This is a genomic window from Deinococcus sp. NW-56 (assembly GCF_002953415.1).
Lineage (GTDB): Bacteria > Deinococcota > Deinococci > Deinococcales > Deinococcaceae > Deinococcus.
Window position 1 is genome coordinate 106,786 of sequence record NZ_CP026516.1, and the last position, 50,715, is coordinate 157,500.

57 protein-coding genes (2 of these 57 cut by a window edge) are annotated in these 50,715 nt (G+C 71.3%); 22 read left to right on the forward strand and 35 right to left on the reverse strand.

Translation table 11 applies throughout. The features are described 5' to 3' along the window. From C3K08_RS00595 to C3K08_RS00610, 4 genes are all read left to right on the forward strand, one after another. Positions 1 to 489, forward strand: partial view of an ABC transporter ATP-binding protein gene (locus C3K08_RS00595; RefSeq protein ID WP_104989574.1) — the end only. 1,305 nt of this gene lie to the left of the window's left edge; only the last 489 of its 1,794 coding nucleotides appear in the window; its start codon lies off the left edge, out of view; it ends in the stop codon at positions 487 to 489. A gap of 82 nt (positions 490 to 571) precedes the next feature. Continuing rightward, positions 572 to 2,377 (forward strand): ABC transporter ATP-binding protein, encoded by a 1,806-nt coding sequence (locus C3K08_RS00600; RefSeq protein WP_104989575.1) that lies wholly within the window; start codon positions 572 to 574, stop codon positions 2,375 to 2,377. A 32-nt stretch (positions 2,378 to 2,409) separates the two neighbouring features. Further along, complete coding sequence (locus C3K08_RS00605; RefSeq protein ID WP_104989576.1) at positions 2,410 to 2,637, forward strand: antitoxin; 228 nt, start codon at positions 2,410 to 2,412, stop codon at positions 2,635 to 2,637. Next, positions 2,634 to 3,059 (forward strand): type II toxin-antitoxin system VapC family toxin, encoded by a 426-nt coding sequence (locus C3K08_RS00610; protein ID WP_104989577.1) that lies wholly within the window; start codon positions 2,634 to 2,636, stop codon positions 3,057 to 3,059. The genes C3K08_RS00605 and C3K08_RS00610 overlap by 4 nt, the downstream gene beginning before the upstream one ends. A gap of 15 nt (positions 3,060 to 3,074) precedes the next feature. Here the strand turns inward: C3K08_RS00610 and phoU are convergent, their stop codons facing one another. From phoU to cdaA, 8 genes are all read right to left on the reverse strand, one after another. Continuing rightward, positions 3,075 to 3,719 (reverse strand): phosphate signaling complex protein PhoU, encoded by a 645-nt coding sequence (gene phoU, locus C3K08_RS00615; RefSeq protein ID WP_104989578.1) that lies wholly within the window; start codon positions 3,717 to 3,719, stop codon positions 3,075 to 3,077. A 50-nt stretch (positions 3,720 to 3,769) separates the two neighbouring features. Beyond that, positions 3,770 to 4,747 carry a cell wall metabolism sensor histidine kinase WalK gene (locus tag C3K08_RS00620; protein ID WP_104989579.1) on the reverse strand — a complete coding sequence of 326 codons (978 nt, stop codon included), beginning with the start codon at positions 4,745 to 4,747 and terminating at the stop codon, positions 3,770 to 3,772. After that, positions 4,744 to 5,433 carry a response regulator transcription factor gene (locus C3K08_RS00625; RefSeq protein ID WP_104989580.1) on the reverse strand — a complete coding sequence of 230 codons (690 nt, stop codon included), beginning with the start codon at positions 5,431 to 5,433 and terminating at the stop codon, positions 4,744 to 4,746. Before C3K08_RS00625 ends, C3K08_RS00620 begins: the two co-directional genes overlap by 4 nt. Before the next feature lie 66 nt (positions 5,434 to 5,499). Continuing rightward, positions 5,500 to 5,895 (reverse strand): ribosome silencing factor, encoded by a 396-nt coding sequence (gene rsfS / locus C3K08_RS00630; RefSeq protein ID WP_104989581.1) that lies wholly within the window; start codon positions 5,893 to 5,895, stop codon positions 5,500 to 5,502. After that, positions 5,892 to 7,241 carry an LCP family protein gene (locus C3K08_RS00635; RefSeq protein WP_104989582.1) on the reverse strand — a complete coding sequence of 450 codons (1,350 nt, stop codon included), beginning with the start codon at positions 7,239 to 7,241 and terminating at the stop codon, positions 5,892 to 5,894. Before C3K08_RS00635 ends, rsfS begins: the two co-directional genes overlap by 4 nt. Continuing rightward, positions 7,238 to 7,846 (reverse strand): bis(5'-nucleosyl)-tetraphosphatase (symmetrical) YqeK, encoded by a 609-nt coding sequence (gene yqeK / locus C3K08_RS00640; RefSeq protein WP_199776957.1) that lies wholly within the window; start codon positions 7,844 to 7,846, stop codon positions 7,238 to 7,240. Before yqeK ends, C3K08_RS00635 begins: the two co-directional genes overlap by 4 nt. Positions 7,847 to 7,953: 107 nt before the next feature. Beyond that, positions 7,954 to 8,925: a YbbR-like domain-containing protein gene (locus C3K08_RS00645; protein WP_104989583.1), complete on the reverse strand. Its 972-nt coding sequence runs from the start codon at positions 8,923 to 8,925 to the stop codon at positions 7,954 to 7,956. Beyond that, entirely contained in the window at positions 8,922 to 9,755 is an 834-nt protein-coding gene (gene cdaA / locus C3K08_RS00650; RefSeq protein WP_104989584.1) for a diadenylate cyclase CdaA, read from the reverse strand. The genes C3K08_RS00645 and cdaA overlap by 4 nt, the downstream gene beginning before the upstream one ends. Before the next feature lie 95 nt (positions 9,756 to 9,850). Between cdaA and C3K08_RS00655 the strand changes: the two genes are divergently transcribed. Next, positions 9,851 to 10,531 (forward strand): metal-dependent hydrolase, encoded by a 681-nt coding sequence (locus C3K08_RS00655; RefSeq protein WP_104989585.1) that lies wholly within the window; start codon positions 9,851 to 9,853, stop codon positions 10,529 to 10,531. Positions 10,532 to 10,542: 11 nt separating this feature from the next. Here the strand turns inward: C3K08_RS00655 and C3K08_RS00660 are convergent, their stop codons facing one another. Then, complete coding sequence (locus tag C3K08_RS00660; protein WP_104989586.1) at positions 10,543 to 11,283, reverse strand: ribonuclease H; 741 nt, start codon at positions 11,281 to 11,283, stop codon at positions 10,543 to 10,545. Between the two features lie 67 nt (positions 11,284 to 11,350). Here C3K08_RS00660 and pyrE point away from each other — a divergent pair, with 67 nt between their 5' ends. Then, positions 11,351 to 11,914, forward strand: a complete 564-nt coding sequence (gene pyrE / locus C3K08_RS00665) for an orotate phosphoribosyltransferase (protein ID WP_104989587.1) — start codon at positions 11,351 to 11,353, stop codon at positions 11,912 to 11,914. Here pyrE and C3K08_RS00670 read toward each other — a convergent pair. From C3K08_RS00670 to C3K08_RS00685, 4 genes are all read right to left on the reverse strand, one after another. After that, a complete protein-coding gene (locus C3K08_RS00670) occupies positions 11,911 to 12,531 on the reverse strand; it encodes a DUF2268 domain-containing putative Zn-dependent protease (protein WP_104989588.1) in 621 nt (206 codons plus the stop codon). The two genes, pyrE and C3K08_RS00670, sit on opposite strands and share 4 nt — an antisense overlap. A gap of 62 nt (positions 12,532 to 12,593) precedes the next feature. Beyond that, positions 12,594 to 13,544 (reverse strand): glycosyltransferase family 2 protein, encoded by a 951-nt coding sequence (locus C3K08_RS00675; protein WP_158679801.1) that lies wholly within the window; start codon positions 13,542 to 13,544, stop codon positions 12,594 to 12,596. Positions 13,545 to 13,698: 154 nt separating this feature from the next. Continuing rightward, positions 13,699 to 15,012 (reverse strand): 2-oxoglutarate dehydrogenase complex dihydrolipoyllysine-residue succinyltransferase, encoded by a 1,314-nt coding sequence (odhB, locus tag C3K08_RS00680; RefSeq protein ID WP_104989590.1) that lies wholly within the window; start codon positions 15,010 to 15,012, stop codon positions 13,699 to 13,701. A gap of 117 nt (positions 15,013 to 15,129) precedes the next feature. Further along, positions 15,130 to 17,973 (reverse strand): 2-oxoglutarate dehydrogenase E1 component, encoded by a 2,844-nt coding sequence (locus C3K08_RS00685; RefSeq protein WP_104989591.1) that lies wholly within the window; start codon positions 17,971 to 17,973, stop codon positions 15,130 to 15,132. 248 nt (positions 17,974 to 18,221) lie between these two features. Here C3K08_RS00685 and C3K08_RS00690 point away from each other — a divergent pair, with 248 nt between their 5' ends. Together C3K08_RS00690 and C3K08_RS00695 are read left to right on the forward strand one after the other, a co-directional pair. Next, the gene (locus C3K08_RS00690; protein ID WP_104989592.1) at positions 18,222 to 19,493 is read left to right on the forward strand and encodes a BON domain-containing protein; all 1,272 of its coding nucleotides are present in this window, start codon (positions 18,222 to 18,224) and stop codon (positions 19,491 to 19,493) included. 95 nt (positions 19,494 to 19,588) lie between these two features. Then, a complete protein-coding gene (locus tag C3K08_RS00695; protein ID WP_104989593.1) occupies positions 19,589 to 19,828 on the forward strand; it encodes a hypothetical protein in 240 nt (79 codons plus the stop codon). A 70-nt stretch (positions 19,829 to 19,898) separates the two neighbouring features. On the opposite strand, the gene C3K08_RS00700 is transcribed toward C3K08_RS00695, so the two are convergent. Together C3K08_RS00700 and C3K08_RS18715 are read right to left on the reverse strand one after the other, a co-directional pair. Continuing rightward, positions 19,899 to 21,122, reverse strand: a complete 1,224-nt coding sequence (locus C3K08_RS00700; protein ID WP_104989594.1) for a cytochrome P450 — start codon at positions 21,120 to 21,122, stop codon at positions 19,899 to 19,901. Beyond that, positions 21,119 to 21,589 (reverse strand): MarR family winged helix-turn-helix transcriptional regulator, encoded by a 471-nt coding sequence (locus C3K08_RS18715; RefSeq protein ID WP_104989595.1) that lies wholly within the window; start codon positions 21,587 to 21,589, stop codon positions 21,119 to 21,121. Before C3K08_RS18715 ends, C3K08_RS00700 begins: the two co-directional genes overlap by 4 nt. 86 nt (positions 21,590 to 21,675) lie before the next feature. Between C3K08_RS18715 and C3K08_RS00710 the strand changes: the two genes are divergently transcribed. Continuing rightward, positions 21,676 to 23,205, forward strand: a complete 1,530-nt coding sequence (locus C3K08_RS00710; protein WP_104989596.1) for a Ppx/GppA phosphatase family protein — start codon at positions 21,676 to 21,678, stop codon at positions 23,203 to 23,205. Then, entirely contained in the window at positions 23,202 to 24,101 is a 900-nt protein-coding gene (pdxY, locus tag C3K08_RS00715) for a pyridoxal kinase PdxY (RefSeq protein ID WP_104989597.1), read from the forward strand. The genes C3K08_RS00710 and pdxY overlap by 4 nt, the downstream gene beginning before the upstream one ends. Here the strand turns inward: pdxY and C3K08_RS00720 are convergent. Continuing rightward, positions 24,098 to 24,484, reverse strand: coding sequence for a (deoxy)nucleoside triphosphate pyrophosphohydrolase (locus C3K08_RS00720; protein WP_158679802.1), 387 nt, complete (start codon positions 24,482 to 24,484; stop codon positions 24,098 to 24,100). The two genes, pdxY and C3K08_RS00720, sit on opposite strands and share 4 nt — an antisense overlap. A 52-nt stretch (positions 24,485 to 24,536) precedes the next feature. On the opposite strand from C3K08_RS00720, the gene C3K08_RS00725 reads away from it, so the two are divergent. The 4 genes from C3K08_RS00725 to C3K08_RS00740 are packed head-to-tail and all read left to right on the forward strand — an operon-like array spanning position 24,537 to position 27,961. Further along, complete coding sequence (locus C3K08_RS00725; protein WP_104989599.1) at positions 24,537 to 25,286, forward strand: enoyl-CoA hydratase-related protein; 750 nt, start codon at positions 24,537 to 24,539, stop codon at positions 25,284 to 25,286. Further along, complete coding sequence (locus C3K08_RS00730; protein WP_104989600.1) at positions 25,283 to 25,711, forward strand: hypothetical protein; 429 nt, start codon at positions 25,283 to 25,285, stop codon at positions 25,709 to 25,711. Before C3K08_RS00725 ends, C3K08_RS00730 begins: the two co-directional genes overlap by 4 nt. Continuing rightward, positions 25,708 to 26,556 carry an SDR family oxidoreductase gene (locus tag C3K08_RS00735; RefSeq protein ID WP_104989601.1) on the forward strand — a complete coding sequence of 283 codons (849 nt, stop codon included), beginning with the start codon at positions 25,708 to 25,710 and terminating at the stop codon, positions 26,554 to 26,556. Before C3K08_RS00730 ends, C3K08_RS00735 begins: the two co-directional genes overlap by 4 nt. A 31-nt stretch (positions 26,557 to 26,587) precedes the next feature. Then, complete coding sequence (locus tag C3K08_RS00740; protein WP_234009105.1) at positions 26,588 to 27,961, forward strand: D-alanyl-D-alanine carboxypeptidase/D-alanyl-D-alanine-endopeptidase; 1,374 nt, start codon at positions 26,588 to 26,590, stop codon at positions 27,959 to 27,961. Positions 27,962 to 27,981: 20 nt separating this feature from the next. Here C3K08_RS00740 and xseA read toward each other — a convergent pair whose 3' ends face one another. Both xseA and C3K08_RS00750 read right to left on the reverse strand, forming a co-directional pair. Beyond that, on the reverse strand, positions 27,982 to 29,193 hold the full coding sequence (xseA, locus tag C3K08_RS00745) for an exodeoxyribonuclease VII large subunit (protein WP_104989602.1): 1,212 nt from the start codon (positions 29,191 to 29,193) through the stop codon (positions 27,982 to 27,984). Then, on the reverse strand, positions 29,190 to 29,543 hold the full coding sequence (locus tag C3K08_RS00750; protein WP_104989603.1) for a CrcB family protein: 354 nt from the start codon (positions 29,541 to 29,543) through the stop codon (positions 29,190 to 29,192). The genes xseA and C3K08_RS00750 overlap by 4 nt, the downstream gene beginning before the upstream one ends. Positions 29,544 to 29,613: 70 nt before the next feature. On the opposite strand from C3K08_RS00750, the gene C3K08_RS00755 reads away from it, so the two are divergent. Further along, on the forward strand, positions 29,614 to 30,528 hold the full coding sequence (locus C3K08_RS00755) for a magnesium transporter CorA family protein (RefSeq protein ID WP_104989604.1): 915 nt from the start codon (positions 29,614 to 29,616) through the stop codon (positions 30,526 to 30,528). 39 nt (positions 30,529 to 30,567) lie between these two features. Continuing rightward, positions 30,568 to 31,080 carry a GNAT family N-acetyltransferase gene (locus C3K08_RS00760; protein WP_104989605.1) on the forward strand — a complete coding sequence of 171 codons (513 nt, stop codon included), beginning with the start codon at positions 30,568 to 30,570 and terminating at the stop codon, positions 31,078 to 31,080. A 16-nt stretch (positions 31,081 to 31,096) separates the two neighbouring features. On the opposite strand, the gene C3K08_RS00765 is transcribed toward C3K08_RS00760, so the two are convergent. From C3K08_RS00765 to C3K08_RS00775, 3 genes are read right to left on the reverse strand one after another with little or no spacing between them, the layout of a single operon-like run. Further along, a complete protein-coding gene (locus tag C3K08_RS00765; RefSeq protein ID WP_104989606.1) occupies positions 31,097 to 31,639 on the reverse strand; it encodes an MOSC domain-containing protein in 543 nt (180 codons plus the stop codon). Then, entirely contained in the window at positions 31,636 to 32,796 is a 1,161-nt protein-coding gene (locus C3K08_RS00770; RefSeq protein ID WP_104989607.1) for an acyl-CoA dehydrogenase family protein, read from the reverse strand. The genes C3K08_RS00765 and C3K08_RS00770 overlap by 4 nt, the downstream gene beginning before the upstream one ends. 49 nt (positions 32,797 to 32,845) lie before the next feature. Then, positions 32,846 to 33,610, reverse strand: a complete 765-nt coding sequence (locus C3K08_RS00775; RefSeq protein WP_104989608.1) for a TatD family hydrolase — start codon at positions 33,608 to 33,610, stop codon at positions 32,846 to 32,848. A gap of 256 nt (positions 33,611 to 33,866) precedes the next feature. Here C3K08_RS00775 and C3K08_RS00780 point away from each other — a divergent pair, with 256 nt between their 5' ends. The 4 genes from C3K08_RS00780 (at position 33,867) to C3K08_RS00795 (ending at position 37,255) form a co-directional block, all read left to right on the forward strand. After that, a complete protein-coding gene (locus C3K08_RS00780; protein ID WP_104989609.1) occupies positions 33,867 to 34,658 on the forward strand; it encodes an AIM24 family protein in 792 nt (263 codons plus the stop codon). 65 nt (positions 34,659 to 34,723) lie between these two features. Next, the gene (locus tag C3K08_RS00785; protein WP_104989610.1) at positions 34,724 to 35,308 is read left to right on the forward strand and encodes a hypothetical protein; all 585 of its coding nucleotides are present in this window, start codon (positions 34,724 to 34,726) and stop codon (positions 35,306 to 35,308) included. A gap of 26 nt (positions 35,309 to 35,334) precedes the next feature. After that, positions 35,335 to 36,219, forward strand: a complete 885-nt coding sequence (locus tag C3K08_RS00790; RefSeq protein ID WP_104989611.1) for an LptA/OstA family protein — start codon at positions 35,335 to 35,337, stop codon at positions 36,217 to 36,219. 13 nt (positions 36,220 to 36,232) lie between these two features. Continuing rightward, the gene (locus C3K08_RS00795; RefSeq protein ID WP_104989612.1) at positions 36,233 to 37,255 is read left to right on the forward strand and encodes an LptA/OstA family protein; all 1,023 of its coding nucleotides are present in this window, start codon (positions 36,233 to 36,235) and stop codon (positions 37,253 to 37,255) included. Between the two features lie 26 nt (positions 37,256 to 37,281). Here the strand turns inward: C3K08_RS00795 and C3K08_RS00800 are convergent, their stop codons facing one another. The 4 genes from C3K08_RS00800 to C3K08_RS00815 form a co-directional block, all read right to left on the reverse strand. Next, entirely contained in the window at positions 37,282 to 38,019 is a 738-nt protein-coding gene (locus tag C3K08_RS00800; protein WP_104989613.1) for an alpha/beta fold hydrolase, read from the reverse strand. Continuing rightward, a complete protein-coding gene (locus C3K08_RS00805) occupies positions 38,020 to 38,934 on the reverse strand; it encodes an L-lactate dehydrogenase (RefSeq protein ID WP_104989614.1) in 915 nt (304 codons plus the stop codon). It lies immediately after the preceding gene. Then, positions 38,931 to 39,410 (reverse strand): universal stress protein, encoded by a 480-nt coding sequence (locus C3K08_RS00810; protein ID WP_104989615.1) that lies wholly within the window; start codon positions 39,408 to 39,410, stop codon positions 38,931 to 38,933. The genes C3K08_RS00805 and C3K08_RS00810 overlap by 4 nt, the downstream gene beginning before the upstream one ends. Positions 39,411 to 39,511: 101 nt before the next feature. Next, on the reverse strand, positions 39,512 to 40,114 hold the full coding sequence (locus tag C3K08_RS00815) for a 3'-5' exonuclease (RefSeq protein ID WP_104989616.1): 603 nt from the start codon (positions 40,112 to 40,114) through the stop codon (positions 39,512 to 39,514). Positions 40,115 to 40,186: 72 nt separating this feature from the next. On the opposite strand from C3K08_RS00815, the gene C3K08_RS00820 reads away from it, so the two are divergent. Continuing rightward, a complete protein-coding gene (locus C3K08_RS00820; RefSeq protein WP_104989617.1) occupies positions 40,187 to 40,684 on the forward strand; it encodes a DUF3105 domain-containing protein in 498 nt (165 codons plus the stop codon). Between the two features lie 10 nt (positions 40,685 to 40,694). Here C3K08_RS00820 and C3K08_RS00825 read toward each other — a convergent pair whose 3' ends face one another. The 8 genes from C3K08_RS00825 to rpsF form a co-directional block, all read right to left on the reverse strand. Beyond that, positions 40,695 to 41,552, reverse strand: coding sequence for a sulfurtransferase (locus C3K08_RS00825; protein ID WP_104989618.1), 858 nt, complete (start codon positions 41,550 to 41,552; stop codon positions 40,695 to 40,697). 175 nt (positions 41,553 to 41,727) lie between these two features. Then, positions 41,728 to 43,416, reverse strand: a complete 1,689-nt coding sequence (gene rny, locus C3K08_RS00830) for a ribonuclease Y (RefSeq protein WP_104989619.1) — start codon at positions 43,414 to 43,416, stop codon at positions 41,728 to 41,730. A 235-nt stretch (positions 43,417 to 43,651) separates the two neighbouring features. Next, on the reverse strand, positions 43,652 to 45,208 hold the full coding sequence (locus C3K08_RS00835; RefSeq protein WP_104989620.1) for an AMP-binding protein: 1,557 nt from the start codon (positions 45,206 to 45,208) through the stop codon (positions 43,652 to 43,654). Positions 45,209 to 45,297: 89 nt separating this feature from the next. Then, positions 45,298 to 46,032: a dienelactone hydrolase family protein gene (locus C3K08_RS00840; RefSeq protein WP_104989621.1), complete on the reverse strand. Its 735-nt coding sequence runs from the start codon at positions 46,030 to 46,032 to the stop codon at positions 45,298 to 45,300. A gap of 155 nt (positions 46,033 to 46,187) precedes the next feature. Beyond that, positions 46,188 to 46,628 (reverse strand): 50S ribosomal protein L9, encoded by a 441-nt coding sequence (rplI, locus tag C3K08_RS00845; RefSeq protein WP_104989622.1) that lies wholly within the window; start codon positions 46,626 to 46,628, stop codon positions 46,188 to 46,190. 16 nt (positions 46,629 to 46,644) lie between these two features. Further along, positions 46,645 to 46,920 carry a 30S ribosomal protein S18 gene (gene rpsR / locus C3K08_RS00850; RefSeq protein ID WP_104989623.1) on the reverse strand — a complete coding sequence of 92 codons (276 nt, stop codon included), beginning with the start codon at positions 46,918 to 46,920 and terminating at the stop codon, positions 46,645 to 46,647. A 126-nt stretch (positions 46,921 to 47,046) separates the two neighbouring features. Then, positions 47,047 to 47,961, reverse strand: coding sequence for a single-stranded DNA-binding protein (locus C3K08_RS00855; RefSeq protein ID WP_104989624.1), 915 nt, complete (start codon positions 47,959 to 47,961; stop codon positions 47,047 to 47,049). 132 nt (positions 47,962 to 48,093) lie between these two features. Beyond that, the gene (gene rpsF, locus C3K08_RS00860; RefSeq protein ID WP_104989625.1) at positions 48,094 to 48,402 is read right to left on the reverse strand and encodes a 30S ribosomal protein S6; all 309 of its coding nucleotides are present in this window, start codon (positions 48,400 to 48,402) and stop codon (positions 48,094 to 48,096) included. A gap of 139 nt (positions 48,403 to 48,541) precedes the next feature. Between rpsF and C3K08_RS00865 the strand changes: the two genes are divergently transcribed. After that, the gene (locus C3K08_RS00865) at positions 48,542 to 49,048 is read left to right on the forward strand and encodes a DinB family protein (protein ID WP_104989626.1); all 507 of its coding nucleotides are present in this window, start codon (positions 48,542 to 48,544) and stop codon (positions 49,046 to 49,048) included. Between the two features lie 15 nt (positions 49,049 to 49,063). Here the strand turns inward: C3K08_RS00865 and C3K08_RS00870 are convergent, their stop codons facing one another. Continuing rightward, positions 49,064 to 50,032, reverse strand: a complete 969-nt coding sequence (locus tag C3K08_RS00870) for a serine/threonine-protein kinase (protein WP_104989627.1) — start codon at positions 50,030 to 50,032, stop codon at positions 49,064 to 49,066. Positions 50,033 to 50,123: 91 nt separating this feature from the next. Continuing rightward, the gene (gene prfB, locus C3K08_RS00875; RefSeq protein WP_104989628.1) for a peptide chain release factor 2 occupies positions 50,124 to 50,715 on the reverse strand (it continues 504 nt past the right edge of the window). Within the gene, positions 50,124 to 50,715 belong to an annotated coding region that runs on past the window's edge; the region does not span the whole gene.

Sequence of the window (50,715 nt, forward strand, 5' to 3'; positions counted from 1 at the left end):
GTGCAACTGTTTCAGGCCAGCGTGCGCGACAACCTGACCTTTTTCGACCCCGCCCTGCCCGACGAGGCGGTCGAGGCCGCGCTGCACGAGGTCGGCCTGGGTGAGTGGCTGGGGCGGCTGCCCGAGGGCGTGCGGACGCCGCTTCCCACCGGGAGCCTCAGCGCGGGGCAGGCACAACTGCTGGCCTTTGCGCGGGTGATGCTGCGCGACCCCGCCGTGATCATCCTCGACGAACCCAGCAGCCGCCTCGACCCCGCGACCGAGGCGCAGCTCACCCGCGCCATGACCCGCCTGCTGTCGGGCCGCACGGCCATCGTGATCGCCCACCGCCTCGACACGGTGGCCCGTGCCGACCGGATTCTGGTGCTGGACGCGGGCCGGGTCGTGGAGGACGGCGCCCGCGCGGTCCTCGCCGCCGACGGGCAGAGCCACTACGCGGCGCTGCTGCGGGCCGGAACGCTGGCGGAGGACGGGGGGGTGCTGGCGTGAGGGCAGTGAACCGGCCAGAGCTTCCGCCTTCTGCCTCCATACGCCGCCAGCGACACGCCACGCGCCCTTCCCGGAGCCTTCCATGACCCCCAGCACGACCGCCGCCACCCCTCCCTCCCGTACCCTCGCGCTGTCGCGGCGGCTCTTTGCGTACCGGCCCGGCCTGTTCGCCTTCAACGTGGGCATGTGGGCGCTGGTCTACATGGCCCCGGCGCTGCTCACGGTGGCGGTGAGCAATCTCTTCGGGCGGCTGGAGGACGCCGACCGGCTGCGGCTGGCGGGGGACCCCATCACGGTGCCCATTGCCGCCGCGTGGGTCGCGCTGGGGTGGTTCGCCCTGGTGCGGCTGAGCCGCTTCGGGCTGTTCTACGGGGCCTTCCGGGGGCTGATCGAGCTGCTGTACACGCTGGACGCGCTGATGCGGCGCAACCTGCTGAACTACCTCCTGACCGCGCAGGGCTCGCGCCGACTCCCCGATACCCCCGCCGAGGCGGTCAGCCGCTTCCGCGACGACGTGGACGACGTGGCCGCCTACACCGAGGTGTGGGTGGACAGCCTGGGCATCGCCCTGTACTGCGTGCTGGCGGTCGTGCTGATGGCGCGGGTGGACCCGGTGATCACCGCGCTGGTCTGCACGCCGCTCGTGCTGATGATCGTGTTTGTCGGCCGCCTCTCGCCGCGCATCCGGGCCTACCGCCGCCGCATGCGCGAGGCGACCGCCCGCGTGACCGACTTTATCGGGGAGACGTTCGGGGCCGTCTCGGCGGTCAAACTCGCCGCCCGCGAGGAACCCATGATCGCCCACTTCGCCCGGCTGGGCGAGACGCGGCGGCACTCGGCCCTGCGCGACGTGCTGCTCACCGAGCTGATCCGGGGCGTGAACGTCAACATGGTCAACCTCGCCGTGGGGCTGGTGCTGCTGCTGGGGGCCAACCAGGTGCGCGGGGGCGGCATGCGGGTCGAAGACTTTGTGCTGTTCATCGGCCTGCTGCCGCGCCTGACCGGGAGCATGGGCTTTTTCGGGGACGCCATCGCCCGGCACCGCCGCACCGGGGTGAGTTACGACCGCATGACCCGGCTCCTGCAAGACGCGCCCCAGGACACCCTCGTGGATCACCACCCCGTCTACCTGCGGGAGGAGCCGCCCGTGCAGGGCCAGCCCGCATCTGCCCTCCCGCTGGAGGAACTGCGGGTCGAGGGCCTCACCGCCCACCACCCCGACGGCACGGGGGTCACCGACGTGAGCTTCACCCTGCGCCGGGGCGAGTTCGTGGTCGTCACCGGGCGCATCGGCAGCGGCAAAACCACCCTGCTGCGGGCGCTGCTGGGGCTGATGCCTGCGGACGGTGGGCGCGTCCTCTGGAACGGGGAGGAGGTTGCGGACCCTGCCACCTTCTTCGTGCCGCCGCGCAGCGCGTACACCGGGCAGCTTCCCAACCTCTTTTCCGACACGCTGCGCGAAAACGTGCTGACGGGGGCTGACCCCGAGCGCCTGAACCGCGCCGTGCGGCTGGCCGTACTGGAACCCGACCTCGCGCAGCTTCCGCATGGGCTGGACACCCAGGTCGGGGCACGCGGCGTCAAGCTCTCCGGCGGGCAGATGCAGCGGGCGGCGGTGGCCCGGATGCTCGCTGCGCCCGCCGATCTGCTCGTCTTCGACGACGTGTCCAGTGCGCTGGACGCCCGCACCGAAGCCGAGCTGTGGGACGGCCTCTTCCGCGAGACGGATGCGACGTGTCTGGTCGTCTCGCACCGCCGCGCGGCCCTGACGCGGGCCGACCGCATCCTGCTGCTGGAGCACGGCCGCCTGACGGATGAGGGGACGCTGAACGACCTCCTGTCGCGTAGCCCCGAGATGCGGGCGCTGTGGGTGGAGGAGGGGATGTAGATACGGGCTATACTCAGGTCAGGAGGTGCGCCGTGACCCGCAGCAAGGTCTTCCGCAGCGGCAACAGTCAGGCGGTGCGGATTCCGCGTGAGCTGCACTTGCCCTACGGCGAGGTGGAGATCACCCGGCGTGGACGCGAACTCGTCATCACGCCGCTGCCCCGGCAGGACGGCCGCGCGGTCTTCGCGGCGCTGACCGCCTTCGAGGGGATGCCGGAGCGCGAGCAGCCCGCCGAGCAGGAGCGCGACCCCCTGCTATGACCCCGCCGCCCACCCTCTATCTCCTCGATACCAACATCTGCATCTACACCATGAACCGCCGCCCGGAGGCGGTGCGCCGACGGCTGGAGGAGACGGCCGCCGCCGGGCACGCGCTGGGCCTGTCCAGCGTGACCTGGCATGAACTGTGGTACGGGGTGCGCCGCAGCGCCCAGCCGGAGGCGAACGCGGCGCGGCTCGGGGCGCTCGCCGGGGCACTCGACCTTTACCCCTTTGGCGACGACGCGGCCGAGCGGGCCGCCCGTATCCGTGCGGAACTCTCGCGCCAGGGCCGGAGTATCGGTCCCTACGACGTGCTGATTGCCGGGCACGCCCTGAGCCTGGGAGCCACCCTGGTCACCCACAACGTGGGCGAATTCGGCCGGGTGCAGGGGCTGAGCGTCGAGGACTGGGTCCAGGGCTAGGCAGCTCCCCCAGCCCTACCCTTCCCGCTGCCCCGTCACCCAGTACCTGACCCGCTCGGCCACGTTCTCCATATGGTCCCCCACCCGCTCCAGGCTGCGGCCCACCCGCATCAGGGTCAGCGCCTTGGAGATGTTGCGGGGGTCTTCGAGCATGTAGGTCACGAGTTCGCGCTGGGTCTGCTCGTACAGCTCGTCCACCTCGTCGTCCATCCGCAGGGTGGCCTCCGCGCGGGACACGTCCCGGTCGGCAATCGCGGTGCGGAGGTTCTGGCTCATCTCCGAGAGGCGCTCCAGCATCCGCGCGAGGTTCACGTAGCGCTTCAGCGCGGGCTGCTGCGCGAGTTCGGCGCCGTCCTCCGCGACATGCACGGCGTAGTCCCCCATGCGCTCGATGTCGCTGAGGCTCTTGAGAATCAGCGCCACCAGCCGCAGGTCCCGCGCGACCGGCTGGTGCAGGGCGATGATCCGCAGGCACTCGGCCTCGATCTGCGCCTCCATCGCGTCCACCTCGCGGTCGATGGCGCGGACCTCCTCCAGCCGCTCGGGGCGGGCGTGCAGCAGCACCTCGCCCGCAATGGGCAGCATTCGCTCGACGGTGCCCAGCATGTTCAGGGCGCTGTTCAGGACGCTGCGGAGGTCGGTGTCGAGGGCTTCACGCATGGGGACTCCTTGGGGTGGCTGGGGTAAGGGACGCGGCGGGAGGGGGCGGCCTACAGGTCACGGTGCCCCCCACCCGGCAGGGTGAAGCAAAAGGCGTTACGCTCGCCGCGGCGCTCGGCCCAGACCTGCCCGCCCCAGCCCTCCACGATGGACCGGACGATATACAGGCCCATGCCGCTGCCCTGCCCGCCGACGCCGGGACCACGGGTATGGGCACGGAAGAGGCTGGCGGTGTCGCCCAGCGGGACGCCGCCGTCCAGCACCGCGACCTCCACCCAGGCCCCGCGCCCGGCCGTGATGACCTCCACGGCCCCGGCGGGCGGGCCATAACGCAGCGCGTTCTCGACGAGATTGAGCAGCACCTGCAAGAGCTTGTCGGGGTCGGCGCGGACGAGGTGGTCGTCTCCGAAGGTCAGGCTGGCCCCCCGCGCCGTGACCTCGGGGGCCAGCAGCCGCCCGGCCCGCGCGAAGGCTTCTGCCAGCGGCAGGGTGCGGGCACGGGTGGGCCGGAAGCCCACGGCGAGATCCTCGACGAGCCGTCCGAGGCGCTCGACCTCCTGCAAGCCCTGGCCGACGAACTTGCGGGCCAGCTCGGGGGGCAGGTCGTATTCCAGCGCCTCCAGCACCCCGCGCAGCCCCGCGACGGGCGTGCGGAACTCGTGCGAGAGCACCGCCGCCGCCTCGCGCAGCTCGGCCTCGCGGCGGCGGTGCTCGGTCACGTCCTCCACGATCAGGGCGCCCGGTTCCCCAGGCCCCGCGCGGGTCGCGGTGCAGCGCAGGGTGCGGCCCGCCATCTCGAGTTCCAGTTCGCCGCCACGCTCGGCGAGCGCCTCCAGGGTGTGGCGGCGCACGACCTCCAGCAGCGGGCGCCCGGCGGCCCGTTCCTGCGGCACCCCCCACAGCCGGGCGGCGGCGGCGTTTACCCGCACGACGGTGGGGGCGCCGCCCGCCGACTCGAACAGCAGCACGGCCTGCCCCAGCGCGTCCATCCAGGCGTCGGGGCGGGGGGTGGCGGCGGTCTCCGTCATGCCTCCCCCATCCAGGGGCGCATCCGGTAGCCCTTGCCGCGCACCGTTTCCAGGAAGCGGGGCCGGGCGGGGTCATCCCCCAGGTGCGCCCGGAGCTGGGTTACATGCTGGTCCACCGTGCGCTCGCCGCCCAGAAAGTCCGGCCCCCACACCCGGTCGAGCAGTTCGGCCCGCGAGTACACCCGCCCGGTGTGCGCGGCGAGAAAGGCCAGCAGATCGAACTCGCGCCGGGTCAGCGGCAGGCCCCGGCCCGACAGCCGCGCGTCGGCGGCCCCCAGGTCGAGGACAAGGGGGCCATGGGAGAGCTGCGGAGGTACGTCGGGCAGCGAGCGCCGCAGCAGCGCCCGCACCCGCGCCACGAGTTCCGCCGCCGAGAAGGGCTTGGTGAGGTAGTCGTCTGCGCCCGACTCCAGCCCCTCGACCCGCTCGGCCTCGGCGGCGCGGGCGGTCAGCATCAGCACCGGGAGGCGCCGCAGCGCGGGGTCCGAGCGCAGCCGCCGCAGGAAGGTCAGGCCGCTCTCGCCGGGGAGCATCCAGTCGAGCACGAGCGCGTCGGCGCTGCCCAGGGCCTCCTGGGCCGCCGGAACCGTCTCGAAGGCGCTCACCCGAAATCCAGCCCGCTCCAGATGAAAGCGCACCACGTCGCGCACGGTGCCCTCGTCCTCGATCACGACCACGTGGCTCATCGGTCCTCATTCTGGGGGCGGGAGGGTCAGGGGCGTGTCAGGCACAGGGGGGAACGGTGCCTGAGTTCAGGCGGTGGTGCCCGGGTGATGACTCTCGTCTTCCGGGAACTCGAGCACGCGGGCGTCGCTCCACAGGCCCTCGAGGTCGTAGTACTCACGGGCGTCCTTGGTCATGATGTGCACCACGACCGAGCCGCCAAAGGCCAGCAGCAGCCAGCGCTCGCTGGGGCCTTCCACGCTGGGGCGCGGCAGCCCGGCGGCCTGTGCCTTCTCGCGGATGTTCTCCTGCACGGCGTTGAGCTGCAGACCAGCGGTGGCGGTGCAGATCACGAAGTATTCGAGGGTGCTGCTGACCTCGGTGAGGTCGAGTACGACCACGTCCTCGGCGCGGCGCTCGCGGGCCGCGTCCACGATGGCGCGGAGTTGCTGGTGCAGTTCGGTGTCGTTCTGGGGTTGGGTCATGGGGTCTCCGTGGTGGGTGGGGAAGGGTCGGGGGAAGGCGGCAGGGCGCTGAGGGCCGCGAGGCTCTGCCGGGCGTCCGCACCCAGCAGGATACCCACCTCGCCCGCGGCCACGGGAAACCGCTCGCCCTGAAGCCGGGGCAGCCCCAGAGCGTCGGCGAGTTGCGAGGCCGCCGCCACGTCCGGCCCGGTGACGACCTGACTCGCCTCGCGGCTGGCAGGCACCGTCTGGGCGCTTACCCGCGCGTACCCCAGCGTCCGCAGCGCTCCTGCGAGCCGCCCGCCGAGGTCCGCGCCGCTCGCGTCCCGGATGCGGACCGTCACGGCCGCGAGGTCGGTGGGGTCAGCCGGGGTGGAACTGGCCCCCTCGCCGTCCGTGCCCCAGACCTGCGCGAGCGCTTCCGGATTCACCGCGAGGTTGGAGGTCCCCGGAATCGGCGTGGTGGGGAGGGTGGCGAACCTCAGCCGCAACTCGGGCAGTTCGGGCAGCAGCGTGGTGAGCAGGGCGGGGTCGGCGTCCGTCTCCACCCCGTTGCCGACCCCACCCAGGATGGTGGGGAGTGCGGTCAGCCCCTGCGCGGAGGTCAGGCGCGAGGCGAGTTGCGTGAGCGCCTGTTTCTGGTGGTCGATGCGGCCGTAATCGTCCCCCACGCCTTTACGCACGCGCAGGTACAGCACCGCCTGCTCGCCGTTCAGGTGGTGGTTGCCGGGGGGCAGGCGCAGGTCCACCCCCGCCGCCTGGTCCACCCACTCGATGCCGCCCTCCGGCACGGTCACGTCCAGTCCGCCCAGCGCGTCGATCACGCGGGCCACGTAGTCGGTCCGCACGATGACGTGGGCGTCGATGCTCTCCCCAGTGATCGTCTCCACGGCCTCCACCAGCGCCGCCGGGCCGCCCGCCCAGTAGCGGCCGTTGACCTTCTGCTCGGCCCAGCGCAGCTTCGGGTTGAAGGGGCCGACGTTGGTGTCGCGGGGGATGTTCAGCACGTTGACCGCCGAGCCGTCCACCTTGACCAGCATCAGGGTGTCGGTGTTGGGGGGTTGCAGCAGGCCGGTGCGCTGGTCCTGATCGGCGCAGGGGGTGCGGGAGGCGCAATACACGATGTCGCGCCCAGCGACGAGCAGGGTGAACTGCGGCACGCCCCCCGCCCCGGCGGCCGAGGCGTCCCCCGAACTGCTCAGCACCGCGAGGCCACCCAGCGACAGCGCCGCGAGCGTCAGTCCGCCGAGCTGCACCGCCCGCACGCCGCGCCGGGAGCGGGGCGGGGGGACGGGCGAGGGCACCGGGGCCGCGAAGTCGAACTGAAAGCTGCCCGGCACGCCGGGTCCGGCGGGGGACTCGGTCATGAGACGCCGGGCAGGTCGCAGGCGGGAGAGCGCACCTCCGGCAGCGCGTGGTAGGCCCGCAGCGTGCGCGGATGCACCTGAATGCCCCGGCCCTGGAGGTAGGTCACCTTGGACACGATGGCCCGGTTCAGCGCCGCCCCCAGGTCACACAGGGCGAGTTCGCGGATATCGGCATTCACCCCCCGGCCCGGTTCGGACACGTCGGCGATATACACGCAGGCCGCGACCGGATTGCCCCCGCGCGGCCCGGTCGTGTGGTCCTCCACGGCCTCCAGCACCACCGGGTCGGGGTAGCCCCAGCGCTCCAGCAGGGTGCGGGCCGCCCGCCCATGCAGAGCGAGGGGGTGGGCGAGGTCGATGGGGCACTCCGGCGGCGCGAGGCGCAGCAGTTCGGCGTCGGGCAGGTCGCGGGCGATGTCGTGCAGCAGCCCGGCGGCGTAGGCCCGCGCCTCGTCCAGCCCGTTGGCGCAGGCGATCTGGCAGGCGAGTTCGGCCACCCGCAGCACGTGTTCGTAGCGCCGGGGCCGCACCATCAATCGCACGCGCTCGTCCCAGCCCGCCAGTTCGGCGAGGGGATGCCGGGGAAACTTCAGCTCCGCGATCATAGGGCCGCGTGGGTCAGACGCCACACCATGGGCGGAGTATACGCCCCCCACTCCGGCGATGTGGAATGGAGCTCGCGGTCCGGACTGCATCTTTATCCATTCGGGAGTCATGGCACGTTCCCTTCCCCGGCGGACGGCGGCGCTGCCTCCTGCACGGTGAGGCGCACCTGCACCTCCTCCAGCGCCTGCGCCCCGGCGGGCAACCGCAGGGTGACCGGAGCCGTATAGCTGCCGACCCGGTACGGCACGCGGCCCGGCACCTCCCGCAGCCGCGCCAGCAGCTCCGGGTCGGCGACCACGCGCACTCCGGTGGGCTGCACGCTCAGCGCCGTCACCCGCAGGCCGGGGGGCGGGTCCTCCAGCACGACGGGCAGGGTCTTGACGGGCACCTCGCCGCTGTCCACCCGGCGCACGGTGACGCTGGCGGGGGTCAGGGTCAGGCCCGCGACGGGCTCGCCCCGGCCGTCGAGGGCGATCAGCGCCGCTTCCCGCGTCTCACCGGGACCGGGGGAGACGGGCGCGTTCACCACCCGCGCCACGGTGGCGACCACCCGCCCGGGGCCGCTGACGGTGGCCTGCGCGGGGGTGACCTCGTAGCGCGGCAGGCTGTTTTCCGGCGGATTCGCCACGCCGAGGGTGACCCCCAGCGTCCGCGTGACGAGCGCGTCCACGAAGCCCTGCACCCGCTCGGGCACCTGCCGCTGCAGGGCCGTCCCGGTGGGGGCCTGCACGGTGACGGGGCGGGTAAAGCTCCCCTCCGGCACCCCGGTCACGTCCACGACCGCCTCGATGCTGTCGCCGCGCAGCTCGCGCAGCCGCTCGGGCCGCCCGGTCAGGTACACCCGCACGGTGGGCGGGTTGAGGTCGCGCACCGCCCGCTCGCCCGCCCCGCGCTCGGCGGTGGTGTCACTGACGGTCACGGGCACGTCGTAACCCTGCTCCACGTTGGCGCGGCGGTCGGTGGTCGCCACGAACCACAGGGTCAGGGCCACCCCCAGCGCGAGCAGCTTGGGCAGCAGGTTGTGCAGCAGGCGCCGCCACAGCCGCCCCGGAGTCCAGCGCCCCTCCGCGCCCGTCATGCGGACCCCCCGCCCTCGCCGCCCGGCGTCCGGGTCGGCTCGGGGGCCTCGGCCCGGCGGGCGAAGGGCAGGTCGCCCAGCACCGGCCGGTCGTACAGCAGCGTCCGCAACTGCTCGCGCAGCTCGGTGCCGTTGAGGTCCGGTCCCAGCCGCCCCGCGAGCGCGATCCGCATGCTGCCGCGCTCCTCGCTGGCGACGAGCACCACCGCGTCGGTCACCTCCGACAGCCCGATGGCCGCCCGGTGCCGGGTCCCGTAGCGGCGGTAGGTGCCGTCACTGGACTGCAGAGGAAAGAGGCACCCCGCCGCCACCACCCGCGACCCCTGCACGATGACCCCGCCGTCGTGCAGCGGCGCGTTGCGGGCAAAGAGGGCCTCCAGAAAGGGCACGCTGATCACCGCGTCAAGGGACACGCCCGTCGCGGCGTATTCGCCCAGCGGCGTGCGGCGCTCGATGGCGATCAAGGCCCCCGTCTTGCGCTCGGCCAGCCGCTCCAGCGCCCGCGCGAGGTCTTGCAGCGCGGCCCCGCTCGGTCCTGTTTCGCGCCCGCGCGGGCGGCCCACCCGCTCCAGCGCGGCCCGCAGCTCGGGCTGAAAGAGGACCACCAGTGCGAAGAGGCCCACCGTCCCCGCCCGCCCCAGGATGTAGCTCAGGGTGGTCAGGCCCAGGAGTTCGGCGGCGGCCCACACCGCCGCAAAGACCACGATTCCCCGCAGCACGTTCACCGCGCGGGTGCCCACCACCAGCAGGTACCCCTGGTAGACCAGAAAGGCCACCAGCAGCACGTCCAGCACGTCCCGCAGGCTCAGCGAGCCGGGAATCAGGGACATGGGCGGCGCTCCCCGGGGCCGCCGCATACAGGGGCCTGCGGCACGCGCCCACTATACGCGGGGGGAGGGGCTTTCCCGCCCCGCTACACTGCCCTATGGAACTGCGTTTTCTGGGCCACAGCACCTTCCTGCTCTCGCACGGCGAACACCGGGTCCTGATTGACCCCTTTCTCGCGGGCAATCCGACATGCCCTGTCACGCTGGAGGAAGCGCTGGGCTGGAACGTCAGGGCCGTCCTGATCAGCCACGCGCACGGCGACCACTGGGGCAACGCGCTGGACTTCGGGCGGGCGGGGGTGCCGGTCATCGGGACCGCCGAGATCGGCGGGTACGCGGCGGCGAACGGGGCCACGAACGCCATCGGCGCGAACATCGGCGGCACGGTGCGCGGCGAGTGGGGGAGCGTCTCCTTCACCCCGGCGTGGCATTCGTCGTCCTTTCCGGACGGCACCTACGGCGGGATGCCCACCGGATTGGTCGTCGAGATGGGCGGCAAGCGCGTCTACCACGCGGGCGACACCAGCCTCTTTTCCGACATGCGCCTGATCGGGGACCGGGGGCTGGACGCGGCCCTGCTGCCCATCGGCGACCACTACACCATGGGGCCGGAGGAAGCCGGGCGCGCCCTGGAACTGCTGCGCCCCCGGGTGGCCGTGCCCATGCACTACGGCACCTTCCCGCCCCTGACGGGCAACCCGCAGGTCTTCGCGGCGGCGGGGCGGGCGCAGGGCGTGGACGTGCGGGTGCTGGGACCGGGGGAGAGCACGGAGCTGTAAGCTGACGGCTCCTACGCCATCCCCTGAAACTGCACCTGCACGCCCTGCCCGTCCGCGGCTTGCCGCGCCTGAGCCAGCGCAGAGTGCGCGGCGGGCAGCAGCGCCCGCTCGGGCCGTTGCCACAGCGCCTGCGCGACCTTGCTGGCCCGCCGCACGAGGAGGTGCTCGCCGGGCCGCGCCAGGGTGATCGCCGCGAGCAGGGCCTGGGCGCTGGGCGGCACGTCCGAGAGGGGATCCAGCGGCACATGCGCCGTGACCCGCTCGCCGGGACGCCGCAGGCTCACGCGGGCCTCCGGGACGGCGGGGCGCTGCTCGATCAGGACTTCCGCCTGCGGCCCCTCCAGCGCGGGCACGCTCAGGCCCCGGCGGGCTGCGTTGGCGAGGTCATGCGCCGAGAGCATGTGCCGCCGGGTGCGCGGCGTGTAACCCACCCGCAGGGCGACCCCCCGCGCCTCCGCCTCGTCGATCACCTCCCGCGCGAGGTCCGCGAGCAGCCACGGCCCCCGACCCCGGCCCACCGAGGCGATCACGGCCTCGTTGTCGGTGTGCACGCTCAGCGGCTCGCCGGGGGGGGCGTGACGCACGGCTTCGAGCACCGCCCGCAGCTCGGCGGCGTTGTTGTCGGGGGCCGCCATCTGGCCCTGGTAACCCACGGGCAGCGTCCCCGGCATCAGCAGGATCAGCCCCCAGCCGCCCACGCCGTGTCCGCCGTCCGTCTCGTGCCAGCTCGCGTCCACGTAGGCGTGGTTCATATCGGCTCCATCATGCCTTCCCGCAGGCGGGGGCACCATGTGATTCACACAGTGCGATACTCCCCGCATGGACGTCCTCTCCCTCTACCGCGAGGCGGGCGCGTACCACGAGGGGCACTTCCTGCTCGCCTCGGGCCGCCACTCGCCCAAGTTCCTGCAGTCCACCACGGTGCTGCAATACCCGCACCTGACCGAGAGAATCGGGCAGGCGCTGGCGCAGCATGTGCAGGAAGCCGGACTGTCCCCCCGCCTCATTGTCGGCCCCGCGATGGGCGGCGTAGTCCTCGCCTACGAGGTCGCGCGTCACCTGCCCGGCACCCGCGCGATTTTCGCGGAGAAAGACGGCCAGGGCGGCATGAAGGTCCGCGATGCGTTCCGGGTCGAGCCGGGCGAACCCTTCATCGCTGTGGAGGACGTGCTGACGACCGGGGGCAGCGTCCTGAAGGCCGTCCGCGCGGTGGAGGCCCTCGGCGGGCGGTGCGTGGCCGTCGCCTGCATCGTGGACCGCCGGGCGGGGGAGGGACCGCTCGCCGGGTACCCGCTCGTTTCCCTCACCCGCCTGACCTTTGATACCTATGCGCCGGACGAGGTGCCGGAGTGGTTGGCGCAGGTGCCGCTCCAGGAAATTTAACCGCTCCAGGCGTCCCGGAACCCCTCGGCTGGAGCGTCGGCCCAGGTCACGGCGTCCCCACCCTGCCAGACGAGAAAGCGGCGCACCAGTTCGTGGCCCAGGGCGTACCCGGTCCAGCGGGGCAGCCCCCCGGCCTCCGACCCGAAGAACCACGCGGGGTGGCCGTAGTCGGGAGAGTCCAGCAGGGGATGCGCCCGCCTCCACAACTCGTCCAGATTGGCGGATGTGGTGGCGTAGGGCGGCGGCCCACCCCGTTCCCCGGCCTCGTACTGCTGCGCCAGCCCCTCCGAGACGAGGGCTTCCAGCAACGTCGTGCCGTATCCCGGCCCCCGCCAGCGCCGCACGTGGTGCAGTTCATGCGCCAGGGTGGCCGGCAGCTCGGTGCGCCAGCCGCCTGCGAAATGAGGGTTGGTCGGGTCTAGCGTGACCTGAAGCCAGTGTCCCGTCGGGGTGTAGCCAGCCATTCCTGTTTCCGGCAGGGTCCAGCTCGGGCTGACATACAGGGCCACGTCCACCCCGTCCAGGTCCAGCCGCGCCGCGTGCCAGGCGAGGGCGGCCTCAGCGACTGCCCGCAGCTCGTCGGCCAGTTCGTCGGGAAGAAGGCCCCCGGCGTTCATCAGGTGCAGGGCGTTCGGCCTGCCCCCTCCTGCTGCCCTGCGGGGCGCGGGGCGGCTCCCGGTCACGCCGGAAGACGGTGGCCCGCCTCCCCGTCATCCACGGAACCCCCTGACTCCGGGATGAGGCGGGCCGCTGCTGCCGGGGTGCTGCGCGGCCTTCCCTCGGCCCGGCGGCCCGCCTGATAGCCTTCCCAGTACGCGGCGGCCAGCGGCGCCAGTTTGTGCCACTGCCCCCTCAGGGCGCGGCGGATCAGGATGGCGAGCGCCTTGAGGACCACAGCAGCCGGGGGGCGGCGGGTCAGCCGCATGAACATGCCAAAGGCGCGGGTGTATTGCACGTCGGATCTCAGGTCGGCCTCCCGGCCGTACTGCTTTTTGGAACTGGCTCCGCCCTTGTGGTACACCCGGCTCGCGTCGGCCACCGCGAGCCGCCAGCCATGTTCCCTGGCCCGCAGCGAGTACTCGGTGTCCTCCATCGAGAAGATGTAGCGCTCGTCCAGCAGGCCGATCTGCTCCAGCACCTCGCGGCGGATCAGCAGGCTGGTCCCCAGCAGGTGGTCGTATGAGTCGGCGGGCGCAAAGTGGTGGTGGAGCGTGAGCAGGTAGGGATGGAGCGTGCCCCCACCCCAGGCCTGAACGATTCCCGGCTCGCCATAGTTGTAGAGCACGGATGCCACCAGCCCCAGAGACGGGTCGCTCTCGGCGGTCCGCACGAGTTCGGTCAGCGCCAGGGTCGAGACCGTCGTGTCGTTGTTCAGCAGCCAGATGTACTCGGCCCCGGCCTCCAGCAGCGTTTGCGTCCCCAGGTTGCTGGCCCCGCCGAAGCCGATGTTCTGTGGCAGGGCCGTGAGGTTGACCTCTGGAAACCTCTGCCGGAGCTGCTCGACCGAGTCGTCCGTGGAGCCGTTGTCCACGACCAGCACGTCGAGATTGCGGTAGGCCAGGCCGCGCAGGGAGTCCAGGCATTCGGCCGTGTCCTGCCAACCGTTCCAGTTCAGAATAACTGCACCCACACGTGGCTCCTGCACAGCAGCTCCTTGTGGCCTCACCGCCGGGGTGGTGCCGGGTCTTTCTGGCATGCTTGGGACGTCCTGAGCCATCAGCCTAACATGAGAAAGGCGGCCAGTCCTGCCGAACTGACCGCCTGGAAGCGCCTGCTTTAGAGGCTCAGATCTCCAGCAGCATCCGCGCCGGGTCTTCGAGGATGTTCTTGATCGTCACCAGGAACTGCACCGCTTCCTTGCCGTCGATGATGCGGTGGTCGTAGCTCAGCGCCACGTACATCATCGGGGCGATCACGACCTGCCCGTTCTGGGCGATGGGCCGCTCGATGATGTTGTGCATGCCCAGGATCGCGCTCTGAGGCGCGTTGATGATCGGGGTACTCATCATGGAGCCGAAGGTGCCGCCGTTCGTGATGGAGAAGGTGCCGCCCGACATGTCCTCCATCGTGAGCTTGCCGCCCCGCGCCTTGGTCGCGTATTCGGCGATCTGCTTCTCGATGGCCGCAAGGCTCATGCCGTCGGTGTCGCGCAGGATGGGCACCACCAGGCCACGGTCCGAGGCCACCGCGATGCCGATGTCGTAGTAGCCGTGGTAGATGATGTCCTTGCCGTCCACGCTGGCATTGACGACCGGGAACTGCTTGAGGGCCTCGGTCGCGGCCCGCACAAACAGGCTCATGAAGCCCAGCTTGACCCCGTGCTTGGCGACGAACTGGTCCTGGTACTTCTTGCGCAGGTCCATCGCGGGCTTCATGTTGACCTCGTTGAAGGTCGTCAGCAGCGCGGCGGTGTTCTGCACGTCTTTCAGGCGCTCGGCGATGCGGGCACGGATGCGCGTCATGGGCACGCGCTGCTCGGGCCTGGCGCCCTGGGGGACGGGGGCACTCGCGGCGGCGGGGTGGCTGCTGGCCGCTGGCTGCCCGCCGCTGGTCCCCTCCGCCTCGCGCATGCTGGGGGGCTGCGCGGCGTCCTGCGGTCCCTGGTAGGTCAGGCCGCCCTGAGCCGCCACCACCGCGTCCTCCTTGGTGATGTTGCCCTTCGGCCCGGTCGCGGGAATCTGCGCGGGGTCCAGGCCCTTTTCCGCCACGATCTTGCGAACGGCGGGGGAGAGGTCGTCGCGGCGGGCTGGGGCGCTGCCCTGGCTGTCGGGCTGGACCGCCGTGCCGCCCGCGCTCGTCTCGCCCGCGACCGGGCCGCTGGCCTGATCTGCAGCCGCCGAGGTGCTCGCGGCCGGGGCACTGCCCGCCTCGCCCACGGTGCCGAGCACCTCCTCGCTGAGCACGGTGTCGCCTTCTTGCTTGGCGATGCCCGTCAGCACGCCGTCCTGCTGGGCGGTGACCTCCAGCACGACCTTGTCGGTCTCGATCTCGGCCAGCACCTCGCCGCGCTTGACGGCGTCGCCGGGCTTCTTGTGCCAGGTCAGGAGCGTGCCCTCGCTCACCGACTCGGAAAATACGGGAACCTTGATGTCGGCCATAACGTGTTCCTTTATACCCCCACGCGGGCGTGACTGGCCGGGTGACGGGCTTGGGCCTCCCCCAGAGGCAGCGAAAAGGGCCGGAGCACGTGGCCCCGACCCCGGTAGAAGCGCGACTCAACCCTGCGCCTTGGCCTCCTCGGCGATTTCGATCTGCGCCTCGAAGTCCTCGCGGCTGACGCGCTCGCCCAGGGCGTCCGCGATCACGCGGGCCTGCTCCTGCGCGTGCACGCTGGCGTAGCCCACCGCCGTGCTCGCCGCACGGGGGCGGCTGGCGTAGGTCAGGGTCTGGCCGTCAGCCAGCGCCCGCTCCAGATCGTCACGGATCATCAGCCATGCCCCCTGGTTCTGGGGTTCTTCCTGCGCCCACACGACCGCCGCGCCGGGGTGCCGGGCGAGTTCGGCCGCGAGCGCCTCGGCGGGGAAGGGGTAGAGCTGCTCGAGCCGCACGAGTGCCGTGCCCGCGTAGCCTTCCTTGTCGGCGTCCCGCGCTTCGGTGAGTTCCCAGTGCAGCTTGCCGGAGGAAATCACGACCCGGCGGGCCTTCTCGACGCCTGAGTCCCCGATGACCTCCTGGAAGCGGCCCTGGGTCAACTCCGAGAGCGGACTCATGGCGAGCTTGTTGCGCAGCAGGCTCTTGGGGGTCATCACGATCAATGGCTTGCGGTAGGGCCGCAGCACCTGACGGCGCAGCAGGTGGAAGATCTGCGCGGCGCTGCTGGGCACCACGACCTGCATGTTCTTCTGGGCGCACAGTTGCAGGTACCGCTCCAGCCGGGCGCTGGAGTGCTCCGGCCCCGCGCCCTCGTAGCCGTGGGGCAGCAGCAGGGTCAGCCCGCTGAGGCGCTGCCACTTGCTCTCGCCCGCCGAGAGGAACTGGTCCACGACCGCCTGCGCCCCATTGGCGAAGTCCCCGAACTGCGCTTCCCACGCGACGAGCGCCTTGGGTTCGGAGGTCGAGAAGCCGTACTCGTAGGCCATGACCGCCTCTTCGGAGAGGGTCGAGTCGATCACCTCCACCCGGCCCTGCTCGGGCGCGAGGTGCGCGAGGCCCAGGTATTCCCCCTCCAGCGGGTTCTGCGCGTTCTGGTCGTGCAGCACGGCGTGGCGGTGCACGAAGGTGCCGCGCCCCGAGTCCTGCCCGACGAGGCGCACCCCGTAGCCCTCGACGAGCAGCGAGGCGTAGGCCAGCATCTCGCCCATGCCCCAGTCCAGCGGTTGCTCGCCCCGGCTCATGGCGGCGCGGGCGTCGAGGACCCGCTTGACGCCCCGGTGCGGGGTAAAGCCGTCAGGCACCTGCGCGAGCTTCAGGCCCAGCTCGCGCAGCCGTTCTTCCGGCACGGCGGTCGCCGTCTCGTCCGTCCAGTGCGTGTCCGTGTAGCTCTTCCAGTCGGCGGCGAGGCGGCTCTGTTCCTGATTCTCCATCTCCTCGACCACCGCGCCCCCCGCGTCGAGCTGGTCGCGGTAGCGCTCGATCAGCGCGTCGGCCTCGCCGGGCTGAAGCACGCCCGCGCCCTCCAGCGCCTGCGCGTACAGGGCGCGGGTGCCGGGGTGCGCCTTGATCTCGCGGTACATGATGGGCTGGGTCATGGTGGGGTCGTCGGCCTCGTTGTGGCCGTGGCGCCTAAACGAGATCAGGTCGATGAACACGTCCTTGCCGAAGGTCTGGCGGTACTCCAGCGCGAGGTCGCCCGCAAAAGCCACCGCCTCGGGGTCATCCCCGTTGACGTGCAGGACGGGCGCGTTGGCGATCTTGGCGACATCGGTGCAGTAGCGGCTGCTCCGGGTGTCGCGCGGGTCGGAGATCGTGAAGCCGATCTGGTTGTTGATGACGATGCGAACCGCCCCACCCGTCGTGAAGCCGCGCAGGCGCGAGAGGTTCAGCGTTTCCATGACCACGCCCTGCCCGCTCACGGCGGCGTCGCCGTGCACGGTGACCGGCAGCACGGCCCGGCGCTCGGTGTCGCCCCGGCGGTCCTGGCGGGCGCGGACACTGCCGTGCACGACGGGCGAGACGATCTCGAGGTGCGAGGGGTTAAAGGCCAGCGCGAGGTGCATCGGGCCGCCGGGGGTCCGCACGTCGCTGGAAAAGCCCATGTGGTACTTCACGTCGCCCGCGACATCGGGATCGTCGCTGAGGCGCTTCTTGCCCTCGAACTCCGCGAAGAGGTCCGAGGGCTTCTTGCCGAAGATGTTCACGAGGACGTTCAGGCGCCCTCGGTGCGCCATCCCGATCACGGTTTCCTTGACCCCGTGCTGGCCCGCCTGCTGAATCAGGCGGTCCATCAAGGGGATAAAGCTCTCGCTGCCCTCCAGCGAGAAGCGCTTCTGGCCCACGTACTTGACGTGCAGGTAGCGCTCCAGCCCCTCGGCGGCGTTGAGCTTGGTCATCAGGCGGCGGCGTTCCTCGGCGCTGTACTGGCCCCGGCCGCGCCCGGCCTCGATGCGCTCCTGAAACCACTGCCGCTCATTGGCCGGGAGGTAGTTGTACTCGAAGCCGATCGCCCCGCAGTACGTCTCCTGAAGCTGGGCGATCACGTCCCGGAGGGGTCCCTGGAACACGCCGTCCTGGACGGGCTCGTTCAGGTCGGCCTCGGACAGCCCGTAATATTCCGGCGTCAGCTCGGGCACGACCGGCAGGCCGCGCATCTTCAGCGGGTTCATCTTGGCGCTGATGTGGCCGTACACCCGGTAGGCGGTGATCATGGCCCCGGCGGCCTGCTGCGCCCCACTGACCCCCTGCGGCGCGGGGATGACCGCCCCACCCCGCCGCTGGGTGCCAAGCTGGTAGAAGGCCTGCTGCACGGGCGAGTGCGCCGTCTCACGGGCGCCACCCCGCACCTCGTCGAAGTAGTCCCGCCAGGCCGGGTCCACACTCTGCGGGTCGGCCAGATACGCCTCGTACAGCCCTTCGATAAAGGCCGCGTTCGCGCCGGACATGATGGTCTGCGACTGCGTCATAACGCCCCCCAGCATACCCCTGCCCCGCCCCCCGCCCCGTGTGCCCCGGCCCCTTTAGCATCTCTGCCCCCACGGCGGTAACACCGGGTTTCTTCATGAGCAGGCGGGACCGGGTGCCTTAGGCTGCCTGTCATCTCCGACAGGTGTCTAGACGGGTATCAAGGAACACGCACGACCTAAGCAGGGTTGCCCAGGAACGCCGGACGCTCCGGCGGGGGTGCCGTGCCCAAGCCCGACGGAGGGACCACATGACCCGTTACCGTGATGACCGCTACGACGACCGCGATATGACCAGCGACGACCGCCGCATGCAGGGGGACCGTGACCAGCGTTATGGCCGCGATGACCGTTACGGACAGGACGACCAGCGCGGAATGATGGACCGTGGTTGGAGCCACGACCAGGGCCGGGACGACGACCGCCGGGGCGAGCGTTACCTGTATGCCGACCGCTCGGGCATGGGCGGCGGGATGGGCCAGGGCCGCGGGATGGACGACGACCGTTTCAGCTCCGGCATGGGGCGCGGCCAGAGCATGGGCTCCGGCCAGGACCGGTATGGGCAGGGGGGGTACGGGCAGGGCGGCTTCCGCTCGTCTTCCTCCTCGTACTCCGACGACCGCCGAATGTCGGGGGGCATGGGGATGGCAGACGACCGCTATGGCGGCCAGACCTACGTCGCCGACCCCCAGGGCGACATGGGCCGGGGCATGGGCGGCATGGATGACCGTTACGGCCGTTCCTCGATGGGGAGGATGGGTAGCCAGTACGGTCAGTCCGGGGGCGGGCAGTCGGGCGGCTCGTACAGCTCGGGCGGGATGGGCATGTCGGGCGGCATGTCCGGTATGAGCGGCATGGACAGCCACCGGGGCAAGGGTCCCAAGGGCTACCAGCGCAGCGACGACCGCATCCGCGAGATGGTGAACGACGCCCTCGAGGACGACGATCACGTGGACGCCAGCGACATCGAGGTGCAGGTGCAGGGCGGCGAGGTCACCCTGACGGGGACCGTGCGCGACCGCCAGCAGAAGCGCCGCGCCGAGGAAGCCATCGAGCACCTGCGCGGCGTGCGCGACGTGCACAACCACCTGCGGGTGTCGCAGGGCGGCATGGGCCAGGGCAGCCAGTCCGGGATGGGCGGCTCCGGCATGGTGATGTCGAGCATGGGCCAGTCGGGAATGGGCCAGTCCGGCATGAGCGGCGACATGGACAACCGGGGCATGGACACCTCCGGCATGGGCCAGACCAGCCTCGGCGGGTCCAGCATGGGCCAGAGCAGCAGCGGCATGGGCGGCAGCAGCACCGGCGGCATGATGGGCGACACCCAGACGAGCATGGGTCAGACGGGCAGCAGCCAGACCAGCATGGGCAGTACGGCGGGCGGCACCGGGATGGGCGGGGGCAGCGACTCCAGCGTCTCGCGCACCGGCAGCGCCGGCTACAGCTCGGGCACCGATACCCCCGCCGGGTCGCTGGGCAGTAGTGTGGACAGCGACCGCAGCAATGACGACACCAAGAAGTAAGGGCGTCCCCACCCGCGCCTGAATCTTCCCTGACCGGGCCGCCGACCCTGCCGCACCACCGGGGTTGGCGGCCCTCCCCACCCACAGGAGCCTCCATGACCCAGGACGACCGCACCACCACCCCCCCCTCCGGCATCGACCAGCCCGCCCTTCCCGACGACCTCGGCAACGAGCTGAGCGAACGCTCCGGCTACTACGACGAGTCCGAGAGCGGCATGGGGAATACGCCGACCTTCCCCGGAAACCCAGCCGCGCCCACCGACACCCCCGGTTCTGGAGCCATAAACGACACCGGAACCACGTTCGGCACGGGCGGCGACGACAAGGGGATGTAAGACAGAGGGGACGTAAAACGGCAGAGCGCGGAAGGGGATGATCCTCCGCGCTCCTGTCTGTGCCGCCCGCTTACCTCACCCGCACCCGGAAGCCGCGCAGCTCGTACCCCTTGACCACCTCGTTGAAGGTGACGCGCGGCTCGGAGACGACCTCCAGCCCCTGCCACATCATCAATCGGCGCAGGAACACGTCCGACTCCTTGATCGCCAGAAAGGCGCCGGGGCAGCGGTGATGCCCGTCCCCAAAGGAGAGGACCGGGGCCGACACGCCGCGTGGAAGGGGGCGGGCGGGGCAGAGGCTGGCGGCGTCCTCGCCCACCACTTCGCGGTCGAGGTTGGTTCCCTGAAGGTCCAGCGCGAGCAGGCTCCCGGCGGGGATGGTCTGGCCGCCCACCGTCAGCGGTTCCTCGGCGCGGCGGTAGAGGGTGTTCACGACGGGTTCGAGGCGCAGGATTTCGTGCAGGATCGCGTGGCGCTCGCCCTCGGTGCCGTGGACATACGCGGCCCGCAGCTCGGGGTCCCGCAGCAGGTGCCACGCCGCCACGCTGATGAATTCTCGGGTGGTCACCATGCCCGCCGTGCCGTAGGTCAGGCACTCGGTCATGATCTCCACGTCGCTGTAGCCGCGCGAGAGCAGGTGCGAGATCAGGTCGTCCCCTGACTCGCGGCGGCGGGCAGCGATGGCGGGCTTCACGTCGAGCAGGTAAAAGAGGCCCAGGTTGGCCTGCTGGCGCAGCGACTCGGCGCGGCTGCCCCGGCGCTGGCGGCCCGGCTCGCTGTCGCCGCCGCCCTCCACGAACGCCGTGATGCGCCGCTCCATGCCCGGCAGCAGGCTGCTCGTCAGGCCCACGACCTGCGCGGCGACCGTCACGGCCAGCTCCAGGCTGAGGTCGTCCACATTGGCCTCGCCCCGGCGAGCCAGTCGGGTGAGCAGGCGCTCCACGTACCCGGCGATCATCGGGGCGTAGGTGTCCACCTGCTTCGGCGTGAAGTATCGGGCGGTGGAGCGGCGCATCTCGTGGTGCTCCTCGCCCTCCGCGAACAGGACGGGAGCGCGGCCCAGGAAGGCCACGTCACGCGTCATCTCCGACATGAAGCCCGCCTGCCGCACGCCCTCCGAGCGCAGCACCTCGCGGGCGGGGCCGAAGGCGTGGAGGCGGTAGACCCCGCCCGGCTCAGCTTCCACCGCCGGGAGGTCGCGCGGGTCGGGACCGGGACGGCGGGTCAGGGCGGCGGTGCCGTCAAATCCGAAGGGGCAACGGGGGGTGTCGGGCGTCAGGTCGGCGGTGGTCATGGGGTCATCTCCTGGGAGGGGGGAAGGGAACGGGCGGCCTGGGCGACGGCGGTGAGGTGCCGGGGCAGGGCGGCGTGGGCTTCGGGCGGCAGCGCGGCGAGGGCGGGGCCAGTGACCCCCCGCACCGTCTCCAGCGCCCCTTCCCACAGGGTCCGGCCCGCCGGGGTCACGGCGACGGTCACCCGCCGGGCATCGGGGTCGTGGTGGCCGCGCGTGACGGCCCCCTGTGCCTCCAGCGCGGCGAGCACCCGGCTGACCTCGTAGCGGGGCACGCCCAGCTCGCGGGCGAGGGCGGCGGGCTGCGTGGTCCCGCCCTGCACGTAGGCCAGCGCGACAAACGAGCGCAGGTCCAGCCCGTGCCGCCCACGCAACTCGGCCTCGCCCCGCTCGCTGAGGGCCTGCCACACGTCCCAGAGGGCCGTCAGAAAGGCCAGCTCGGGGGTCTGGAGGGGGTCCGGGTCGCGCACGCCTCCCAGGATGGCGCCTCCAGATGTGAACCGTTGCAGAATGCAATCAAGTTGGGGGAAGGGGGCCGGTGCCGTACCCTGCCCCCATGAGGGTCGCTGTCGCCGATGTGGGCACCAATTCCAGCCATCTGCTGATCGCCGAGGTGCGCGGCGAGGGGGGCGAGCCGCGCGTGCTGGATGCGCTCAAGGAACGCACCCGCCTGGGCGAGTGCCTCGACGCGGCGGGCAACCTTACCCCGGAGGGCGAGCGGCGACTGCGAGAAGCCCTGACCCGCTTCCGTGACCTTGCAGGAGCGGCGGGGGTGGCCGAGGTGCAGGTCTACGCGACTTCCGCCCTGCGCGAGGCGCCCAACGGCCCGGAGGTCGCCGCCCGCGTGGGGGCCGAGGTGGGCGTGTATCCGGTCGTCATCAGCGGGGAGCGTGAGGGGGAGCTGACGTACCTGGGGGCGGCGCACAGCGTGGAGTTCGGCGCCGACAACGTGCTGCTGGACCTCGGTGGGGGCAGCCTGGAGTTCGCGCGGGGCGGCCCCGAGCGGGCGGCGGACGTGCTGAGCCTCCCTCTGGGCGCGATCCGGATGCGGCGGGCGCACCTCCATACCGACCCGCCCAAGGGGGCGGAGGTGCGGGCGCTGCGGGAGGCGGTGCGGGCGGCCCTGGCCCCCCACGTCGGGCGCTTCCGGCCGGGTCCGGAGACCCGCGTGATCCTGTCGAGCGGCACCGCCGAGGCCGCCGCGACGTTGCTGGCCGCTCGGGGCGACGAAGGCCCCGAGCGGGTCAACGGCCTGAGCTTTCCGGTCGCGGAGCTGGGAGCCGCGCTGGAACGGGTGCGATCCCTCCCGGCGGCGCGGCGGGCACGGCTGCCGGGGCTGGAGCGGCGGGCCGACACGGTGGTTGCGGGCTTCGCGGTGCTGCATGCGGCGCTGGAGGAACTGGGCGCCCAGAGCTTCACCGTCAGCGAGGGGGCACTGCGCGAGGGGATGCTGATCGAGGAACTGGAACGCACCGCCGCCTACGTCTCGGGCCTCAGCCCCCGGCAACGCAGCGTGCTGGCGACCGCCGAGCGTTTCGGGGCCAACCTCGCCCACGCGCGGCAGGTGGCGGCCCTGTCGCGGGACCTCCTCGCCGGGCTGGAGGCGGCGGGCGAGTCCTTTCCCGCCGAGGCCCGCAGCCTGCTGACCGCCGCCGCCGGGCTGCACGAGGTCGGGCAGATCGTGGCCCAGAGCAGCCACCACAAACATTCGGCGTACCTGATCCGGCACGCGGGGCTGCGCGGCTTCTCGCCCCGCGAGATCGAGCTGATCGCCCAGCTCGCCCGCTACCACCGCAAGAGCCCGCCCAAGCCCTCGCATCCGGAGTTCATGGGGGTGCCGCCCGCCGACCGCGCCCTCGTCTCTCGGCTGGCGGCCGTGCTGCGGGTCGCGGACGGGCTGGACCGCTCGCACGCGGGGCAGACGCGGGTGCGTCACCTGGGCCGGGACGCCGGGGGCTGGACCCTGAGCGTGGAGGGCGCGACCCCCCTCGACCGGGAGGGCATGGAGGCCAAGGCCGATCTCTGGACCCGCGAATTCGGCCCGCTGCGGCTGGCGGTGGCCGAGCCCGTTATCCTCGGCGCATGACCGCCGCCGACCCTGCCGCCCCGCCCCAGAACATCCTCAGCATCCAGTCGTGGGTGAGCTACGGCCACGTCGGGAACGCCGCCGCCGTCTTTCCCCTTCAGCGCCTGGGGTTCGAGGTGTGGGCCATCCACACCGTGCAGTTTTCCAACCACACGGGCTACGGGGCCTGGACGGGCACCGTCTTTCCGCCCGAACACGTCGCGCAGATTATCGACGGGATCGAGGCGCGGGGGGCACTGCCCTCGTGCGGGGCGGTCCTGAGCGGCTACATGGGGTCGGAGGGCACCGTGGACGCCGTGGTGGGCGCGGTGCGGCGGGTGCGGGCGGCTAATCCGGAGGCCCTGTACTGCTGCGACCCGGTGATGGGCGACGTGGGGCGCGGCGTGTTCGTGCGTCCTGAACTGCCCGACCTGATCCGCGAGCGGGCCGTGCCCGAGGCCGACCTGGTGACGCCTAACCAGTTCGAGTTGGAGCTGCTGACCGGGCGCACCGTGAAGACCCTGGCCGACGCGCTGGAGGCAGCCCGTGCCCTCCGCGAGCGGCTGCGGGAGGGCGGTCCCCGCATCGTGGTGGTGACCAGTCTGGTGCGCGACGACGCCCCGGCAGACGTGATCGAGACACTGGCCGTCACCGGGGAGGGCGCGTGGCTGTGCCGCACGCCGCTGCTGCCCCTCGACCCGCCGCGCAACGGCACTGGGGACGCCATCAGCGCCCTGTTCTTCGGCCACTACCTCCAGACCGGGGACGCGGGCGAGGCCCTGAGCCTCAGCATGAGCGCCCTGTATGCGCTGCTGGAGCTGACCCACCAGGCCGGAACCCGCGAGATTCAGCTTGTGGCCGCGCAGGACGAGTACGCCCGGCCCTCGCGGGTGTTTCCGGCAGAGCGGGTGGGCTAAGCGTCCAGGGCCACCAACGCCGCCGCGATGGGCACGTTGCTGGGCAGGAGCCGCAGCCGCGTCAGGTCGGCAGGCGCGACCCAGGCGAGCGCCCGGTGCTCCAGCGGCTGGGGGTCGTCCGAGAGCAGGCGCAGCCGCAGCGCGACGAGCGTGAACGCCCCGACCGGCGTGTCGAGCGCCGAGCGGTAGACCTCGTCGAGCACTTCCACCTCGGCCCCCAGTTCCTCGCGCCACTCGCGGGCCAGAGCTTCGGCCAGCGTCTCCTCGCCTTCCACCTTGCCGCCCGGAAATTCCCAGAAGCCTGCCGCCCACGCCGGGGCCGAGCGTGCGCCCACCAGCACCTTGCCGTCCCGCTCCAGAATGCCCGCCACGACCGTTCGCATGGGGGCAGTGTGGCGCAAGGGGGCACGGGGCCGGACCCGGTACACTCCCCCCATGACCTTTGAAAGCGTGCGCCTCTCCCACGCGGGCGAGGTGGCGACCCTGACCCTGGCGCATCCCAAGAGCGCCTTTGGCCCGGCGACGTGGCGCGATATCCCCCAGGCCCTGCGCGAGCTGGGAGAGGCCCGCGTGCTGATCGTGCGCGGCGAGCGGCACTTCAGCGTGGGGCTGGATGTGGCGGCGACCGCGCCCCTGATCGCCCCCACGCTGGGCGACCCCGAGGGATTCGCGGCGCTGGTGGCCGAGATGCACGCGGCCATCGAGGGGCTGGCCGCGCTGCCCATTCCGGTGGTCGCTGCCATCGACGGCTGGTGCATCGGCGCGGGGCTGGAACTCGCCGCCGCATGCGACCTGCGGGTGTGCAGTGCGGGGGCGCGGTTCAGCCTGCCCGAAGTCAAGCTGGGCATCACCGCCGATCTGGGCGGCCTCCAGCGCCTGCCCCATTTGATCGGGCGGGGGCGGACGGCGCACCTCGCACTGACGGGGGAGCCGGTGGACGCTGCCACCGCCGAACGCTGGGGCCTGGTCACCGAGGTGCTGCCCGACGCAGACGCTCTCCACGCCCGCGCCGACGCCCTGGCTGCCCACCTCGCCGCCCTGCCTCCGAAGGCGCTGGAAGGCACCAAGCGCACCCTGCAAGATGGCCTGCCGCACGCCCAGAGCCTCGCCGCCGCCGTGGAGTGGAACGCGCGGCACATGACGGCGGAGGCGCTGCTGAGCGCCCTGAATGCAGGTAGGTCATGAGGCAGCCTCATTACCTCAGCTACCACAACCCCGACGCGATGGGCGAGGAATTCCGCGACATCGCACTTAGCGGCTGTATCGGCACCGACAAGGAACGTGTTGCAGAACGTGCCGCCGAAGAGGACGCCATTGTCTGGTGCGTCGGGAAACGCGATGACGGTCAGGGGGCGCGGTATTTCCTCTACCAACGTATCGTGGATACCCGTTGCCGCTATACGAAACCCGAGCAAATTGCACAGGGCGAATTCAGAATTTTGCTGTGTGGTAAAACAACGCTGCCCGCTGGCTACGAGAAGGACATCACCGACGAGCCTTACATGGCCGAGGTGAAAAAGATTTTGGGCTTTGGCCTTCAACCTATGGGCCTTAAGCATAAGGCAACCATCACAGCATTCATCAGGGAATTTGAAAGGAACAGCTTATGACCCAACCCGCTGACCCCGCCACCACCTTTCGCCCCGACCTGCTGCGCGGCAAGCATGCCCTGATCACCGGGGGCGGCAGCGGCATCAACCTCGGCATCGCGCAAAGTTTCGCGGCGCACGGCTGCGCGGTGACCATCCTGGGCCGCAATCTGGAGAAGGCGCAGAACGCCGCCCGTGGGATTGAGGACTCGGGAGGCCGTGCCCTGGGCGTCTCCGCCGACGTGCGCGACTTCGCCGCACTCCAGGCGGCGGCGCAGGCGGGCGTGGACGCCTTCGGGCCGCTCGATATCGTGCTGGCGGGGGCGGCGGGGAACTTTCCGGCTCCGGTGGATGGCATCAGTCCCAACGGCTTCAAGACGGTCGTGGACATCGACCTGCTGGGCACCTACAACACCATCAAGGCGTGTGCGCCTCACCTGAAGACGCCCGGCGGCACCATCCTGAGCATCAGCGCCTACGGGGTGCCGGTGCCCATGCAGGCGCATGTGGTCGCGGCCAAGGCGGGGGTGGACGCCCTCACGCAGACGCTGGCGGTGGAGTGGGGCCTGCGCGGGGTGCGCGTCAACGCGATTATTCCCGGCCCCATCGACGGCACCGAGGGCATGGCCCGCCTCGCCCCCGACGAGCGCACCCGCGCGGCCTTTACCCGCACCGTGCCGCTGGGCCGCTTCGGGGTGCCGCAGGACATCGCCAACGCGGCCCTCTTTCTGGTGTCGGACGCCGCGAGCTACGTGACGGGCGTGATTCTCCCGGTGGACGGCGGCCAGAACATGCTGGGTGGGGCGCCGCAGTACCAGATGTACCTCCAGATGCAGGCGGCGGGCGCGGGCGAGCGGAGGGAGTAAAGCCCCGGACGCGCCCGCTATCCTGCCCCCTGTGCGCCGCGTCCTCGCCCTGCTTCTGCTGCTTCCCACGCTGGGGGCGCTGTCGCGGGCGCAGGCGCCGCAGCCCTCCATGCCCGTCCACGTCACGCTGACCCGCTCGCCGGGCCTGAGCGCCGACGTGCGGCGGGCGCTGTCTGACCTGCCGCCTGACGTGCGTCTGGGCCTGCTGGTCCGCGACCTGGAGACGGGCGAGGTGCTGGAGGCGCGGGACGAGGGTCTTTCGCTGATTCCCGCGAGCACGGTCAAGCTGGTGACGGCGGCGGCGGTGCTGCTGGACCGGGGAGACGCGGGCTGGTGGAGCACCGAGCTGACCGTGCCTGCCGGGGAGCAGGGCCGGGCGCGGGCATCCCACCTGACGCTGCGGGGCGGGGGCGACCCCACGCTGAGCACCTCGGACGGCCCCAACAGCCTGCGGGCGCTGGCGAAACAGGCCGCCGCCCGTGGGCTGCGCGAGGTCGGTTCAGTTCGGCTGGACGATACACGGCTGAACGCGGCGGCCTGGAACGACCTCGTGCTGGGCGTGCCCATGACCGCCGTACGGCTGACGGACTGGTCCGCCTCGCCCCCCGCGTCGGCGGCGCAGGCCCGCGCGTGGGCCGGGGCGGCGCTGGTGGGCGAGTTGCGGCGGGCCGGGGTGCGGGTGAAGTCGGACGTGGTCGGGACCTCGCCCCGCTACATTCCCCCCGTCCTGCCCCCCCGCCGGGACGAGCGGGGCCGCCTCCTGCCGCCCGACCCCCTTATTCCCGTGAACCAGCGGCCCGAGCAGGCGGTCGCGTCCGTTCACAGTGCACGGCCCTTCCGGGCGCTGGCGGACGTGCTGCGCCCCAGCGACAACCTCCGCTCCGAGGAGTTGCTCGCCTCCCTCGCCACGCCGCCCGGCACCCGGACGCGGGCGCTGGGGGTCGAGCGGGCGGCGCTGCGGCGGCTTGGCGTGGACCTTACGGGTGTGCAGCTTGCCGACGGCAGCGGCCTGAGCCGCGACAACCGTCTCACCGCGCGGACGCTCGTCGATCTGCTGGACCGGCTGTACGACGTGCCCTACCTGCGAGGCGAGGCGCGGGCTGAGTTGCCGGGCCAGACCTACCGGGCGCGGCGCAATGCTTTTGCCGAGGCGTTGCCGCAGGCTGGGGTCGGCGGCGAAGTCACCGGGCGGGGGGGCACCCTCGCGTGGCGCCTGAAGGGCGTGGACGTGCGGGCCAAGACGGGCACCCTGCCGGGCGTGTCGGCACTGGCGGGGTATATGACCGCGGAGAGCGGGCGGGTGCTGGGGTTTGCCCTGCTGATGAACGGGCCGCGTGAGACGCCGATCCTGACCCTGCGGGCGGTGCAGGACGAGGTGGTGGAGGCGGTGGCGGGGCGGTATTGAGGCTGGAGGGGAAGACTTTTTTACCCCGCTTCTCCCTCCGTCCGCACCCCCACCGTTCCATCCGCAAACTCCAGCGTCAGCCGCGCCCCCGGCCCTACCCCCGCCGCCCGCGTCACGGGCCTCCCCGCCGCGTCCCGGACCAGCGCGTACCCCCGCGCCAGGGTGCGCTCGGGCGTCAGCCCCAAAGCCTGCCGCATCAGGGCGTCGGTGTTCAATCGGGCGGTGTCGGCCTGGCGACGGGCCGCCGAGAGCAGGCGGTCGTGCGTGCGGCGCGTCTCGGCTTCGGCGACAGCGAGGGCGTCGCGGGCGCAAGCCCGGATTCGGCGGGCGTCCTCCCCGGCTTGCGCGGCGGCCGAGGCCACGGTCCGCACGATCAGTGCGGCGGCCTTGCTGGGCGTGTCGGTGCGGGTGTGGGCCACCTCGTCGGGGAGGGTGTCGTCGCGGGCGTGGCCCAGGCCCGTGATCACCGGGGCCGGAAAGGTCGCCAGGGCACGCGCCACCGCGAGGTCGTTCAGCCACGCGAGGTCCGTCACCGCCCCGCCCCCGCGAATCACGACGAGCGCGTCGAGCGGCTCCTCCTCATGGGCGGCCTGCGCCTGGGCAATCGCCGCCGTCAGGCTGCCCTGGGCGGCCGCCCCCTGAAAGGTCGCCTCCAGATACACGAAGTCCAGCACGCCCGCCGCCCCCAGCGCGTCCACCTCGCGCCGGAAGTCCCCCAGGCCCGCCGCCCCCTCGGGGCTGATCACGGCGACCCGCGCGAAGTCGGTGGGGGCGGGCAGGGTGCGGTTCAGGCTGTAGACGCCCTCGCGCACCAGCGTCTCGCGCAGGGTATCCAGCCGCAGGGCCGCGTCCCCCACGGTGAACTCGGGGGCCACGTCCAGCACGTTGAGGGAAAAGCCGTACTGGGCGTGGAACTCGGCGGTGCAAAACAGCAGCACTTTCAGGCCCGCCGTCAGGCCCCCGCCCGTCGCCCGGCGGAACTTGCCCTCCAGCGCGAAGCGTTCGCGTGCCCACACGGTCGCGCGGCACTTGGCGACCTCCGCGCCGCCGTCGAGCTGCACGAGGTCGAGGTAGAGGTGCCGGCGGTCGGTCAGGGAAGCGATTTCCGCCCGCACCCATACCGCGCCCGGTACTCCCCGCGCGATGACCTGTTCGACGTACCCCAGCACGTCCACGAGGTCGAGGAACTGCTCGGGCGGGCGGGCCGCGCCCTTCTTGCGGCGCCCGGTCACAGCCGCCCCGCCAGCCGCCGCCCGGCCACCGCCGCCCCCAGCCCCAGCCCCACGCCGAGGCCCGCGTACAGCGCCGCCGTGCCCCCCGCCCCCCGGCCCAGGAACCCGTCGAGGTCCGTGCTGAAGGTGGAAAAGGTGGTGAAGGCCCCCAGCATGCCAGTCCCGAAGGCCAGCCGGGCCGCGTCGGGCCACGCGCCGCGCCCCACCTGCGCCAGGGTCAGCCCCAGCAGAAAGGACCCCAGCACGTTGACCCCCAGCACGGCGACCGGGAACCCGGTCCGGCCCGCGAGGGGAGCGAGCGCCAGTGCCGCCCCATGCCGCGCTGCCGCACCCACCGCGCCTCCCGCCATCACCCACAGCCAGCCTGTCACGGGGACAGACTACGCGAGGCCCCGGCGGCGGCGCGTACCCTGGGAGCCGATGATTCGCGCCAAGACCCTCACGGGAGAGCCGCTGGAGTGGGCCGGGCAGACGCAGGACGTGTGGGTGGACGTGCAGGCCCCCACCCCCGAGGACCTCGCGCGGTTGAGAGAAGCCTTCACGCTCAACCGCCTCGCCGTGGAGGACGCCCTGGAGCGAGGCCACTGGAGCCGCGCCGAGGCCTACCCCGAGCACATGTTCATCACCGTGCGGTCCTTCGCCCGACCCGCCGAGGCGGACGAGTTCACCGAGCGGGTCAGCCTCTTTCTGTTCCCGCAGGCGGTCCTCACGCTCAGCAGCGCGGGCACCGGGCCGCTGGAGGCGGTGTGGGCGCTGGCGGGCCGCGAGAGCGTGAACACCGCGCCTGAGATCGGCTACGAGCTGCTCGACGAGACGGCCGAGACCTTCTTCGTGCTGGCCGACAGCCTCGAGCGGCGGGTGGACGAACTGGAGGAACGGGTCTTTACCGATGCGCGGCACAACCCGGTGCCCGACGTGTTTGACCTCAAACACCTGATCGCCCAGGCCCGGCGCCTGAGCACCGACGCCCGCGAGGCGACCGCCCTGCTCGCCCGGCACGCCCAGGGCCCGCCCGCCGACCTGGTCCGCTACCGCGACGCGCAGGACTCCTTTACCCGCACCGGCAGCCGCCTCGATACCCTGCGCGACAACCTCACCAGCCTGCTTGACCTGCACCTCAACTTGCAAAGCCAGCGCATGAACGAGGTCATGCGGACCCTGACCGCCGTCAGCGTGGTCTTTCTGCCGCTGACCTTTCTGGCGGGGGTGTGGGGCATGAACTTCGAGCACATGCCGGAACTGCCGCTGCCCTGGGGCTACGCGCTGGCCTGGGGCAGCTTTCTCCTGATCGGGGCGCTGCTGGCCGCCTACTTCAAGCGCCGGGGGTGGTGGTAGGGCAGGGAGTCGGGCGACGGGCCGTGCGAGAGTCCGGACGTGACAGTTCACATTCGCCCGCTGGGGCTGGAGGACGCCGCCCCCTACTGGCACCTGCGCCTGGAGGCCCTCGAACAGACGCCCCTGGCGTTCGGCATGTCGGCCGAGGAACACCGGGAAACGACTCCGGAGAGCGAGGCCCGGCGGCTTCTGGCGGGGACCAGCGAGAATTTCGTTCTGGGTGCCTTCCAGGGACCGCAGCTCCGGGGCATGGTGGGGTTTGGCCGCCAGCAGCGCCTGAAGATGCGGCACGGGGGCGGCGTGTGGGGCATGCACGTCGCGCCGGAAGTGCGGGGGCAGGGCGCGGGACGGCTCCTGATGGAGGGGCTGATTGAGCGGGTACGGGCGTGCCCTGGCCTGGACCGGCTGACCCTCTCGGTCACCACCGAACAGACCGCCGCCCGGCAGCTCTACCTCTCGCTGGGATTCGAGACCTTCGGGCTGGAGCGGGACGCCCTGAGGGTCGAGGGGCGCTCGGTGGATGAGGAGCACCTGGTCCTCGTCCTGCGTTGAGCGTTATCGGACGGCCCTACACCCGTTCCAATGGCCGGTGAGGTTCCGGCGGCAGTTCTGCCCGCACCGGGTCACCCGGCCGCACCACGCCCCCTGTCAACACGACTCCCATTACTCCCGCCTTGCGGACCAGCCCACCATGCTCATCGCGCCCCAGCACCGCTGCGAGCAGGCCCGGCTGGAAGGCGTCGATCTGACCGCAGGGGTTCCGCAGGCCCGTCACCTCCACCACCGCCTCCCCGCCCAGGTGCAGGCGGGTGCCGGTGGGGAGGCCCAGCAGGTCCAGGCCGCGCGTGAGCACGTTCTCGCCCAGGTCGCCGGGCCGCACCGTGAAGCCCTGCCCGGCCAGTTCCTCCAGCAGCTCGGCGTGAATCAGGTGGACCTGCCGCAGGTTGGGCTGGTCCGGGTCCTGCGCGACCCGCGAGCGGTGCTGGACGGTGCGGCCCGCGTGGGCGTCACCCTCCACCCCCAGGCCCGCGAGCAGCCGCACCTCCGGCTGGGGCTCCTTGCTGAAGCCGTGAACCGGGCTGAGGCTGACCGCCTCCACCCTGGGGGTCACTCCAGCGCCCCCACTCCCGTCAGGTGCCGCCCCACGATCAGCGTGTGGATGTCGTGGGTGCCCTCGTAGGTGTCCACCGTCTCCAGGTTGAGCATGTGGCGGATCACCGGATACTCGGTCGTGATGCCGTTGCCGCCCAGGAGTTCGCGGGCCAGCCGTGCGCCCGTCAGGGCCACCCGCACGTTGTTGCGCTTGGCGTAGCTCACCTGCGCGTAGTTCATGCGGCCCGCGTCCTTGAGCTGCCCCAGCCGCCACGCCAGCAGCAGCCCCGCCGAGTGGTCGGTCGCCATGCGGACCAGCTTGTCCTGCACGAGCTGCCGCCCCGCGATGGGCTTGCCGAAGGTCGTGCGGCTGCCCGTGTAGTCCAGCGCGGTCTGGAGCACCGCCTCCAGCGCCCCCATCGCCCCCCACGCGATCCCGAAGCGGGCCGAGGTCAGGCACGAGAGCGGCGACTTCAGGCCCCCCGAGCCGGGAAGCAGGTTCCCCGCCGGAACGCGGCAGTCCTCCAGCACGATTTCCCCCGTCACCGAGGCCCGCAGGCTCATCTTCCGCTTGATCTCCGGCGCGTGGAAGCCCGGCGCGTCGGTGGGCACGACAAAACCGCGCACCATGCCCTCCTCGTCCTTGGCCCACACCACCCCGAGGTCGGCCACCGGGGAATTGGTGATCCACATCTTGCTGCCGTTCAGGACGTACTCGTTCCCGTCGCGCCGGGCACGGGTCCGCATCGCGCCGGGGTCGGAGCCGCCGTCGGGTTCGGTGAGGCCGAAGCAGCCGATCAGCTCGCCGGAAGCGAGGCCGGGCAGATACTTCCGCTTCTGCTCCTCCGAGCCGTAGGCGTGAATCGGGAACATGACGAGGCTGCCCTGCACGCTCGCCGCGCTTCTCAGGCCGCTGTCCACCCGCTCCAGCTCGTACATCATCGCGCCGTAGGCGCTGTAGCTCGTGCCCGCGCCGCCGTACTCCTCCGGGGTGGTCGGCCCCAGCAGGCCCATCTGCCCGAACTGGCGCATCAGGTCACGCACGGGCAGGGTGCCCGCGTCCCACCACTCCGCAATGTGCGGCATGAGTTCGGCGTCGCAGAACGAGCGCACGCTCTCGCGGATGAGTTTCTCGTCGGGGGAAAGGAGGTCGGAGACGGCAAATTCGTCGATCATGGAGGGCTCCAGTGGGGAAATGGGTTGTGGGGCGGGGAACGGAGCGAGTCTACGCGCCGGGCAAGCGGTAGATGCGGCGGGCGTTCTCGTCGGTCACGCGCTCCAGCTCGGCGGCGTCCAGGCCGCGCAGGCCCGCGACAAATTCCAGCGTGTGCCGCACGTAGCCGGGGCGGTTGGGCTTGCCGCGTTTGGGGACCGGGGCGAGAAAGGGGGCGTCGGTCTCCAGCAGCAGGTGGTCCAGGGGCACCGCGCGGGCGGCCTCCTGAATCTCGCGGGCGTTCTTGTAGGTCGTGTTCCCCGCGAAGCCGAAATACGCGCCGCGCTCCAGCCCGAACGCGAGCAGCCCCGCGTACCCCGAAAAGCAGTGCAGGATGACGGGCACGTGCGGCCACGCCGACAGCACCTCCATCACGCCCCGGTGAGCCGAGTCCTGCCCGGCCTTGTCCCGTACGTGAATCACCAGCGGCTTGCCCACCCGCGCCGCGAGGTCGAGTTGCCACTCGAAGGCGGACAGTTGCTCGGCCCGCCGCGTCTCGTCCCAGTAGTCGTCCAGTCCACTCTCCCCGATGCCCACCACGCGGGGGTGCAGGGCGAGGGCTTCGAGGTCGGTGCGGGCGTCGGGCGAGTCGTCCTCTGTACTCGTCGGGTGCAGACCCACCGTCGCCCACACGTCGGGGAACTGTTCAGCGAGCGCTACGGCTTTTCGCGCGTGCTGCGGCCCCGCGCCGATGCAGACCATCCCGGTCAGGCCGAGTTCCCCCCGCGCCGAGGCCGGGTCGTCGAGGTAGTCGAGGTGGCAGTGGGTGTCGAACATGGGGAAGAGGGTAGTGGGTTGTGGGGAGTGGGCGGAAATAGGAATTCTCCCTTTGCTTCCCTGGACGCTTGATGTGCAAGAGGATATCAGCGGTACAGACGGGCTTTTTTCCCCCTCCCTCCTTGTGGGGGACTCGCAGAGCTGCTTGCAGAGGGCTGGGGAGGGGGGTGGCGGGCGAAGCTCGCCCTTCTCCGAAGGACTGCCACAGACCTCAGCCCACCGGAACCTCCCCACCCACCACGCCGTACCCTGACCTATGGACTACCGCCTCTTTCCCGAAGTCACCGAGGAACGCACCGCCGCTGGCCTGAAACTTCAGGTCGTGGAGTACGAGGCGCGGCCCGCCTACCCGCCGCTGGAGGGCTACCTGGAGCCGGTCAACCGCCCGGCCCGCTCGCGGCAACTGGCGATCCACACCGACGGGTCGGGGACAGTCACCCTGGAGCCGGGGGCGCTGCAATACCTGCGCGGCGAGATCGAGATGGAGGCGACCCGCAGCGGGGGCGGCGGCTTGGGCGGGTTCCTGCGCGGGGCGGTGACGGCAGCGGCGAGCGGCGAAGGCCTCTACAAGACGGCCTACCGGGGTTCGGGCGTGATCTACACCGAGCCCACCTCCCTGCATTTCCTGCTGGACGAACTGACGGGCGAGGACCTGATCGTGGATGACGGCGCCTTCGTCGCCTGCGCGGGCGACATCACCGTGGGGCGGCATGTCAACGCGGGGCTGGCGGCGGCGATGGGCAGCGGTGAGGGCCGGGTGCAGCCCAAGCTCTCGGGTCGGGGCCTCTTCGCCCTGCAAAGCCCGGTGCCGCCCGCCGAGTTCCAGGTGCTCGACCTCCGGAACGAGACCCTGAAGGTGGACGGCAACCTCGTGCTGGCGTACACGGGCGGCCTGACCTTCAGCGTGGAGCGCAGCAGCCGGGGCCTGATGGGCAGCGGACGCACGGGCGAGGGCTTCGTGCAGGCGTACCGGGGCACCGGGCGGGTCTGGCTCGCGCCCACGCTGCCGCTGCACCGCCCGGCGCTGCCGTCCGTGCTGCCCGGCTGAGCGTTCCTCACCCCCGTCAGGGGAATGCCACCACTCTCATGAGGGGGGGGCGCTAAAGTGCCCGCGTGCTGAGAACCGGGGTGTACGCGCTGATCGCGCTGGCGGTGTTCGCGCTGGTGTTCTCGCGGATGCCGTCTGCGGGAGCGGGACCAGAGACGGGCGCCCGGCTGAGTGGGGTGCAGCTCCGCCTCTACCCGGCCCGCGATCCGGGGGCGGTGTGGCGCTTTTCCGCCGAGCGGGTGGTCAGTGACCCCCTGCGCGGAGAGACGCGGCTGACCGGCCTCGCGGACGGTGGGCGCTGGTTGACCCCGGCGGGCGGCGGGAAAGCGGTGCTCGACGCCACGCTGGACGCCCCGGACCTCACCATCGACGCGCAGGACAACCTGCTCACCCGTCAGGCCCAGGTCACCCTGGTGCAGCAGTGTGCCGAGATCGACCTGCGCGGCACCCGCGAGCAGCCCGTGCGCGTGGAGCAGGGGTCGGGGTTCAGCGCCCCGGTCGCGGAGGTGGATTCGCCGCAGATGAAAGCCCGGATTCCGCAGCTCCGCATGAGCTTCAACTTCGAAATTCTGGAAGCGGGGGTCGCCGACTTCAGTGGTGACCTTGACCCCACCGAAACCTGTGAGAACGGCCAGCGCGTGCCGCTGTGACCCTTGCCCTGAAAAGGAGAACCCACATGAAGAAACGCACTGCCCTGATTCTGGCCCTCGCCGTTACGCCCGTGCTCGCGCAGACCGCCGCCGAGAAGCGCATCATCAACATCCAGGGAGCGCCGCGCGGCGACCTGCGCAACGGGCCGCTGACCTTCACCGGCAGCCCGGTCAAGGCGACCGTCAGCAGCCTGCAAATCCAGGCGAAGCAGGCCACCCTGGCCGCCCCCGCCGGAACCCCCCTCACCAACGCCAAGGGCAAGCGCACCGCCAACTTCAGCGACGACATCACCGTGAGCCGGGGCCGCCTGACCGCCAAGGGGGACCGGCTAGCCTACAGCGAGGCCAGCGGCCAGGGTGTGATGAGCGGCAACGCGCGGGCGACCTTCGTCCCCGACGACAAGTCGAATGGCGACACCGTGACGATCACCGCCGGGCAGATGAGCCTCGACGTGGACAACAACGTCTCGACCTCGACCGGGAACGTGACCCTCAAGAACGGCATCCAGAGCGGGAAGGCCGACAAGCTGGTCTTCGACGAGGACCGCGAACTCGCCCAGCTCACCGGCAGCCCCACCCTGACCCGCGCCGCCAAGGGCAACCAGAAGGAACTCACCATGACCGGGCAGGAGGTCCGCGCCCGCACCGCCGAGAAGACGCTGTACGTGCGCGGCGGGGTGCGGCTGGTGCAGGGCACCCTGACCACCACCGGCAACGCCGTGTACTACGACGACAAGAAGAACGTCGCGTACGTCGTCGGCAACGCGGTCAGCACCGATTCCAAGACCAAGGTGACCGTCCGCGCTCCGGCCAGCGGCGCCCTGGAGCAGCGCACCGACCTCGGCCGCGTGCGGGCGCTGAACACCGCCTACAAGATTCCCACCGAGCAGTTCAAGCTGCGCGGCGAGTAAAGGAGCCTCTGCCGTGACCCGCCGCCCCCTGCTGCTGACGCTGACCCTGCTGCTGGGGGCGGCCTTCCCGGCCGCGTCCCTCGCGCAGGAGACGCCTCCCGCCGCGCCGCCCACGCAGAGCCCGCCCGCCGAGCCCCAGGCACCGGCACAGCCGCCCGAAACCACCGAGCCACAGGACGCCGCGCCCGCTGAGCCGGGGGCCGAGACGTCCAGCCTGGAACTCGTGCGGCGGGGCGACGACGGGCAGGAGCGGCGCATCCGCATCGTGCGGACGGGGACCGACGACACCAGCGGGGTCTTCGTGATTTGCAGTCCGCTCGACGATGAACCGGAAGGGTCGCCCAATGTCGCGGTCTTTTCCGAGACGGGGCCGGGCGGGGTGCAGATCACCATCGACCAGAACGTGATTCGCGTGCCCTTCGCCCTGGTCACCCAGCGCCCCGCCGCTGAGGGGGAGGGGAGCGACGGCCGGGTGGAGGCCAGCGCCGGAACCGCCCGTTTTCTGGACGAGGTGCCAGAGGGCAGGACCGACCGCCTCAGCCGCTGCGGGGTGGAGACCGCGCCCAAGCCCGCGCCCGACACCGTGCTTGTCACCCAGGGCCGCACCGAGCTCAAGGGCCAGAAGCTCGTCTACGACGAGACAGACGGCATCGCCCGCATCGACGGCCCGATCACCTTCACCCGCCCCGGCGACGACGGCCCCCTGACCGGCCAGAGCAAGCGTATCGAGGTCGAGGTGGACACCGAGAAGACCGTGCTGATCGGCGCGGTGGTCCTGAACAGCCCCGACGGCCGCGTGAGCCGCGCCGCCCGCGTGGAGTACGACGACGAGGCCAACCTCGCCCGCCTGATCGGCACCGCCGAGCAGCCCGCCGAGAGCACCCTGCGCGGGGACGTGCTGCGGGCCGGGGAACTCCTGTACGACCTCGAACGCAACGAGGTGGTGGCCCGCGCCCCGGAGGGCGGCACCATCACCGGGGAGTTTCAGGACGGCGAGGAAACCTCCGCCCCCACGACAGCGCCCCGAACGCCCTGACCCCCAGCCCCCGAGTGGGGGCTTTTTTACGCCAGTTCCCTCCAGAACGCCCGAATCGCCCCCACCACAACTTCCGGCTGCTCCAGATGTACGTAGTGGCCGGGGTGGTCCACCCACACCGCCCGGCTGCGGCCCGACAGGGTGAGCCACTCCAGATGCCGGGCGCGGCGGGTGTGAAAGCGGGCGTCCAGTTGCTCCTGGGTGCGCCCCGGTGCCTCGGCGGGCGTGGTGGGACGATCCGGCGCGATCAGCAGCAGGGGAAGGTTCCCCAGCGCCCCCGGTGCCACCTCCTCCGGCCCGAACGGGGTCAGCGCGAGCGGCTCCGGCAGGAGCGTGGGCGGTGGAGCGGTGAGGGGCGGTGGAGTCGGGTCCAGCAGCACGAGGCCGCCCACACGCCCCGGTCGCCGCCGGGCGTAGGTGGAAGCGATCATCCCACCAAGCGAGTGGCCCACCAGGATGGGCAGATGCGGGGACTGGAGGCTGTCCAGTACGCCGTCCAGCTCCGTATACACGTCGGCCCAGGTGTGAGGGTGGGCCGGAAGGGGGCGGCTGCCTACGCCCGCCCGGTCATAGGTCACGACCCGCGTCCATTCCGCGAGGGCGGGGGCAATGCCGGGCCGGGGGTCGCCCTCCAGTCCTCGCCAGTGTGGCCGCGCTTCCTCCGGCGCCGGGACCGTCCACCACCACGCGGCGGGGTCACCCAGGCCGGAGAGGAGGACGAGGGCGGGTTCACCCCCTCCCTGCTCCCGCAGCCCAGAGGCCACCTACCCCAGCACCTTCTCCCCGCCCCGACGCAGCACTCGGGCGCTGGCCTCCAGTCCTTCGCGTTCTTGGGGGGTCAGGACCGGGGTCAGGGTGGCCTCCACCCCCCGCGCCCCCACGATGCGCGGCAGGCTGAGGCTCACGCCGTACTCGGGGGTGGGGGCGCTGACGGTCAGGACCGCGCGGCGGTCGTCCAGAATGGCCTCCGCGATGCGGGCGAGCGCGGCCCCGATGCCGTAGTAGGTCGCCCGCTTTCCGCCGATGATCGCGGCGGCGGCGTCGCGGGTGCCCGTGTCGACCTCCTCCTGCACCTCCGGCGTCCAGGGCAGCCCACGCGAGCGCATGAAGTCCGCCACGGGCAACCCCGCCACCGCCGCCGTGCTCCAGGCCAGCACCTCGCTGTCGCCGTGTTCGCCCAGCACGTAGCCGTGGACATGGGTGGCGTCCACCCCCGCCCGCTCCGCGATGAGGTGGCGAAAGCGGGCCGAGTCCAGCACCGTGCCCGACCCCAGCACCGGCTGGTTCGGCGCGAGCCGCCCGGCGAGGTCGGTCAGGATGTCCACCGGGTTGGTGGCGATGAGCAGCACGGCGTCGGGGGCGTGCTGGGACACCTGCGGAATCACGTCGCGGAAGATGGCGGCGTTCTTCTCCAGCAGGTCGAGGCGGGTCTCACCGGGCTGCTGGTTGGCTCCGGCCGCGACGACCACGACCCGGCAGCCCGAGAGGGCCGCGTACCCCCCGCTGCTCACGCGGGTGCCGTGGCTGATGGGCGCGGCGTGGGCGATGTCCTGCGCCTCGGCCTGGGCGCGGGCCTCGTCGCGGTCGACGAGCACGAGGTCACTGCACGAGCCGCGCAGGGTCAGGGCGTAGGCGGCGGTGGCCCCCACCAGCCCCGAGCCGACGACCCCGACCTTCACCGGGTCCCCCCCGGCACGCGCACGGTGAGCACCGGCACCGGGCTGCGGGCGACCAGCTTCTCGGCGCTGCTTCCCAGGAAGAAGTGTTCCAGCGCTCCGCGCGAGTGGGTGCCCACCAGGATCAGGTCGGCTCCCCAGCGCTCGGCGGCGTCGAGGATGCCCGTCACCGGGTCGCCCACGAGCAGTTCGGTCTCCTCGTCGGGGGCGGCGAGGGTCTTCAGGCGTTCGCCGTCCGCGCTCTCCAGCGTCTGCAGCAGCGTGGGGTCCAGTGCCGCCGGGGTCACGCCGCCCATCAGGTCGGGGGTGGCGGTCACGCGGGCGTCGGTCACATGCACCAGCCGCCGCAGCGCTCCCGGAAAGCGCAGCCGCGCCACCGCGAGGGCGTGATCGGCCGCCGCCGAGAAGTCGGTGCCGATCAGCACGCGTGAGAAGGGCTGGCCACCCGCGTCACTCGGCGAGAAAACAGGCTCGGTCATGGTTCGACGCTACACCCGCCCCCCAGCACGCGACCACTTTGTGAAGGTGGGATAAAGTCCTGTCGACTCCAGGTTGCGGGGTGGGGTGCCCACGGGTGGGGCTAGTCCGACGGGGGCCGCACCAGCCGCAGGAGGGCGGCGTAGACCTCGGCGGTGGCGCGGGCGTCTTCCAGGGCATCGTGGGCGTGGTACCCGATGCCGAAGTGCGCCGCGAGATCGTCGAGCGCCGTGCCCACCTTGCGCGGCAGCAGCCCGGCATGAATCAGGAACTGCGCCGTGACTTTGGTGTCCACCTGCCCGCGCCGGAACACGCTGCCGAGGTCCGGCAGCAGCGGGCGCAGGAAGCCCAGGTCGAAGGCGAAGTTGTGCCCGCCCAGCATCACCCGGCCGACCTCGGCGGCGTAGGCGCGGATGGCGTCGGCGACGGCCTCCGGGGGCTGCGCTGCCGCATGATGGGCGATCAGGTCGATGCCGTTGACCGCCATCGCCTCCTCCTCCACGTCGTAGGTATCGTGGCGCACCCGCAGGTGCAGGGGCCGGGTGACCTCGCCCGCCGGGGTCAGGGTGACCAGCCCGACCGTCAGCAGTGGGTGGCGCCGGGGGTCGCGTCCGCCCGTCTCGGTGTCGAGAAAGACGATAGGCTGGGTCAGCCCTGCCAGGCGCGGCGGCGGGTCGGGGGCGGGGGAGGAGGGGGGCGCGGCCATGCTCCAGCCTGCCACGGGCGGGGTGAGCGGCGGGGTACACAAGCCTTCACCCTCGGCCGTTACCCTGGGGGGGTGAAGCGTCTCCTGATTCCCCTCGCCCTGCCCCTCCTGCTCGTCGCCTGCTCGGGCAGCTCCCTGGAAGGCGTCCAGACCTTCGACTACAAGGGCGGCGACCACCGCACCGGCTCGCTGGTCTACGCCGAGACGCCCCCGGCGGGCGGCGCCCACAACGCCATGTGGCAGAACTGCGGCGTCTACGACCAGCCCCTCTACAACGAGTACGCCGTTCATAGCCTCGAACACGGCGCGGTGTGGGTGACCTACCGCCCCGACCTCCCCGCGTCGGAGGTGGCGGCCCTTAAGGAACTGGTCGACGGGCGGCCCTACACCCTGCTCAGCCCCTACGAGGGCCTGTCCAGCCCGGTCGTCCTGAGCGCCTGGAATGCCCAGCTTGCGGTGGACAGCGCCGACGACGAGCGCCTGGGGACCTTCCTCGACAAGTACGAGCAGGGCGCGACCGCTCCTGAACGCGGCGCGGCCTGCTCGGGGGGGTACGGGGGCACTCAGTAAGGGGGCGGGTTCAGCCCTCCTCGCCCGTCGCCACCGGCCGCCCGTCGTCGCTCACCCAGTCGCTCCACGACCCGGCGTAGAGGCGGTTGTCCGGTCCCAGCGGCACGCCCGCCAGCTCCCGCGCGAGCAGGTTGGGGGTGGCGCTCACGCCGCTGCCGCAGTAGGTGACGGTGGGAATGCTGCCCGCACCCAGCCGCGCGGCCTGCGCCGCCGCGTCCCGCCAGCGCCCGTGCTCGTCGAGCGCCCCGGCCCACTCGCGGTTCACGGCGCCGGGGATATGCCCCGCCTTGCGGTCCAGCGGCTCGACCTCACCCCGGTAGCGGGCGGGAGCGCGGGCGTCGATCAAGAGGGTGCCCGGCTCCCGGTTCGCCACGTCCTCGGCGGTGGCGACCATCTCCCACCGCACGTCCGGGGTAAAGGTGGTGGGTGCGTGCTCCGGCTCCGCCGTGCTCGCCTCGCCCCCCGCCGCGAGGTAGGCGGGCCAGCCGCCGTCCAGCACGTAGACCTCGCGGTGCCCCAGCCAGCGCAACAGCCACCACGCGCGGGTGGCGTAAAAGCCCTGCCCGGTGCCCGGATCGTCGTAGGCCACGACCACGCTGTCATTGCCGATGCCCACGCCCCCCAGCCACCCCGCCAGCGTCTCCGGCTCCGGCAGCGGGTGCCGTCCCCCCGCCCCGTCCGGGCGCACCGGGCCGCTGAGGTCCGTCTCCAGATCGGCGTAGACCGCGCCGGGCACGTGGCCTTCCAGATAGGCGATGCGCCCGACCAGGGGATCGGTCAGGGCGTAACGGCAGTCAAGGACGCGCAGACGGGGGTCGTCCAGGTGTTGCAACAGCCACGCGGCGGTCTTCAGCGGTGAGGGGGTCATGGCCGCAGGCTACACCGCAGGGTAGGGCAATAAAAAAGCCGCCTCTTCGGGCGGTGACAAGCACAAGGTAGCGCTGTATGCAGTATCCGTCAAGCCTCGCGGGCGGGATGAGGAGCCGCTCAGCTCCATCAAAAAAGCCCGCTCCCTGGGGAGAGGGCTTCATCGTTCGGCGGTCCTACCGCGCCACTCCCGTCGCCCGGCTTTCCCGAATGACCGTCACCTGCACCTGGCCGGGGTATTCCATGTCCTGCTCGACCCGTCCGGCGATCTCGCGGGCGAGCAGGGTGGCCCCGGCGTCGGTGACCTGCTCGGGCTGCACGATCACGCGCACCTCGCGGCCCGCCTGGATCGCGTAGGCCTGCTGCACGCCGGGAAAGGCGACCGCGATCTGTTCGAGCTGCTCCAGCCGCCGCACATAGGCTTCGAGTTCCTCGCGGCGGGCACCGGGGCGGGCGGCGCTGATCGCATCGGCGGCGGCGACGAGCACCGAGTACAGCGTCTCGCCGTTCTCCGGGTCGTGGTGGTGGGCGATCGCGTCAATCACTTCGGCCGGTTCCCCGAAGCGCTTGGCGAGGTTGATGCCGATCTCGACGTGGGTGCCCTCGATCTCGCGGTCGATGCTCTTGCCCACGTCGTGCATCAGCCCGGCGCGGCGGGCCAGCCCCGCGTCCAGGCCCAGTTCGTCCGCCATGATCCCGGTGAGGTGCGCGACCTGCACCGAGTGCTTCAGGACGTTCTGGCCGTAGCTCGTGCGGAAGTACATCCGCCCCAGCAACTGCACCAGCCCCGGCTTGAGGCCCACCACCCCGGCTTCGATGGCGGCCTCCTCGCCCTGGGCGTGCATGAAGGTCTTCATCTCGTCCTGCGCCCGCGTGACCATCTCCTCAATGCGGGTGGGGTGGATACGCCCGTCCGCGACGAGGGCTTCGAGGACGTGCCGAGCGACCTCGCGCCGCACCGGGTTGAAGGAGCTGAGAATTACCGCTTCGGGCGTGTCGTCGATGATCAGGTCCACCCCCGTCAGCGCCTCGAAGGCGCGGATGTTGCGGCCCTCGCGCCCGATCAGGCGGCCCTTCATCGCGTCGTTGGGGATGGGCACCACCGACACGCTGAGCTGCGCGCTCGTCTCGGAGGCCGAGCGCTGAATCGCCTGCGCGATCACGCTGCGGGCGGTGCGTTTGGCCTCGGCACTGGCGCGGGCCTCCATCGCCTTGACCCGGATGGCCTTTTCCTCCTCCAGCTCGGCGTCGAGCTGCGCGAGAATCTGCTCGCGGGCGGCTTCCGGCGAGAGGCCCGCGACCTCGTACAGCCGCAGGTCGATCTGGCGGGCGCGGTCTCCCAGGGCCTGCTCCTGCTCGCCCAGCGCCCGCAGTTGCGCTTCCAGCCGCTCCTCCAGCGCGTCGAGGCGTTCGCCCCGCGCGTCGAGCTGTTCGGCGCGGCGGTTGAGGCGCTCGATCTCGCGCTTGAGTTCCTCGCGCTCGCGGCGGGTTTCCTGGCGGTCGGCGTTCAGCGACTCGCGCTCGCGGGCGGCGTCTCCCAGCGCCCGCTCGCGCTGGGCCTCGACCTGGGCGCGCAGGGCCTGGAGTTCCTCGCGCCCGGCGTCCAGGGTAGCGGCAGCCTGCCGCTCGCGGTCCTCGGCGTCCTGAAGGCGGCGGGCCGCGTCCAGCCGGGTCTGCTCGGCCTGCGCGCGCAGGTGCCGGGCCTCGGCCTCGGCCTGGGTCAGGAGTCGCTCGGCCTCGGCGCGGGCCTCGCGTTCCAGCCGGTCGTCGCGCTCCGCCAGCTCCCGGCGCCCCCGCGTCTGCCCGGTGAGAAACCCACCGGCCAACCCTCCCAGGAGCGCCAGGATGACGTACAGAATGGTCATGGTGGCTCCTTTACTGTGCTGCCTGACTGTGCTTGATGTTGGCCAGAGGCGCACTCCAGGCCGCCCGGGAGTGTGCCCCAAAACAGTGAACCGTGAGGGGCCGTGCCCGGCCCCCACCCTGGCAGTCTAACTCCCGGCTCCCGCCTTCACGGGGGAGGCATCCGGCGGCGGCACAAGCTCCCCGCCCCTGCCCGGCGAAGGCGGAGGGACGGGGTACCCGGCCTGACCGGGGCCGTCAGTTCACCGCGCGGTCCAGCCCCGCCCACAGCTCCCGGCGCAGCAGGAACTTCTGGAACTTGCCGCTGGCGGTCTTGGGCAGGTCGTCTCTGAACTGGTAGTGCCGGGGCACCTTGTACCCGGCGAGGTGCTCGCGCACGTGCGCGGTGAGTTCCTCCGGGGTCACGCTCGCGCCGTCGTGCAGGGCGATAAAGGCGCAGGGCACCTCCCCCCACTTGGGGTCGGGGTGGGCGACCACCACCGCCTCGCGCACGGCGGGGTGGGCGTACAGCACCCCCTCGACCTCCACCGAGCTGATGTTCTCGCCGCCCGAGATGATCACGTCCTTGTTGCGGTCGCGGATCTCGATGCGTCCGTCGGGGTGCCGCACGGCCACGTCCCCGGTGTGGAACCAGCCGCCCTCCAGCGCCTTGGCGGTCGCTTCCGGGTTGTCGAGGTACCCCGCCATCACCAGATTGCCGCGCACCATGATCTCGCCCAGCGTCTCCCCGTCGGCGGGCACCGGGGTCAGCTCCGGGGCCATCACCTCGACCTCCCCGGCCAGCGGCATCTCGAAGCCCTGCTTGGCCGTCAGGGCCGCCCGGTCGGGCACCGGCAGCGCCCGCTGCGCCTCCGAGAGTTCGGCCACCGTGATCAGCGGGCTGGTCTCGGTCAGGCCGTAGACCTGCAGGACCTCGAACCCCAGGGCGCTCATGTCCGCGATCGTGCGGGCGTGGGGCGGGCTGCCCGCCGTCGCCACCCGGACCCGGCGGGGGGTGGGGCGGGCGGTCGCCGGGTCGGTGATCAGGCTCAGCACGGTGGGGGCCGCCGCGAGGTGCGTTACCCCGTAGGTGTGAACCGCGTCGTGGATCGCGTCCCCGCGCACCGCCGGAAGGGTCACGTGGGTGGTCCCCACCCCGAAGGGTGCCCACACCCCGCCCCACCCGTTGGCGTGGAAGTCCGGCAGGGTGTGCAGGTACACGCTGTCCGAGTCGAAGTGCAGCGCGTACAGCACGCCCACCGCGTTCAGCAGGGCGTTGCGGTGGGTCAGCATCACGCCCTTGGGGCTGCTCGTCGTGCCCGAGGTGTAGTTGACCGTGATGATCTCGTCCTCATCGTCCAGCTGGTAGGGCAGGGGAGACCCGTCCTGCGCCTCCAGCCGCTCGGCGAAGTCGCTCCCCCGGCCCATCGTCCACAGCGCGATGCCCAGCTCGCGGCAGGTGGCCTCCACCTTGGGGGCCAGGGTCACGTCCGCCAGCACCAGCGAGACCCCCGCGTGCCGCAGCTGAAAGGCGTATTCCTCGGGCACCAGCCGGGTGTTCAGCGGCACCAGCACGCGGCCCGCCCAGGGCACCCCGGCGTAGGTCAGCAGGCCCTCGTGCGTGTTGGGCGAGAGCACCGCGACCCGCGCCCGGGGCGGGACCGCCCCCGCCACCGCCCGCGCGAGGCGGTAGATGCGTTTGCCCCACTCGCGGTAGGTGAAGCTGCGGCCGTCCGGCTGGGTGACCGCGATCTCCTGCGGGTAGGTCTTCAGGCCACGCCGAACGAGGTCCAGCGGCGTCAGGGGCGTCTTCATGGGGCACCTCCGGGGGAATCTGGGTTGTGGGTACTCCCACTGTAAGCCCAGTCTCCGGCCCCGGCGACGTGATGCCCTGGGGGACGCCCCTAGCGCAGGTGCTCGCGGAAGTAGTTCAGCATGTCGCGCCGGGCGTCCCGGCTGGCGAAGGTGTCCGCGATCCGGCCGCCCTGCAGCAGGAAGCTGTGCGGCTCTCCCTGATACACGCTGAGCTTGAAGGGCTTGTTGGCCGCGTCCAGCCGTCCCGCGTAGGCGTAGATGGAGGCGACTGGACTGGGCTGGTCCCGCGTTCCGTGGATGATCAGCAGGGGTGCGCTGAGCTGATTGATAAAAGCCGTGGGCGGTTGTGGTTTGGCGGCCGTACCGCCCTGGTCGGGGAAGCCGTACCACGCCACGCCCGCCTTGAACGCCTTGATCTGCGGAAGCAGCAACATGGTGTAGCGCCCACCCGCGCAGAAGCCCGTCAGCCCGACGGCGTTGATGTTCACGTCGCGCCGGGTGCCCAGGTACCTCAGCCCGTCTTCCACGAGCGCCCCGACGGTCGCGTCGCTGGGTTCCGGCTCGAAGGTCTGCCAGCCCAGCGCGAGCGTCACGAAGCCCGCCGCCGCCATCTCGTCGACAAGGTCGCGGTAGCCCTGCTCCAGCCCGCGGAAGGAGTGCAGCAGGATCACGGCGGGCTTGGGGGTCGCCGAGGCGGGCGCGGCGAGGTAACTCTTGTACGCCCGTCCGCTGCTCGTCACGTTCACGTCTGTTCCCCGCACCGCCTGCCCCAGCGCGGCGGTCGAGAGGGCGAGGGCGGCCAGCATCAGCGTGTGCTTGAGCATGGGGAAACCTCCACGCCCACCGTACTCGCCCGTGCGCGTGAGGGGTGTCAGCGGACGTGCAAAGTGAAGGGTCAGGCGCCGCGGCGCAGGGGTTCATGCTTCTGCCCCACAAAAAAACCCCAGCCGGAGCTGGGGCCTGCTGCACGGGTTCGCGCTTACTTCTGCGCGTGTACCACGAGCTTCATCGGGATGCTGACCTCGGGGTGGGCGCGGTAGACGATGTCGTACTCGCCGATCTCCTTGACGGTCTTGGGCATCTCGATCCGGCGGCGGTCCACGTCGAAGCCGAGCTGGTCGAGGGCGTCGGCCACGTTGCTGTGGGTCACGGCGCCGTAGATCTTGCCCTCGCCCGCGCGGACGCTGAGTTCCACGGCCACGCCGTTCAGGCGGCTGGCGAGGTCCTCGGCCTGGGCCTTTTCCTTCTCCTGCTGCTTCTTGCGCGAGCGGAGCTGGGCTTCCAGGGTCTTCATGTTGGCGGCGTTGGCGGGGGTCGCCATGCCGCGCGGAATCAGGAAGTTGCGGGCGTAGCCGGGCTTGACCGTCACCACGTCGCCGGTCTGGCCGAGACGGCCGGGTTCCAGAAGGATCACTTGCATGCTCGTCACCCGTCCTTTACTTCCGGACCAGCTTCTCGGTGTAGGGCAGCAGCGCGAGCTGGCGGGCGATCTTGATCGTCTGCGAGATGCGGCGCTGGTGCTTGGCCGAGAGTCCGGTGCGGCGGCGGGGAAGGATCTTGCCGGTGTCCGAGACGAACCGGCGAAGCATCTTCACGTCCTTGTAATCGGTGATTTCCAGTTCTCCGATGGAGAAGGGATCAACCTTGGGCTTGCGGGGACGCTTGGGTCCCTTGCCGCGCGGCTTGCGCTCGGCGTTGTTTCCTTGGGTCATGGGGTTCCTCTAAAACTGCGGTCTGGGCGCTGTGCAGTGGTCTAAGAGTCGAGGCGCCCAAGAGGGCCAGCTTCCTGGATTTAGACGCTTGGACGTGTTGACCCTTAGACGCACGCGCCAGCGTGCTCAGAACGGCAGGTCTTCTTCTTCCGGCGGGAAATCGTCGAGACCTTGATCAATATCCAAGCCCCCCGAACGGGTCCCCGTGTTCGCCGCCCGCGCGGGAGCACTGGCCCGGCTCGCGCCGTAACCGCTGCTCTGCTGGGGGCGCGCCGCACTGCCCGCGGTCTGCGTGCGGGGCGCGGCGGAGGTGGCTGCGGGACTGCCGGGAACGCCCGCGCCTCGGGAAAGGGCTTCGACTCGCGTCGCCTCTACTTTGGTGGAGTTGCGCTTGTTGCCGTCGCGATCGGTCCACGCCTCGTTCACCAGTCGGCCCTGCACCAGGACGGGATCGCCCTTTTTCAGGTCCTTCATGCTCTCGGCGAGGTCGCGCCACAACGTCACGTCAATCCAGTGGGTCTTTTCCTGCTTCTGCCCCTGACGGTCCTGCCAGCTCTCGTTCACGGCGAGGCCGAGTCCAAGCACCGCGTCTCCGGCGGGGGTGTAGCGCAGTTCGGGATCGCGGGTCACGTTCCCGATCATCACCACTTCGTTCATGCCGCTGCCCATGCGTACGCCGCCTCCGGCATCCTGCACGAGTTCGGGCGCGTAGCCCAGTTGCTCCATGCGCAGGGCCTTGACGCGCACCATGCTGCGCTTGCCACCTTCCGGCGCTTCCCAGGACGAGTACTCCAGGCTGCCCTCGACCATCACGGCGTCGCCGCCCTTCAGGTTGCGCTCGGCCTGCCACTCGGCAGGCTTGCCCAGAATGCTGACCCGGTGGTACCAGGGGAGCTTGCGCTCGCGGCCGTCGTTGCCGACGATGTGGTCTTCTCCGGCCACGGTCGCTTCAAACACCGCCGTGCCGTTGGGCGTGTAGCGGAGTTCGGGATCGCGGGCGAGAGCACCGATCAAAAAGACGTGGTTCATGCCTCGGGCCATAACTGGGTCTCCTTACTTGCTGGCGGGGTACAAAAAAGTACGCGTACTGGAACTTCTGGCTGGCTGGCGGATTTGGCCCTCGCGGGTTGACCAGAGCATAGCAACTCCGACCCCATTACGTCAATAACGTAATCAGGCCTTCTTGGTCTTCCACTCCGGGCGGTCCTTGACCACCAGGATACGGCGCACGTTGTCGCGCAGGCGCAGGGGCGCGGCGATGGTCTGCTCGGGGTTGCCCGTAGCCCGGATGGTGTACATCAGGTAGTAGCCCTCGCGGTCCTTGTTCACGGCGTAGGCGAGTCGGCGGTTGCCGAGGTCGTCGAGGTTCGTGATCTCGGCCCCGTTGCTGCGCAGGGTGTTCTCGATGTAGTCCTTCTCGATTTGCACCTGCTCGGCGCTGATGTTGGGGTTCAGGATCAGGTTCAGGTCGTACTGGTTCATGGTTCACCTCTCTTTCGGCCGCGCGTGGCAGGGTCAAGCCTCGCCGGGCGGCGCAACTGGCTACTGTAGCAGAGTGGCTGGCGGGCTGCCAGAGCCACCCGGCGCAGGCCCCCGCTGGCGTCAGACCGTACGCTGGGGCATGAGCGACGACGCGGGACAGAACTGGATAGAAGGCCTGCTCGACATCCTGCGGGAAGCGGTCGAGGGCGGCGAGCCGGGGCAGGGCACGGCGTTTCTGGACGGGACGGGGGCAGACGGTGAGGACAACCACGGCCTGCTGGCGACCCTGACCCGCCTCGGCGCGGCGGAGGCCAGCCGGGAGGTGAACGGCACGTCCGTCGCGGGGCAGGCGCGGCACACGGCCCTGCACATGGAGGTCGTCGTGCGCTGGGAGCGCGATGGGGACCGTGGCCCCTTCGACTGGAAAGGCAGCTTTCACCCTGCGGAGGTCAGCTCCCAGGAGTGGGTCGACCTCCGGGCGCGTGTGCGGCAAGCCTACGACGACCTGGTGGCGTTCGCCCGCACGCAGGCAGACCTCCCCGCCACCGGGGACGCGACCGGCGGACTGGCGGGCGCCATCGCCCACGTCGCCTACCACCTCGGGGCGATTCGGCAGATGGTGAAGGCGCTGGGCCACCCCGCCTGAGTGGGTTCGCCGCCTTTATTTCCGGCGTCTGAAGGGATTCCAGCGACTCCCGCTCCCGGCTGCGGCCGTCTCCGGCGTGGGGGGCAGGGCAGTCTCGATCGGCGCGTGCCGTCCGATGGCACGTGGGGCGGGGGCGTCGGTTGCAGGCGTGTCGGGTTCTTCGAGGTCCTCCCCAAGAGCCGTCAGCAAAGCGCGGCGCAGCGCCTCCGCTGTGGGCCGATCGCCGGACCGCTTGGCGAGGGCCAGCTCGAACAGCCGGGCCACGGGTCGGGGCAGCTCTGGACAGTGGGCCGAGAGGGGCGGCGCGAAGCGGTTGAGGTGCCCGGCCATCAGGTCTTCATAGGTCTCGCCCTGGAAAGGCCGGGCGCCCGTCAGCACCTCATAGGCGAGGATGCCCAGGCTGTACACGTCGCTTGCTGGACTGCTGGGGTCGCCCCGGTAAATCTCGGGAGCCATATAGAAGGGGCTGCCGCTGGCGCACCCGCCCTGCGCCGTGTAGTACGCACTCCCCAGGTCTCCCAGCGCCGCCCGCCCCCCGTCGAGATAGACATTCTGCGGCTTCACGTCCTGATGGACCACGCCCAGCCCGTGCAGGTAAGACAGCCCGGAGGCGAGGTCCGCGAGCAGGCGCAGCGGCGTCTGGACTGGCCGCGCCGCCCGCGCGTGCCCGGCCAGCGCGTCCGCCAGCGTGCCCTCCGGGTAGTGGTGCAGGGCGAGGTAGGCCCGCGCTCCGAATGGACTGCCCGCGTACCCACGAATCACGTGGGGGTGCCGGAATTGCAGGGTCAGCCGCACCTCGTTGCCGAAGCGTTCGGCCGCCTCCTGCTGCCGCAGCGTGCCCTCCAGCGGCACCTTGAGCGCCACTTCCCGCCCCTGCGGGTCCTGCGCCAAGTGCACGAGCGAGGTCTGCCCCCGCCCCAGCACTTGCAGGAGGCGGTAGCCCGGAGGGGTTCGGTCGGAGGAGGAGGAGGGCTGGAGTGTCATGGCAAAGAAGGAGGGGACCCGTAAGTTCCCCTACAGTGTCCCCAGTCTAGAGCGGCCCTGTCACCGCAATCTGTCGAAATCCGGCCAGGAATTATTCATCGTCCCCGGCGTCGTCAGCGGCACGTTTGCCCGCCATCCATTCCAGCCCCGCCCACATCAGGTCGTCAAGGTCGCCGTCGAGGACGTCATCGGGGTTGTGCTTCATCAGGCCGGTGCGGTGGTCCTTGATGTACTGCTTGTCGAGGACGTACGAGCGAATCTGCGATCCCCACTCGATCTTCTTCTGCTCACCCCTCGCCTTGGCTTCCTCCTCCTCGCGCTTGCGCATCTCGATGTCGTAGAGGCGCTGCTTGAGGATCTGCAGGGCGATCTCGTGGTTCTTGATCTGCGAGCGCGTCTGCTGCGAGGCCACCGCGATCCCGGTTGGAAGGTGGGTCAGACGCACCGCCGAGTCGGTGGTGTTCACGCCCTGCCCGCCTGCGCCCTGCGAGCGGAACACGTCGCGCCGCAGGTCGGAGTCGGGGATGTGGATGTCGATCTCTTCCTCCGGCACTTCCGGCACCACGTCCACCGACGCGAAGCTGGTCTGGCGGCGGTTGTTCGCGTCAAAGGGGGAGACCCGCACGAGGCGGTGCACCCCGTGCTCGGGGGCCATCATCCCGAAGGCCTTCTCGCCCCGGATG

Bases quoted from the DNA above. Each gene is read 5' to 3' on its own strand.
- C3K08_RS00725 (WP_104989599.1), top strand. From the start codon at position 24,537: ATGACCTTTGAAAGCGTGCGCCTCTCCCACGCGGGCGAGGTGGCGACC.
- rpsR (WP_104989623.1), bottom strand. From the start codon at position 46,920: ATGACCCAAGGAAACAACGCCGAGCGCAAGCCGCGCGGCAAGGGACCC.
- C3K08_RS00855 (WP_104989624.1), bottom strand. From the start codon at position 47,961: ATGGCCCGAGGCATGAACCACGTCTTTTTGATCGGTGCTCTCGCCCGC.
- phoU (WP_104989578.1), bottom strand. From the start codon at position 3,719: ATGCGTGAAGCCCTCGACACCGACCTCCGCAGCGTCCTGAACAGCGCC.
- rplI (WP_104989622.1), bottom strand. From the start codon at position 46,628: ATGCAAGTGATCCTTCTGGAACCCGGCCGTCTCGGCCAGACCGGCGAC.
- C3K08_RS00655 (WP_104989585.1), top strand. From the start codon at position 9,851: ATGGAACTGCGTTTTCTGGGCCACAGCACCTTCCTGCTCTCGCACGGC.
- C3K08_RS00790 (WP_104989611.1), top strand. From the start codon at position 35,335: ATGAAGAAACGCACTGCCCTGATTCTGGCCCTCGCCGTTACGCCCGTG.
- C3K08_RS00670 (WP_104989588.1), bottom strand. From the start codon at position 12,531: ATGAACGCCGGGGGCCTTCTTCCCGACGAACTGGCCGACGAGCTGCGG.
- odhB (WP_104989590.1), bottom strand. From the start codon at position 15,012: ATGGCCGACATCAAGGTTCCCGTATTTTCCGAGTCGGTGAGCGAGGGC.
- C3K08_RS00600 (WP_104989575.1), top strand. From the start codon at position 572: ATGACCCCCAGCACGACCGCCGCCACCCCTCCCTCCCGTACCCTCGCG.
- C3K08_RS00735 (WP_104989601.1), top strand. From the start codon at position 25,708: ATGACCCAACCCGCTGACCCCGCCACCACCTTTCGCCCCGACCTGCTG.
- C3K08_RS00695 (WP_104989593.1), top strand. From the start codon at position 19,589: ATGACCCAGGACGACCGCACCACCACCCCCCCCTCCGGCATCGACCAG.
- pyrE (WP_104989587.1), top strand. From the start codon at position 11,351: ATGGACGTCCTCTCCCTCTACCGCGAGGCGGGCGCGTACCACGAGGGG.
- C3K08_RS00870 (WP_104989627.1), bottom strand. From the start codon at position 50,032: ATGACACTCCAGCCCTCCTCCTCCTCCGACCGAACCCCTCCGGGCTAC.
- C3K08_RS00700 (WP_104989594.1), bottom strand. From the start codon at position 21,122: ATGACCACCGCCGACCTGACGCCCGACACCCCCCGTTGCCCCTTCGGA.
- C3K08_RS00730 (WP_104989600.1), top strand. From the start codon at position 25,283: ATGAGGCAGCCTCATTACCTCAGCTACCACAACCCCGACGCGATGGGC.
- C3K08_RS00720 (WP_158679802.1), bottom strand. From the start codon at position 24,484: ATGCGAACGGTCGTGGCGGGCATTCTGGAGCGGGACGGCAAGGTGCTG.
- C3K08_RS00810 (WP_104989615.1), bottom strand. From the start codon at position 39,410: ATGACCGAGCCTGTTTTCTCGCCGAGTGACGCGGGTGGCCAGCCCTTC.
- C3K08_RS00625 (WP_104989580.1), bottom strand. From the start codon at position 5,433: ATGAGCCACGTGGTCGTGATCGAGGACGAGGGCACCGTGCGCGACGTG.
- C3K08_RS00840 (WP_104989621.1), bottom strand. From the start codon at position 46,032: ATGCTCAAGCACACGCTGATGCTGGCCGCCCTCGCCCTCTCGACCGCC.
- C3K08_RS00825 (WP_104989618.1), bottom strand. From the start codon at position 41,552: ATGACCCCCTCACCGCTGAAGACCGCCGCGTGGCTGTTGCAACACCTG.
- C3K08_RS00690 (WP_104989592.1), top strand. From the start codon at position 18,222: ATGACCCGTTACCGTGATGACCGCTACGACGACCGCGATATGACCAGC.
- C3K08_RS00865 (WP_104989626.1), top strand. From the start codon at position 48,542: ATGAGCGACGACGCGGGACAGAACTGGATAGAAGGCCTGCTCGACATC.
- rpsF (WP_104989625.1), bottom strand. From the start codon at position 48,402: ATGAACCAGTACGACCTGAACCTGATCCTGAACCCCAACATCAGCGCC.
- C3K08_RS00815 (WP_104989616.1), bottom strand. From the start codon at position 40,114: ATGGCCGCGCCCCCCTCCTCCCCCGCCCCCGACCCGCCGCCGCGCCTG.
- rsfS (WP_104989581.1), bottom strand. From the start codon at position 5,895: ATGACCCAACCCCAGAACGACACCGAACTGCACCAGCAACTCCGCGCC.
- C3K08_RS00710 (WP_104989596.1), top strand. From the start codon at position 21,676: ATGAGGGTCGCTGTCGCCGATGTGGGCACCAATTCCAGCCATCTGCTG.
- cdaA (WP_104989584.1), bottom strand. From the start codon at position 9,755: ATGTCCCTGATTCCCGGCTCGCTGAGCCTGCGGGACGTGCTGGACGTG.
- C3K08_RS00685 (WP_104989591.1), bottom strand. From the start codon at position 17,973: ATGACGCAGTCGCAGACCATCATGTCCGGCGCGAACGCGGCCTTTATC.
- C3K08_RS00645 (WP_104989583.1), bottom strand. From the start codon at position 8,925: ATGACGGGCGCGGAGGGGCGCTGGACTCCGGGGCGGCTGTGGCGGCGC.
- C3K08_RS00835 (WP_104989620.1), bottom strand. From the start codon at position 45,208: ATGAAGACGCCCCTGACGCCGCTGGACCTCGTTCGGCGTGGCCTGAAG.
- C3K08_RS00755 (WP_104989604.1), top strand. From the start codon at position 29,614: ATGATTCGCGCCAAGACCCTCACGGGAGAGCCGCTGGAGTGGGCCGGG.
- C3K08_RS00770 (WP_104989607.1), bottom strand. From the start codon at position 32,796: ATGATCGACGAATTTGCCGTCTCCGACCTCCTTTCCCCCGACGAGAAA.
- rny (WP_104989619.1), bottom strand. From the start codon at position 43,416: ATGACCATTCTGTACGTCATCCTGGCGCTCCTGGGAGGGTTGGCCGGT.
- C3K08_RS00660 (WP_104989586.1), bottom strand. From the start codon at position 11,283: ATGAACCACGCCTACGTGGACGCGAGCTGGCACGAGACGGACGGCGGA.
- C3K08_RS00780 (WP_104989609.1), top strand. From the start codon at position 33,867: ATGGACTACCGCCTCTTTCCCGAAGTCACCGAGGAACGCACCGCCGCT.
- C3K08_RS00775 (WP_104989608.1), bottom strand. From the start codon at position 33,610: ATGTTCGACACCCACTGCCACCTCGACTACCTCGACGACCCGGCCTCG.
- C3K08_RS00610 (WP_104989577.1), top strand. From the start codon at position 2,634: ATGACCCCGCCGCCCACCCTCTATCTCCTCGATACCAACATCTGCATC.
- yqeK (WP_199776957.1), bottom strand. From the start codon at position 7,846: ATGATCGCGGAGCTGAAGTTTCCCCGGCATCCCCTCGCCGAACTGGCG.
- C3K08_RS00750 (WP_104989603.1), bottom strand. From the start codon at position 29,543: ATGGCGGGAGGCGCGGTGGGTGCGGCAGCGCGGCATGGGGCGGCACTG.
- C3K08_RS00620 (WP_104989579.1), bottom strand. From the start codon at position 4,747: ATGACGGAGACCGCCGCCACCCCCCGCCCCGACGCCTGGATGGACGCG.
- pdxY (WP_104989597.1), top strand. From the start codon at position 23,202: ATGACCGCCGCCGACCCTGCCGCCCCGCCCCAGAACATCCTCAGCATC.
- C3K08_RS00635 (WP_104989582.1), bottom strand. From the start codon at position 7,241: ATGACCGAGTCCCCCGCCGGACCCGGCGTGCCGGGCAGCTTTCAGTTC.